59 protein-coding genes (2 of these 59 cut by a window edge) are annotated in these 55,820 nt (G+C 66.1%); 23 read left to right on the top strand and 36 right to left on the bottom strand.

Annotation, left to right across the window (positions count from 1 at the left end):
• Positions 1-794, top strand: partial view of a PAS domain S-box protein gene (locus GGR46_RS06770; RefSeq protein WP_183995757.1) — the end only. Its footprint begins 1,969 nt before the window's first position; 794 of the gene's 2,763 nt are visible here — the last part of the coding sequence; its start codon lies beyond the left edge, outside the window; it ends in the stop codon at positions 792-794.
• 146 nt (positions 795-940) lie between these two features.
• Here the strand turns inward: GGR46_RS06770 and GGR46_RS06765 are convergent, their stop codons facing one another.
• On the bottom strand, positions 941-1,372 hold the full coding sequence (locus GGR46_RS06765; RefSeq protein ID WP_183995755.1) for a DUF488 domain-containing protein: 432 nt from the start codon (positions 1,370-1,372) through the stop codon (positions 941-943).
• Positions 1,369-2,013 (bottom strand): lysoplasmalogenase family protein, encoded by a 645-nt coding sequence (locus GGR46_RS06760; RefSeq protein ID WP_183995753.1) that lies wholly within the window; start codon positions 2,011-2,013, stop codon positions 1,369-1,371. The genes GGR46_RS06765 and GGR46_RS06760 overlap by 4 nt, the downstream gene beginning before the upstream one ends.
• A 56-nt stretch (positions 2,014-2,069) precedes the next feature.
• Here GGR46_RS06760 and trmFO point away from each other — a divergent pair, with 56 nt between their 5' ends.
• Positions 2,070-3,419, top strand: a complete 1,350-nt coding sequence (gene trmFO, locus GGR46_RS06755) for a methylenetetrahydrofolate--tRNA-(uracil(54)-C(5))-methyltransferase (FADH(2)-oxidizing) TrmFO (RefSeq protein WP_183995751.1) — start codon at positions 2,070-2,072, stop codon at positions 3,417-3,419.
• Here the strand turns inward: trmFO and GGR46_RS06750 are convergent.
• Both GGR46_RS06750 and GGR46_RS06745 read right to left on the bottom strand, forming a co-directional pair.
• The gene (locus GGR46_RS06750) at positions 3,386-3,892 is read right to left on the bottom strand and encodes an EF-hand domain-containing protein (RefSeq protein WP_183995749.1); all 507 of its coding nucleotides are present in this window, start codon (positions 3,890-3,892) and stop codon (positions 3,386-3,388) included. The two genes, trmFO and GGR46_RS06750, sit on opposite strands and share 34 nt — an antisense overlap.
• A gap of 43 nt (positions 3,893-3,935) precedes the next feature.
• Positions 3,936-4,595, bottom strand: a complete 660-nt coding sequence (locus tag GGR46_RS06745) for a squalene/phytoene synthase family protein (protein WP_183995747.1) — start codon at positions 4,593-4,595, stop codon at positions 3,936-3,938.
• Positions 4,596-4,703: 108 nt separating this feature from the next.
• Between GGR46_RS06745 and GGR46_RS06740 the strand changes: the two genes are divergently transcribed.
• From GGR46_RS06740 to GGR46_RS06730, 3 genes are read left to right on the top strand one after another with little or no spacing between them, the layout of a single operon-like run.
• Positions 4,704-6,770 (top strand): Tad domain-containing protein, encoded by a 2,067-nt coding sequence (locus GGR46_RS06740; protein WP_183995745.1) that lies wholly within the window; start codon positions 4,704-4,706, stop codon positions 6,768-6,770.
• A complete protein-coding gene (locus GGR46_RS06735; RefSeq protein WP_183995743.1) occupies positions 6,767-7,390 on the top strand; it encodes a TadE/TadG family type IV pilus assembly protein in 624 nt (207 codons plus the stop codon). Before GGR46_RS06740 ends, GGR46_RS06735 begins: the two co-directional genes overlap by 4 nt.
• On the top strand, positions 7,387-8,079 hold the full coding sequence (locus GGR46_RS06730) for a TadE/TadG family type IV pilus assembly protein (protein WP_183995741.1): 693 nt from the start codon (positions 7,387-7,389) through the stop codon (positions 8,077-8,079). The genes GGR46_RS06735 and GGR46_RS06730 overlap by 4 nt, the downstream gene beginning before the upstream one ends.
• 73 nt (positions 8,080-8,152) lie before the next feature.
• On the opposite strand, the gene GGR46_RS06725 is transcribed toward GGR46_RS06730, so the two are convergent.
• The 6 genes from GGR46_RS06725 to eno all read right to left on the bottom strand — a co-directional run bounded on the left by GGR46_RS06725 (position 8,153) and on the right by eno (position 13,850).
• Entirely contained in the window at positions 8,153-9,559 is a 1,407-nt protein-coding gene (locus GGR46_RS06725; protein WP_183995739.1) for a pyruvate dehydrogenase complex E1 component subunit beta, read from the bottom strand.
• A 1-nt stretch (position 9,560) separates the two neighbouring features.
• Positions 9,561-10,607 carry a pyruvate dehydrogenase (acetyl-transferring) E1 component subunit alpha gene (gene pdhA, locus GGR46_RS06720; RefSeq protein ID WP_183995737.1) on the bottom strand — a complete coding sequence of 349 codons (1,047 nt, stop codon included), beginning with the start codon at positions 10,605-10,607 and terminating at the stop codon, positions 9,561-9,563.
• Between the two features lie 165 nt (positions 10,608-10,772).
• Entirely contained in the window at positions 10,773-11,120 is a 348-nt protein-coding gene (locus tag GGR46_RS06715; protein ID WP_183995735.1) for an FtsB family cell division protein, read from the bottom strand.
• A gap of 63 nt (positions 11,121-11,183) precedes the next feature.
• Positions 11,184-11,924, bottom strand: a complete 741-nt coding sequence (locus GGR46_RS06710; protein WP_183995733.1) for a TorF family putative porin — start codon at positions 11,922-11,924, stop codon at positions 11,184-11,186.
• A 10-nt stretch (positions 11,925-11,934) separates the two neighbouring features.
• The gene (locus tag GGR46_RS06705) at positions 11,935-12,363 is read right to left on the bottom strand and encodes a hypothetical protein (protein ID WP_183995731.1); all 429 of its coding nucleotides are present in this window, start codon (positions 12,361-12,363) and stop codon (positions 11,935-11,937) included.
• Between the two features lie 209 nt (positions 12,364-12,572).
• Positions 12,573-13,850 (bottom strand): phosphopyruvate hydratase, encoded by a 1,278-nt coding sequence (gene eno, locus GGR46_RS06700; protein ID WP_183995729.1) that lies wholly within the window; start codon positions 13,848-13,850, stop codon positions 12,573-12,575.
• Positions 13,851-13,965: 115 nt separating this feature from the next.
• On the opposite strand from eno, the gene GGR46_RS06695 reads away from it, so the two are divergent.
• The 5 genes from GGR46_RS06695 to GGR46_RS06675 all read left to right on the top strand — a co-directional run bounded on the left by GGR46_RS06695 (position 13,966) and on the right by GGR46_RS06675 (position 15,719).
• Positions 13,966-14,433, top strand: a complete 468-nt coding sequence (locus GGR46_RS06695; protein WP_183995727.1) for a hypothetical protein — start codon at positions 13,966-13,968, stop codon at positions 14,431-14,433.
• Positions 14,434-14,448: 15 nt separating this feature from the next.
• Positions 14,449-14,790, top strand: coding sequence for a phage holin family protein (locus GGR46_RS06690; protein WP_183995725.1), 342 nt, complete (start codon positions 14,449-14,451; stop codon positions 14,788-14,790).
• Entirely contained in the window at positions 14,787-15,119 is a 333-nt protein-coding gene (locus tag GGR46_RS06685) for a DUF3618 domain-containing protein (protein WP_183995723.1), read from the top strand. The genes GGR46_RS06690 and GGR46_RS06685 overlap by 4 nt, the downstream gene beginning before the upstream one ends.
• Positions 15,119-15,442 carry a hypothetical protein gene (locus tag GGR46_RS06680; protein WP_183995721.1) on the top strand — a complete coding sequence of 108 codons (324 nt, stop codon included), beginning with the start codon at positions 15,119-15,121 and terminating at the stop codon, positions 15,440-15,442. Before GGR46_RS06685 ends, GGR46_RS06680 begins: the two co-directional genes overlap by 1 nt.
• A 61-nt stretch (positions 15,443-15,503) precedes the next feature.
• Positions 15,504-15,719, top strand: coding sequence for a DUF4170 domain-containing protein (locus GGR46_RS06675; protein ID WP_183995719.1), 216 nt, complete (start codon positions 15,504-15,506; stop codon positions 15,717-15,719).
• Positions 15,720-15,735: 16 nt separating this feature from the next.
• On the opposite strand, the gene GGR46_RS06670 is transcribed toward GGR46_RS06675, so the two are convergent.
• The 5 genes from GGR46_RS06670 to carA all read right to left on the bottom strand — a co-directional run bounded on the left by GGR46_RS06670 (position 15,736) and on the right by carA (position 22,011).
• Complete coding sequence (locus tag GGR46_RS06670; protein ID WP_183995717.1) at positions 15,736-16,371, bottom strand: rhomboid family intramembrane serine protease; 636 nt, start codon at positions 16,369-16,371, stop codon at positions 15,736-15,738.
• Positions 16,372-16,373: 2 nt separating this feature from the next.
• Positions 16,374-16,850: a transcription elongation factor GreA gene (greA, locus tag GGR46_RS06665; RefSeq protein WP_183995715.1), complete on the bottom strand. Its 477-nt coding sequence runs from the start codon at positions 16,848-16,850 to the stop codon at positions 16,374-16,376.
• A 218-nt stretch (positions 16,851-17,068) separates the two neighbouring features.
• A complete protein-coding gene (gene carB, locus GGR46_RS06660) occupies positions 17,069-20,398 on the bottom strand; it encodes a carbamoyl-phosphate synthase large subunit (RefSeq protein ID WP_183995713.1) in 3,330 nt (1,109 codons plus the stop codon).
• 48 nt (positions 20,399-20,446) lie between these two features.
• A complete protein-coding gene (locus GGR46_RS06655; protein WP_183995710.1) occupies positions 20,447-20,848 on the bottom strand; it encodes a hypothetical protein in 402 nt (133 codons plus the stop codon).
• Positions 20,845-22,011, bottom strand: coding sequence for a glutamine-hydrolyzing carbamoyl-phosphate synthase small subunit (gene carA, locus GGR46_RS06650; RefSeq protein WP_183995708.1), 1,167 nt, complete (start codon positions 22,009-22,011; stop codon positions 20,845-20,847). Before carA ends, GGR46_RS06655 begins: the two co-directional genes overlap by 4 nt.
• A gap of 127 nt (positions 22,012-22,138) precedes the next feature.
• Here carA and GGR46_RS06645 point away from each other — a divergent pair, with 127 nt between their 5' ends.
• The 11 genes from GGR46_RS06645 (at position 22,139) to GGR46_RS06595 (ending at position 33,521) form a co-directional block, all read left to right on the top strand.
• Positions 22,139-22,591 carry a GatB/YqeY domain-containing protein gene (locus tag GGR46_RS06645; protein ID WP_183995706.1) on the top strand — a complete coding sequence of 151 codons (453 nt, stop codon included), beginning with the start codon at positions 22,139-22,141 and terminating at the stop codon, positions 22,589-22,591.
• 42 nt (positions 22,592-22,633) lie between these two features.
• Positions 22,634-23,383: a hypothetical protein gene (locus GGR46_RS06640; RefSeq protein WP_221262572.1), complete on the top strand. Its 750-nt coding sequence runs from the start codon at positions 22,634-22,636 to the stop codon at positions 23,381-23,383.
• Positions 23,384-23,417: 34 nt separating this feature from the next.
• Positions 23,418-25,304, top strand: a complete 1,887-nt coding sequence (gene dnaG, locus GGR46_RS06635; RefSeq protein ID WP_183995703.1) for a DNA primase — start codon at positions 23,418-23,420, stop codon at positions 25,302-25,304.
• A 41-nt stretch (positions 25,305-25,345) separates the two neighbouring features.
• Positions 25,346-27,376: an RNA polymerase sigma factor RpoD gene (rpoD, locus tag GGR46_RS06630; RefSeq protein WP_183995701.1), complete on the top strand. Its 2,031-nt coding sequence runs from the start codon at positions 25,346-25,348 to the stop codon at positions 27,374-27,376.
• 180 nt (positions 27,377-27,556) lie between these two features.
• A complete protein-coding gene (locus tag GGR46_RS06625; RefSeq protein WP_183995699.1) occupies positions 27,557-27,877 on the top strand; it encodes a hypothetical protein in 321 nt (106 codons plus the stop codon).
• 308 nt (positions 27,878-28,185) lie between these two features.
• The gene (locus GGR46_RS06620; RefSeq protein ID WP_246425907.1) at positions 28,186-28,800 is read left to right on the top strand and encodes a DUF6975 family protein; all 615 of its coding nucleotides are present in this window, start codon (positions 28,186-28,188) and stop codon (positions 28,798-28,800) included.
• 76 nt (positions 28,801-28,876) lie between these two features.
• Positions 28,877-29,728: an AAA family ATPase gene (locus GGR46_RS06615; protein ID WP_183995695.1), complete on the top strand. Its 852-nt coding sequence runs from the start codon at positions 28,877-28,879 to the stop codon at positions 29,726-29,728.
• Positions 29,728-30,192 carry a GFA family protein gene (locus tag GGR46_RS06610; RefSeq protein ID WP_183995692.1) on the top strand — a complete coding sequence of 155 codons (465 nt, stop codon included), beginning with the start codon at positions 29,728-29,730 and terminating at the stop codon, positions 30,190-30,192. Before GGR46_RS06615 ends, GGR46_RS06610 begins: the two co-directional genes overlap by 1 nt.
• Positions 30,193-30,318: 126 nt before the next feature.
• On the top strand, positions 30,319-30,897 hold the full coding sequence (locus tag GGR46_RS06605) for a CHAP domain-containing protein (protein WP_183995690.1): 579 nt from the start codon (positions 30,319-30,321) through the stop codon (positions 30,895-30,897).
• 37 nt (positions 30,898-30,934) lie between these two features.
• Positions 30,935-32,332, top strand: coding sequence for a hypothetical protein (locus GGR46_RS06600; protein ID WP_183995687.1), 1,398 nt, complete (start codon positions 30,935-30,937; stop codon positions 32,330-32,332).
• A 10-nt stretch (positions 32,333-32,342) separates the two neighbouring features.
• Positions 32,343-33,521 carry a vWA domain-containing protein gene (locus GGR46_RS06595; protein WP_183995685.1) on the top strand — a complete coding sequence of 393 codons (1,179 nt, stop codon included), beginning with the start codon at positions 32,343-32,345 and terminating at the stop codon, positions 33,519-33,521.
• Between the two features lie 41 nt (positions 33,522-33,562).
• Here the strand turns inward: GGR46_RS06595 and GGR46_RS06590 are convergent, their stop codons facing one another.
• Positions 33,563-34,426, bottom strand: a complete 864-nt coding sequence (locus tag GGR46_RS06590; protein WP_183995683.1) for a hypothetical protein — start codon at positions 34,424-34,426, stop codon at positions 33,563-33,565.
• A gap of 47 nt (positions 34,427-34,473) precedes the next feature.
• The gene (locus GGR46_RS06585) at positions 34,474-34,767 is read right to left on the bottom strand and encodes an Hpt domain-containing protein (RefSeq protein ID WP_183995681.1); all 294 of its coding nucleotides are present in this window, start codon (positions 34,765-34,767) and stop codon (positions 34,474-34,476) included.
• A gap of 85 nt (positions 34,768-34,852) precedes the next feature.
• Here GGR46_RS06585 and GGR46_RS06580 point away from each other — a divergent pair, with 85 nt between their 5' ends.
• Positions 34,853-37,162: a coiled-coil domain-containing protein gene (locus GGR46_RS06580; protein WP_246425906.1), complete on the top strand. Its 2,310-nt coding sequence runs from the start codon at positions 34,853-34,855 to the stop codon at positions 37,160-37,162.
• Positions 37,163-37,174: 12 nt separating this feature from the next.
• Positions 37,175-37,690, top strand: coding sequence for a hypothetical protein (locus GGR46_RS06575; protein WP_183995679.1), 516 nt, complete (start codon positions 37,175-37,177; stop codon positions 37,688-37,690).
• A gap of 330 nt (positions 37,691-38,020) precedes the next feature.
• On the opposite strand, the gene GGR46_RS06570 is transcribed toward GGR46_RS06575, so the two are convergent.
• The 19 genes from GGR46_RS06570 to GGR46_RS06480 form a co-directional block, all read right to left on the bottom strand.
• On the bottom strand, positions 38,021-38,302 hold the full coding sequence (locus GGR46_RS06570; RefSeq protein ID WP_183995677.1) for a DUF1467 family protein: 282 nt from the start codon (positions 38,300-38,302) through the stop codon (positions 38,021-38,023).
• A 61-nt stretch (positions 38,303-38,363) separates the two neighbouring features.
• Positions 38,364-40,001 carry an MBL fold metallo-hydrolase gene (locus GGR46_RS06565; RefSeq protein ID WP_183995675.1) on the bottom strand — a complete coding sequence of 546 codons (1,638 nt, stop codon included), beginning with the start codon at positions 39,999-40,001 and terminating at the stop codon, positions 38,364-38,366.
• Positions 40,002-40,014: 13 nt separating this feature from the next.
• Positions 40,015-40,788, bottom strand: coding sequence for a type III pantothenate kinase (locus tag GGR46_RS06560; protein ID WP_183995673.1), 774 nt, complete (start codon positions 40,786-40,788; stop codon positions 40,015-40,017).
• Positions 40,789-40,799: 11 nt separating this feature from the next.
• The gene (locus GGR46_RS06555; RefSeq protein ID WP_183995671.1) at positions 40,800-41,450 is read right to left on the bottom strand and encodes a biotin--[acetyl-CoA-carboxylase] ligase; all 651 of its coding nucleotides are present in this window, start codon (positions 41,448-41,450) and stop codon (positions 40,800-40,802) included.
• A 47-nt stretch (positions 41,451-41,497) separates the two neighbouring features.
• On the bottom strand, positions 41,498-42,946 hold the full coding sequence (gene nuoN, locus GGR46_RS06550; protein ID WP_183995669.1) for an NADH-quinone oxidoreductase subunit NuoN: 1,449 nt from the start codon (positions 42,944-42,946) through the stop codon (positions 41,498-41,500).
• Positions 42,946-44,517, bottom strand: coding sequence for an NADH-quinone oxidoreductase subunit M (locus GGR46_RS06545; protein ID WP_183995667.1), 1,572 nt, complete (start codon positions 44,515-44,517; stop codon positions 42,946-42,948). Before GGR46_RS06545 ends, nuoN begins: the two co-directional genes overlap by 1 nt.
• Positions 44,514-46,595, bottom strand: coding sequence for an NADH-quinone oxidoreductase subunit L (gene nuoL / locus GGR46_RS06540; RefSeq protein ID WP_183995665.1), 2,082 nt, complete (start codon positions 46,593-46,595; stop codon positions 44,514-44,516). The genes GGR46_RS06545 and nuoL overlap by 4 nt, the downstream gene beginning before the upstream one ends.
• Entirely contained in the window at positions 46,595-46,900 is a 306-nt protein-coding gene (gene nuoK / locus GGR46_RS06535) for an NADH-quinone oxidoreductase subunit NuoK (RefSeq protein ID WP_086129652.1), read from the bottom strand. The genes nuoL and nuoK overlap by 1 nt, the downstream gene beginning before the upstream one ends.
• The gene (locus tag GGR46_RS06530) at positions 46,897-47,508 is read right to left on the bottom strand and encodes an NADH-quinone oxidoreductase subunit J (protein ID WP_183995663.1); all 612 of its coding nucleotides are present in this window, start codon (positions 47,506-47,508) and stop codon (positions 46,897-46,899) included. The genes nuoK and GGR46_RS06530 overlap by 4 nt, the downstream gene beginning before the upstream one ends.
• A 33-nt stretch (positions 47,509-47,541) precedes the next feature.
• Positions 47,542-48,027, bottom strand: a complete 486-nt coding sequence (gene nuoI, locus GGR46_RS06525) for an NADH-quinone oxidoreductase subunit NuoI (protein WP_183995661.1) — start codon at positions 48,025-48,027, stop codon at positions 47,542-47,544.
• Positions 48,024-49,076 carry an NADH-quinone oxidoreductase subunit NuoH gene (nuoH, locus tag GGR46_RS06520; RefSeq protein WP_183995659.1) on the bottom strand — a complete coding sequence of 351 codons (1,053 nt, stop codon included), beginning with the start codon at positions 49,074-49,076 and terminating at the stop codon, positions 48,024-48,026. The genes nuoI and nuoH overlap by 4 nt, the downstream gene beginning before the upstream one ends.
• Positions 49,073-51,091 carry an NADH-quinone oxidoreductase subunit NuoG gene (gene nuoG / locus GGR46_RS06515; RefSeq protein ID WP_183995657.1) on the bottom strand — a complete coding sequence of 673 codons (2,019 nt, stop codon included), beginning with the start codon at positions 51,089-51,091 and terminating at the stop codon, positions 49,073-49,075. The genes nuoH and nuoG overlap by 4 nt, the downstream gene beginning before the upstream one ends.
• Positions 51,092-51,145: 54 nt before the next feature.
• Entirely contained in the window at positions 51,146-51,730 is a 585-nt protein-coding gene (locus GGR46_RS06510; protein WP_183995655.1) for a hypothetical protein, read from the bottom strand.
• Positions 51,727-53,025: an NADH-quinone oxidoreductase subunit NuoF gene (gene nuoF / locus GGR46_RS06505; RefSeq protein ID WP_183995653.1), complete on the bottom strand. Its 1,299-nt coding sequence runs from the start codon at positions 53,023-53,025 to the stop codon at positions 51,727-51,729. Before nuoF ends, GGR46_RS06510 begins: the two co-directional genes overlap by 4 nt.
• Positions 53,025-53,198, bottom strand: coding sequence for a hypothetical protein (locus GGR46_RS06500; protein ID WP_183995651.1), 174 nt, complete (start codon positions 53,196-53,198; stop codon positions 53,025-53,027). Before GGR46_RS06500 ends, nuoF begins: the two co-directional genes overlap by 1 nt.
• On the bottom strand, positions 53,198-53,866 hold the full coding sequence (locus tag GGR46_RS06495; protein ID WP_183995649.1) for a complex I 24 kDa subunit family protein: 669 nt from the start codon (positions 53,864-53,866) through the stop codon (positions 53,198-53,200). The genes GGR46_RS06500 and GGR46_RS06495 overlap by 1 nt, the downstream gene beginning before the upstream one ends.
• Positions 53,866-54,204 carry a nuclear transport factor 2 family protein gene (locus tag GGR46_RS06490; RefSeq protein ID WP_183995647.1) on the bottom strand — a complete coding sequence of 113 codons (339 nt, stop codon included), beginning with the start codon at positions 54,202-54,204 and terminating at the stop codon, positions 53,866-53,868. Before GGR46_RS06490 ends, GGR46_RS06495 begins: the two co-directional genes overlap by 1 nt.
• Positions 54,201-55,436 carry an NADH-quinone oxidoreductase subunit D gene (locus tag GGR46_RS06485; RefSeq protein ID WP_183995645.1) on the bottom strand — a complete coding sequence of 412 codons (1,236 nt, stop codon included), beginning with the start codon at positions 55,434-55,436 and terminating at the stop codon, positions 54,201-54,203. Before GGR46_RS06485 ends, GGR46_RS06490 begins: the two co-directional genes overlap by 4 nt.
• A protein-coding gene (locus GGR46_RS06480; RefSeq protein WP_183996827.1) for an NADH-quinone oxidoreductase subunit C crosses the window boundary here: on the bottom strand, positions 55,436-55,820 show its end. The gene runs 533 nt beyond the window's last position; the window shows 385 of its 918 coding nt (coding positions 534-918); its start codon lies beyond the right edge, outside the window; it ends in the stop codon at positions 55,436-55,438. The genes GGR46_RS06485 and GGR46_RS06480 overlap by 1 nt, the downstream gene beginning before the upstream one ends.

Genomic DNA, 55,820 nt, shown 5'->3' with positions numbered 1-55,820 from the left:
ATGACGGGCGACCGCGCCTGCTCGGGCTGGTGATCGACATCACCCGCGACATGGAAGCGGACACCCAGCTGCGCGAAGTGCACGAGAAGCTGCTCCGCCTCGCAAGGCTGAACGCGATGGGCGCGATGGCTTCCACCCTGGCGCACGAGCTCAACCAGCCGCTCGCCGCGATCACCAACTATCTCGAAGCCTGCCGCTACCTCACCCGTTCGCGGGTCGATCCCGATCACAACATCCTCGACGCGCTCGACCGCGCCCGCGTCCAGGCGCTGCGAGCCGGCGACATCATCCGCAAGATCCGCTCCTTCACCGTCAGCGGCGAGATTACCCAGTCGAGCCTCGATCTCGGGGCGGTGATCCAGTCCGCCTGCGCCGCCGTGCGCCAGCTCAAGGGCGGGCGCGACGCGAAGGTCGAGTGCGACTTTGCCCATGTCCCCGCCAGCGTGATCGGCGATACGCTCCAGATCGAGCAGGTGCTGACCAATCTGATCCGCAACGGCGTGGAGGCGACTGCCGGCCGCGACCGGCGCGATGTGTCGGTGACGACGCGGCTGGAGCCGGGCGAAGTGGTGGTCAGCATCGCCGATAGCGGACCGGGCCTGAGCGAGGACATGCTCGACAACCTCTTCGAGCCGTTCCGCACGACCAAGGAGAGCGGCACCGGTCTCGGCCTGCCGATCTGCCGCACCATCGTCGAGGCGCATGGCGGGCGGCTCTGGGCGGAGAACGGCCCCGATGGCGGCGCGATCTTCAGCTTCGCCCTGCCGACCCAGCAAAGTGGCGAAACCGCCTGATCGAGCGCGCAACAATCTGAAATACCACAGCAAGACCCTGGCCCCAGAGCGATCTGGGCCGGCGCCTTGCCCCTCTGTGACGCCGGCTCCCCAAACCTACGGGGCGGCCGAATTCGTGTATTCCGGCCGCCCCGGCCTTTCTCGTCTCAGGGATAGAGGTCGACCACCTCCGCCCCCTCGCCTTCCGCGGCGAGCAGCAGGGTGCGGTGGCAATGTTCGGGATTGCGCTCGAAACAGAGCAGGGCGCTGGGCTTCTCCTCCGCCAGCGCGCGCATCTGCGCGGCCTCGGCCTGCGCCTCGGGCAGGTGGAGCTGCCCTTCATAGACCGCGCGCAGGGTCTTCACATCGCCCTTCTTGGCGGCATCGCGGCCGAGCTTGGGCGTGCCTAGGTTCTTCAGCAGCACATAATCGATCCCCGCCGCCTTCAGGCTGGCGGCGAGGATGTTCTTGGAAAAGCCCGGGCGCCGCGACAGCGGCACCGCGCGCACGTCGATCACCCGCTCCACCCCGGCCTTGCGCAACGCCGCGATGAACTCGTCCATCGTCGTCGCCTCATAGCCGATGGTGAAGACCTTCATGCCGACGCCTTTTCTCCACGGAACACATGGACCGCGCCCCAGGCGATCAACGCCTGGCCGACGAAATAGGTCGGCCATATCAGCAGGGACGCGATCTGCGGGGCGATCATGCGCCCTTCGCGCAGGAAGATCAGCCAGTCCGAGACGAAGAACAGCAGGGCGCCCGCCGCGACCAGCGTGCCGAGCCGGCTGAGCATCGCCGATGCGGCCATCAGCGAGAGGCCGAACACATAGAAGGCGAGCAGCTCGACCTGATAGCCGCCCCTGAACACCCACCAGGCGAGCAGCGCCACGCCCATCGCGACCGGCGGCGCGATCCACTGCGCGGCGGGAACACGCTTGTTGCGCAGGTAGAGATAGCTCGCCAGGAAATGCCCCGCGAGGAAGGCAAGCCCGCCCGCCGCCATGCCCTGCAATTCGAGCAGCACGTCGCCGAGCGCGCCGAGTGCCAGCACCGCGCCGATCATCCGACCGTCGCCATTCACCGCCTTGTTGCGCGCCCACAAGGCGAGCAGGCCGACGCCCGCGCCCTTCCAGACCACGGCGGCGGTTCCCCCCGCCTCGAGCCAGTAATTGGCGAAATAGCTGGCGCCGGCGATCAGCGCGGCGGTGAAGAGCGGTTCGGTACGGAGACGGTCCATTCGCCCTTGATGCCGTGTGACTGGCGCTCTGCCAAGCATCGCTCTATCGGGGGCGCATGCACGACATTCATATCATCGGCGGCGGCCTGGCCGGCTCGGAAGCCGCGTGGCAGCTCGCGAACAAGGGTTTCAAGGTCCGCCTCTCCGAAATGCGCGGCAGCGGCACCATGACGCCGGCGCACCAGACCGAGGGGCTGGCCGAGCTTGTCTGCTCGAACAGCTTCCGTTCGGACGATGCCCAGAGCAATGCCGTCGGCCTGCTCCACCAGGAGATGCGCGACCTCGGCTCGCTGATCATGGCCCAGGGCGACATCCACAAGGTGCCCGCCGGCTCGGCCTTGGCAGTGGATCGTGACCGCTTCTCCGACGGTGTCACCGCAGCGCTGATGGCGCATCCGAACATCGAGATCGTCCGCGAGCGCGTGGACAGGCTTCCCGAGAGCGGCCCGACGATCGTCGCCACCGGCCCGCTGACCGCACCCGGCCTGGCCGAGAGCATCGGCACCGCCACCGGCAAGGACCAGCTCGCCTTTTTCGACGCGATCGCCCCGATCGTGCATCGCGACTCGATCGACATGGACATCGCCTGGTTCCAGTCGCGCTGGAACAAGGTCGGCCCCGGCGGCACGGGCAAGGACTACATCAACTGCCCGATGACCAAGGAGCAGTATTACGCCTTCCACGCAGCCCTGATGGCCGGCGAGAAGACCGAGTTCCGCGAATGGGAGAATGTCCCCTATTTCGAAGGCTGCATGCCGATCGAGGTGATGGCCGAGCGCGGGCTGGAGACGCTGCGCTTCGGCCCGATGAAGGGCGTCGGCCTCGACGATCCCAAGACCGGTCGCTGGCCCTATGCGGTGGTCCAGCTCCGCCAGGACAATGCCAGCGCCACCTTGTGGAACATGGTCGGCTTCCAGACCAAGCTTAAATATGCCGAGCAAGTCGCTCTTTTCCGGACGATTCCGGGTCTGGAAAATGCCGAGTTCGCCCGGCTGGGCGGCCTGCACCGCAACACCTTCATCAAATCACCCGAGCTGCTCGACCACCAGCTGCGCCTGAAGAACGCGCCGCACATCCGCTTCGCCGGCCAGATCACCGGCTGCGAAGGCTATGTCGAGAGCTCGGCGATCGGGCTGCTCGCCGGACGCTTCGCCGCGGCGGAACTGGCAGGCGAGACGCTCACCTCGCCGCCGCGCGAGATGGCGCTGGGCGCGCTGCTCTCGCACATCACCGGCGAGGCGGAGGCCGAGACCTATCAGCCGATGAACGTCAATTTCGGCCTGTTCCCGCCGATCCCGGGCAAGACCAAGAAGGCCGATCGCAAGCTGATGTACACCGATCGCGCCCGCGAGGCGAAACAGGGCTGGATGGCTCAGTCCTCGCTGTCGTCCGCAGACGCTTCCTGAGCCGCTGCCGGCGCCTTCGCCGCCGTTGCGGCGGGGGCGCAGGCACAGCGCGGCTTGGCCGGCTTGCGCTTCATGGCGGTGGTGGCGAACTCGGTGCGGTTGAGCGTGCCCGACTTGTCCTTGTCGGCGCCGGCAAAGCGCTCGACTGCCTTCACCGACCATTCCTCGAAGCTCAGCTTGCCGTCGCGATCGGTGTCGAGCCGGGCGAACAGCTTGCGCCGCAGGGCGAAGAATTCGTCCTTGCCGATGCTGTCGTTCTTGTCCTTGTCGATCCGGTCGAAGCGCTTCTGCTCGCGGGTCTTCGCGGCGGCGCTGGGAGCCTCGGCGGGAAGATCCTGCTCCGTTTCGGACGCAACTCCCGCGACGGGCGCCGCGGGAAGCCTGGCTTCAGTGCTCGCCGTGCTCCGGAACAGGAACAATCCCGAAACGACCAGCAGCAAAGTCGCTCCCGCACCCACCAGATAGCGCCACATCGCCTCTCTCCCCTTGCACAAGGGAGCTAATCAGAGCGCGGGGTCAGCGTCCAGTGAGGCGATGCCAGAGCAGCCTGCCGACACGGCTCGGCGCACCGGCGGCCTTGGGCGCTTCGGCCAAGTCGAGCCGCGCGCGATGCGCGAGCGCGCCAAGGGCGCGCGCCGAGCGGCTCCAGCGTGTCCGGGCAGCATCTTCGAGCAGGGGACGCGCGAGATCGCGGGCGACCGCCCGCTCCTTTTCGTCTTCCAGATTGCCGGCGAGGTCGGCCAGCGCCCAGCCCTGCCCTGCCTGGGCGAGCGGGTCGCCGGCGGCGCCGAGCAGCGCCCCCGCGGCCACGAACAGCTGCCCCCGCCCCTCGCCGAAACGACGCATGGCATCGGCGGCGAGCTGCTCCTCCTCGATCAGCACTTCCCAGCCATGGACGATCGGCACCAGCGACGCGCCGGTGACGCCGTGCGGCAGCACCTCGGCTTCCAGCGCCTTGAGCACCGGTTCGGCCGGCGCGGGCACATGGTCGAGCTTTTCCAGCGCCTCGCGCCACCAGGCCAACCGCATCTGGCCGAGCGCCGGCTCGCGCGTGGTGCGCAGCAGCTTGGCCAGCGCATCGTCGAGTGCCAGCAGCGCCGCCAATCCGGCGCGGCGGCCCGCGCGAGCGTAAGTGAGGACGAGATCTCGTTCCGGGTCCTCCACGATCCCCGTCATGCCGCGAGTCCCAACGGGCTTAAGGTCGTCATTAACCACCCGGATTTATACGTAATTAGCGACACTGGTTCCATGGAGCCGAGTTGAACGGGGATGAGGGGCTCATCGATGAGCGACGGACGGGGGACTGTAGCGATCACGCGTGCCTTCATGGGCAGGCTGGCGCGCGATACGCGGGCCAACACGCTTGCCCTGATGACCATGGCGCTGATCCCTCTTGCAGGCATGGTTGGCGGCGGCATCGACATCAGTCGCATGTACATCGTCAAGACGCGTCTGCAACATGCATGCGACGCCGGCGCCCTGGCGGGACGCAAGACGATGGGCGGCGGCACCTGGGCGCAGCAGGTCGGAAGCGATCCCAATTTTCCCGAAACCACCGCGAAACGCTATTTCGACGCGAACTACAACAAGGACGCCTATGGCGTAACCAGCGTCAACAAGGCCTTTTCGGAGAGTGCCGGCAAGGTCAGCGGCAGCGCACAGGCAGTCCTGCCGATGACGATCATGCGCATCTTCGGCAAAACCACCGAAACGCTCAGCGTGACCTGTGATGCCGAGATGCGCCTGCCGAACACGGACGTGATGTTCGTGCTCGATACCACCGGCTCGATGAACTACTGTCCGAACGGCAGCAGCAGCTGCAACGGCAACACCAGCTCGCGCATCGGCCAGCTCCGTATCGCGGTGAAGTGCTTCTACCAGATCGTCGCGCGGCTCGACATCGCGGACACCGATTGCGACGGCAATGAGCCCAGCGGCGGCACGGGCGACCAGGTGCAGATCCGCTTCGGCTTCGTCCCCTATTCGACCGATGTGAACGTCGGGAAGCTCCTGCCCAACGACTATATAGCCAACCGATGGACCTACCAGACGCGCACGGCGAACCTCGCGGTGCCGCCCAAGAAGGTGGAGACCCGCTGGGAAAGCTATGGCGGCGGCTCGATCACGAAGGACGAGTGCCTCAAGTTCATGAAGAACGAAGCCTTTGGCTCGTTCGCCGCCACGCCCGTGAATTCCGGTGGACCGGCTCCCACCCCGACGATCGAATCGACCTTCCCGCACGATGGCACCGCCAGCGATGGCGGCTCGAACGGCGAATGGGGCTGGACCTCGGGCTCGAACTCGACGGAAAGCTGGGGCAACGCCCCCGACCGCTCGGCAAGCGGAAGCGACAACAAGAAGAGCTGCCGCCGGGTCAAGACCACGACGACGACCTATTACCAGGAGAAGTTCGCCAGCTGGACCTACAACAGCACCGAAGTCGATGTGAGCGCGCTGAAGGCGGGCGGCAGCAACTGGAACGGTTCGTTCACCGCCATGGTCGGCGACACGGCGGCCGGCAACGACGTGACGCCGGCCACCATCAACTGGTCGGGCTGCATCGAGGAACGGCAAACCGACCCGGCGACCAGCTACAGTCCGATCCCGTCCGCGGCGAAGGACCTTGATATCGATACGGTGCCATATGACGATGATACGCGGTGGGGACCTGCGCTTCCGCAGCTGATCTTCACGCGCTCCTCGACGCGGGGTTCCAACTACAACGCCACGAGCTGGAGCAACGCGAACACCAGCGGCTGGAATACCAATTCCGAGACCACGCCGAACGACTACAACAACAGCGCGACCTTCTTCTGCCCGACCGAGGCGCGGAAGCTGCAGGCATGGACCAGCGCCACGCTGTTCCAGGACTATGTCAACTCGCTCACCCCGTCCGGCAACACCTATCATGACATCGGCATGATCTGGGGTGCGCGCCTGATGTCGCCGACCGGCATCTTCAAGTCGGAGAACGCGTACACTTCGAAGGGCGGCGAGATCGAACGCCACATGATCTTCATGACCGACGGCGACACCAACGCGAACAACTACGACTATGCGGCCTATGGCATCCCGTTCTTCGATCACCGCCAGACCGACGAGAACCCGACCAAGGACCAGCTGGATGAGCAGGTCAACCTGCGCTTCCTGGCGATCTGCGACTGGGTCCAGCGGAAGAACATCACGCTGTGGGTGATCAACTTCGGTGAGGGCCAGAGCCAGGAGACCAAGGATCGCCTCAACAAATGCGCGACCCCGGGCCGCTATTTCGACGCGACCGACGGCCCCGCGCTGCAGCAGACCTTCAAGAAGATCGCCGACCAGATCTCGCAGCTGAGGCTAACCAAATGACCCGCCGCCACTCGCTGCGCCGGCTCGCCAGGGATCGTCGCGGCGCGACCATCATCGAGTTCGCCATTGTCGCGCCGGTGCTCTGCGCCCTGCTGTTCGGTGCCCTCGACATCGCCCATACCCTGTACCTGCGCGCGGCGCTGCAGGGTGTGGTCCAGAAGGTCGGCCGTGATTCGACCCTGGAAACCGGGCTCGCCGAGAACACGCAGGCCAGCCTCGACGCGAAGGTCACGGCGCAGGCCAGGCTGCTGCACAACAACAGCACGGTCACGATCAGCCGGAAATGGTATCGAACCTTCAGCAACGCGGCGAAGGCGCAGTTCGAACCCTTCACCGACACCAACGGCAACGGCCTTTGCGACGGCCCGCAGGGCGCCACGCCGGGCGAACCCTATGAAGACAACAACGGCAACGGAAAATGGGACGCCGATGGGGTCAATGCCGGCCAGGGCGGCGCAAAGGACGCGGTAATCTACACGGTTACGGTCAGCTATCCCCGCATCTTCCCCATCGACAAGATCATCGGCGGCTCGCCGACAACCAGCGTCACCGCCTCGACGGTGCTCCGCAACCAGCCCTATGGCGATCAGGGCTCGCCAACGGTGAGGAATTGCACATGAACCGCCTGCGCTCCCTCTCCCGGCGATTGCGCCGGGAAACCAGCGGCGTTGCCCTGCTGGAGTTTGCGTTCGCACTGCCGATCGTGCTGACGATGAGCCTCGGCGGAGCCGAGCTCACCAACTACATCATCACCAAGATGCGTGTCGGGCAGATCGCCCTGCACCTGGCCGACAATTCGGCGCGTATTGGATCCGGCTCCCAGCTGCAGGCCAAGACGATCGACGAACTCGACATCAACGACCTGCTCACCGGTGCCGACATGCAATCGGGTGAGCTCAAGCTGTTCACCAATGGCCGCGTGATCATTTCGAGCATCGAGCCCGACCCCAGCAATGCGGGAAAATCGATGATCCGGTGGCAACGCTGCAAAGGCAGCAAGACGGGATTCACATCGAGCCTCGGTGCCGCCGGGACGAACAACAAGGACGGCTTCGGGCCTACCAACCGACAGGTCAACGCACTTACCGACGGCGTTACGATGTTCGTCGAGGTTCGCTACCAGTACACGCCGCTGATCCGGACATCGCTGTCCCCAAGCACCGAGATGACCGAGACCGCATCCATGATGGTGCGCGACCGGCGCGACACCAGCAGCGACAAGAAACTGGAGAACGGCAGCAACAATCCGAACCCGACCCATCCGGACGGTGTCTACAACCAGACCAAGGTTGCCGTCGCCAGCTGCTGAATCCGAATTGCCGGAAAAAGAGAAAGGCCGGGGTCTCCCCCGGCCTTTTCGTTGTTCGGCCTGCCGGCGAGGATCAGCCCTTGTAGGTGACCTTCTTCACCGCCGCGACGACCTTGTCCGCAGTGATCAGTGCCAGCTTTTCGAGATTGGCGGCATAAGGCAGCGGAACGTCCTCGTTGGTCACGCGGAGCACCGGCGCGTCGAGATCGTCGAAGCCCTGCTCCATGACGACCGCGGCGATTTCCGACGCGATCGAGCAGGTCGGCCAGCCTTCCTCGACCACGACCATGCGGTTGGTCTTCTTCAGGCTCTCGAGCACGGTATCGGTGTCGAGCGGGCGCAGCGTGCGCAGATCGACGATCTCCGCCTCGATGCCCTCGGCCGCCAGCTTCTCGGCGGCTTCGAGCGCGACGCCAACGCCGATCGAGTAGCTCACGATCGTCACGTCCTTGCCCTCACGGACGATGCGCGCCTTGCCGATCGGCAGCACGTAATCGTCGAGGTTCGGGATCTCGAAGTGACGGCCGTACATCAGCTCGTTCTCGAGGAACACGACCGGATCGTCCGAGCGGATCGCCGCCTTGAGCAGGCCCTTGGCGTCCTGCGCGTCGTAAGGCGCGATCACGATCAGGCCAGGGACCGAGGCGTACCACGGGCCATAGTTCTGCGAGTGCTGTGCACCGACGCGGCTCGCCGCACCGTTCGGACCACGGAACACGATCGGGCAGCGCATCTGGCCGCCGGACATGTAGTTGGTCTTGGCCGCCGAGTTCACGATGTGGTCGATCGCCTGCATCGCGAAGTTGAAGGTCATGAACTCGACGATCGGCTTGAGGCCGCCCATCGCCGCGCCCGAGCCGAGGCCGGCAAAGCCGTACTCGGTGATCGGCGTGTCGATCACGCGCTTCGGACCGAACTCCTCGAGCAGGCCCTGGGTCACCTTGTAGGCACCCTGATACTCGGCGACTTCCTCGCCCATCACGAAGACGCGCGGATCCTTGCGCATCTCCTCGGCCATCGCGTCGCGCAGCGCCTCGCGGACGGTCACCTTGACCATCTCGGTGCCCTCGGGGATCGCGGGATCCTTGACGCTGGCTGCCTTCTCGCTGGCGAGCTGCTTGGTGCCGCTGTCGGCCTTCTTCGGGCCACCATCCTCACCAGCGGCAGGCTCGGCCGGCGCGGGAGCAGGCGTCGGAGCCGGTGCGGCGGCAGGAGCCGGGGCCGCCGAAGCGTCCTCGCCCTCGCCCGCGATCGTCGCGATCACGGTGCCGACCTTCACGTTGTCGGTGCCCTCGGCGACCAGGATCTTGGCGATCGTGCCCTCGTCGACGGCCTCGAACTCCATCGTCGCCTTGTCGGTCTCGATCTCGGCCAGGATGTCACCCGACTTGACCGTGTCGCCTTCCTTGACGAGCCACTTGGCGAGCGTGCCCTCTTCCATGGTGGGCGAGAGCGCCGGCATCTTCAGTTCGATCGCCATCTCAGTAGGACTCCACCAGCACGTCGGTATACAGTTCGGAAGCATCGGGCTCGGGCGTCTGCTCGGCGAAGTCGGCAGACTCGTTCACCACCTTGCGGATCTCGGCCTCGATCGCCTTCAGTTCGGCCTCGGTGACCTTCATGTCCTCGAGCTCGCGCTTGACCTGCTCGATCGGATCCGACTTGTCGCGGACCGACTGAACTTCCTCGCGCGAACGATACTTCGCCGGGTCGGACATCGAGTGACCGCGATAGCGATAGGTCTTCATCTCGAGGATGATCGGGCCCTTGCCCGAACGGACCCAGGCCAGCGCCTCCTCGGCGGCACCGCGACAGGCGAGCACGTCCATGCCGTCCACCTGGATGCCGGGGATGCGGAAGCTCTCGCCTCGCTTGTAGAGCTGGTCTTCGGCCGACGAGCGGTTGACCGAGGTGCCCATGGCGTACTGGTTGTTCTCGATCACGTAGATGATCGGGAGCTTCCACAGCTCGGCCATGTTGAACGACTCGTAGACCTGGCCCTGGTTCGCGGCGCCGTCGCCGAAATAGGCCATGGCGACGCCGCCATCCTCGTTATACTTGTGGGCGAAGGCCAGGCCGGTGCCGAGCGCAACCTGCGCGCCGACGATGCCGTGGCCGCCGTAGAACTTCTTCTCGGTCGAGAACATGTGCATCGAGCCGCCCTTGCCGCGGCTGATGCCAGCGGCGCGACCGGTCAGCTCGGCCATGATGACCTTGGGATCGATGCCGTATGCGAGCATGTGGCCATGGTCGCGATAACCAGTGATCACCGAGTCCTTCTCGCCGTCGAGCGCGGACTGCAGGCCGACCGCAACGGCTTCCTGGCCGATATACAGGTGGCAGAAGCCGCCGATGAAGCCGAGGCCATAGAGCTGGCCGGCCTTCTCCTCGAAGCGGCGGATCAGCAGCATCTGCTTGTAGAATTCGAGCAGCTGCTCCTTCGAAGCCTCATACCGCTTCGGCTCTTCGGGCCGCTCGCGGTTGGTCTTTGCGGGTTCAGTCGTTTTGCGTGCCGGTGCTTTGGCCACAGGAAATCCTCGTCCGGGGAGGGGGAAGGCGGGTGCCTATAAGCGCGTTTTTACCCGCCGCGCAACTAACGCGGGAATGCGCGTGCCGTTCGCGTGCCGCTACGGCAATTGCACTCTATGCAATCAAGGATGCGGCTTGCGAAAGTTGCAATGCAGCAAAAAAGCTCAGCGTCCGGCGGGGGCCGGCGCGTGCTTCTGCAGGGGGATGACGACCTCGTCCGGGCGGACGACATTGAGCTGCTTGCGCGCCAGCTCATCGGCCAGATCCGGATCGACGCCGCGCTTCTGATCGAGCAGGTCGACGCGGTTCTTCAGCGCGGCGCGCTGCTTGTCGAGCGCGGCATAATCGGCCTGCTTCTGCTCATATTCCGCCTTGATCAGCTTGGTCTGCATCACGCCGGTCGGCCCGAGCACCGCGTTGTACGCGAAGAAGCCGATGGCGATCAGCGTGAGCGCGGGCAAACCGGCCCGGCGCAGCAAGGTCTGGAAGGGAGAAGCAGTACGCGATCGCATTTGGTGTTTTTCGCTTAACCACGCTCCGCGCGCAAGGCCCGTATTGGTGCGGAGGGTTCCCTGTCAGAACGCCACGCGGATGCGCCCCAGGATGCGATCGCCGCTATTGCCCAGGTCGGCGAAGGGCGATGCCGTCGAACGGCGCGCGAAGTCCGTGCCGACATAGTCGAGCCCGATCGTGAATGGGAACCGGTTATACTCCACGCCCAGCCGCCAGTCGGTGTAGCTGCCCAACGGCCGCAGCCGCGCGGCCCGCACCGCATCGTCCGCATTTCCCGAACTGCGCCCAAGGGTCGCGGACACCGACAGGGGCGTCGTCGGGATGCCGGCGTTCGCCGATGCGAACACATAGAGATTGTCCCCGCCGATGGCGCTCTGGTCCGGGGCATAGACCGCCCCGGCGCCGAGCTGGAGCGGCCCCAGCGAGTAACTACCGCGGGCACCCAGCTCGACATAGTCCATGCGCTCGCGGGCACCGGTGAAGAGATGCGCGGTCACATGCCCGCGCAGCCGGAACGGCCCCGCGTCGGTCGTCACCCCGAGTTCGAGGTCGGCCACCGCGTCGGCTCCCGCATGCCGGGGCGAATTGCGGGTGCTCGTGATCCGGGCGGATGCATCCACGATCCCGACCGAGACCTGCGCATCGGCAGAGGCCGCCACGCGCCCGCCGCTCCAGCTCAGGCCCCGGCGGCTCTCGTCGGTCGCCAGTTCCACGCCGCCGGAGAGGTCCTGCGCCCGCGCCGCGCCGCCCACGACGCTAGCGATCGCCGCTACCGGCAACAGGATGCTACACGTAACCCTCATATTCCTTCGCTCATCCCTTCGGTTCGATCTCGGCCTTCAATACCGCCCGATCCTCATTCGCCGCGGCCAGCAGGTGGGCGCGGATCTCTTCGGTCCGGCGGGCGACCTCCTCGGTCACGGCATTCTCGTTCGCGCCGCACCAGCCCGGACGGCTTCCTTCCAGGATCGCCTTCCGATCGATGCTGCGGGTCAAACGCTGCTCCCGGCCAAATCGTGCCTCGCGCTCGATGCGCAGATGCGCCCGCCACGTGCAACGCAACGTGGACGGCATGCCCGATTTGGTGGCCGCGCCGAGCTGTCGCCGGGTCAGGACGACGCGGGCGCGGTAGGACGCATCGACCGCCTCGCCCGCGTGATCGAAGCGGGTGCGGTGCTCCAGGGTGGAATGGACCGGTTCCGGGGCAACCAGCGCCAGCCCGAGCGCGAGGAATAGGCTCATGGATCGTCTCCTGCGGCGTACCGGCTCTATCGACCGGTGTCCCCGTCGGATGAACAAGCGCGCACGCCCACGCAACCGCCGGCGCCGAGGAGAAACAATTCCTCACAATGACCAGCGCGGCACGCCCTGACGAGAAAAGGCCGGAGCATCGTGCCCCGGCCTCTTCCAGATCACCCTACCCTCCCGCAAGCGGAAGAGGATGCTTCGGCTTACTTCTTCAGCACCGAACGGCCGGCGTAGATCGCCGCGTCGCCCAGCTCTTCCTCGATGCGGATCAGCTGGTTGTACTTGGCGAGCCGGTCCGAGCGCGCGAGCGAGCCCGTCTTGATCTGGCCGCAGTTGGTGGCGACCGCCAGGTCGGCGATCGTCGCGTCCTCGGTCTCGCCCGAGCGGTGCGACATCACTGCGGTGTAGGAGGAGCGCTGCGCCAGGCTCACTGCCTCGAGCGTCTCGGTCAGCGTGCCGATCTGGTTGACCTTCACCAGCAGCGAGTTGGCATAGCCGCCCTCGATGCCGCGCAGCAGGCGCTTCGGGTTGGTGACGAACAGATCGTCGCCGACCAGCTGGACCTTGTCGCCGAGCAGCTCGGTCAGCGCCTTCCAGCCTTCCCAGTCGTCCTCGGCCATGCCGTCCTCGATCGAGAAGATCGGGTACTTCGCAGCCAGGTCGGCCAGGAACGCCGCGTTCTCGGCCGACGACAGGGTCTTGCCCTCACCCACCATCTTGTAGGCGCCGTCCTTGAAATATTCGGTGGCGGCGCAGTCGAGCGCGAGCATCACGTCGTCGCCCGGCTTGTAGCCGGCGGCTTCGATCGAGCTCATGATGAAGTCCAGCGCCTCGGTGGTGCTGGCGATGTTCGGCGCGAAGCCACCCTCGTCGCCCACGCCGGTGGCCAGGCCCTTCTCGTGCAGCTTCTTCTTCAGCGTGTGGAAGATCTCCGAGCCGCAGCGCACTGCCTCGACGATGTTCTCCGCGCCGACCGGCACGATCATGAATTCCTGGAAGTCGATCGGGTTGTCGGCATGCTCGCCGCCATTGATGATGTTCATCATCGGCACCGGCAGGACGTGCGCGTTGACGCCGCCGACATAGCGATAGAGCGGCAGGCCGCGCGCATCGGCAGCGGCCTTGGCGGCGGCGAGGCTGACGCCCAGGATGGCGTTGGCGCCCAGGCGGCCCTTGTTCTCGGTGCCGTCGAGCTCGATCATCGCGGCGTCGAGATCGGCCTGATCCTCGGCTTCCATGCCGACGACTTCCTCGAAGATCTCGCTGTTGACGGCCTCGACGGCCTTGTCGACACCCTTGCCGAGCCAGCGCGACTTGTCGCCGTCGCGCATTTCGACGGCTTCGTGCGCGCCCGTCGAGGCGCCAGAGGGCACTGCGGCGCGGCCGAAGCTGCCGTCCTCGAGCATCACGTCTACCTCGACGGTGGGGTTGCCCCGGCTGTCGAGAATTTGGCGAGCATGGACGTCGATGATTGCGGTCACGAAACGGTCTCCCTAGGTATGGGTATTGAGGGCGCGACGCGGCCTCTAACGGCAACGGATGGAACTCGCAAACGTAGCCGGGGTTGTTTCGCAAAAGGCATGGAGGGTTTTTGGCATGGCTGACGAAACGACGGGCGAAACGATCGACGGGGCGGCGGAAACCACCGCCGAGACCACGAAGCGTTCCGCGACGGACACGATCCGCGAAAAGGCCGGCGAGATCGGCAACGAAGCGGCCGACCGCGCCCGCGCCTTTGCCAGCGAAGGCAAGGAAAAGGCGACCGGCGCGCTCGATGAGGTCGCCAAGATGATGGAATCGGCGGCGCTCGACGTCGATGCGCGGCTCGGCGAGCAATATGGCAAATATGCCCGTTCGGCGGCGAGCGGCATTGCCAATTTCTCCGAAAGCCTGCGCGGCAAGGAAGTCGACGACCTGCTCGACGACGTGACGGCGTTCGTCCGCAAGAGCCCGGCGATCGCCGTCGGCGTCGCTGCGGGCCTCGGCTTCGTGCTCGCGCGGCTGATCAAGTCGGGCATCGACGCCGCATCGGACGCGGCCGACCCCGGCACCGACAAGTCGTAAGGGGCGAAACGGGGGGTGGACGCGCCGCAGCCTGAGGAGAAGTCCATCGGCGATCTGCTCCAGCAGCTCGTCGAGGACGGCAGGGCCTATGCCGATGCCGAGATCGGCTTCTATCGCACGCTGCTGCGTTCGAAGCTCCGCGACGCCCGGGGGATGCTCTGGACGGGCGCGGTGGCGCTCGTCCTCGCCCAGGCCGCAGCCGTGGCCCTGGTCGTCGGGCTGGTCTTCACCCTTTCCCCGCTGGTCGGCCCCGGCCTCGCCACGCTGATCGTCGTGCTGGTGTTCCTCGCGATCGCCGGGCTGATGGGCTGGCTCGCCTGGACGCACGTGAAGCGTATCTTCAAGGAAAAGCCATGAGCGACAATCCACATGACGTGGATGCCGCCCGGGCAAGGATCGAAGCGGCCAGGGCGCGGCTGTTCGGCACGCTGGGCCAGGTGCAGGAGCGGCTGAGCCCCTCCAACCTGGCGCAGGACGCGGTCGAGACCGCGGCCCACGGCGTCGCCACCGTCGCCCGCAAGGGCGCCGAGGCGGTCCGCAGCCGCCCCCTCGCCGCCGCCGGCATCGCTGCCACCGTGGGCCTGGTCATGGCCCGGGGCTGGATCGGCGACATACTCGGCAAACGGCATGAAACTCGCGACCCGGCCACGGGTTTGAAGCGTAAAGGCAAGAAAGGATCCTCGTGATGAGCACCAATCCCTCGAACGGCCCGGCGACCGCGCAGGGCGAGAGCCTGACCGGGAACCCCTATGTTCTGGTCGGCGGCGGCATCGCACTCGGCGTCCTGATCGGCATGCTGATCCCGCGCAGCCAGAAGGAGCGCGAGCTGCTCGATGCGACCGGGCGCCAGCTCGCCGACAAGGTGACGGGCACCGTCCAGGCGGTGAAGGAGGCCGGCAAGGCGGAGTTCGACGCGCTGCTTCCGAGCCGCGACGACGCCAAGGATCGCGTGGGTGCGCTGTTCGGCAATCTGGTCGACGCGGCGAAGGGTGCGACGCAAAAGGCTTGAGGCCGGCGCGCGCCCTTCCTAGAGGCCTCTATAAAACCAGAAAGTGTTTTTCGGAGGCCCAATGAGCAAACTGCACCTCGTCTTCGGCGGTCGCGTGACCGATCCGCAGACGCTCGACTTTGTTGACCCGTCCAAGCTCGATGTCGTCGGCATCTTCCCGGACTATGCCAGCGCGGAGAATGCGTGGCGCAGCGCTGCCCAGCGCACCGTGGACGATGCCGAGATGCGCTATGTGGTGGTGCACCTGCACCGCCTGCTCGAGCCCGACCTGGCGTAAGCCGGAAGAAGCGGAACTAGGCCTTGCGCCAGTTCCACAGGAATAGCGGTCGGGCCAATGCGAGCCCGGCCGCAAAACCGCCGATGTGTGCGGCTACGGCGATCGCTGCGCCCCCCTGCTGAAATGCGAGCCCCGTCAACAGGTTGATCGCCACCCAGGCGACCGCCAGCCAGGCGACGTGCACCGCGCGCGCCGGGATCGGGCCGATATCCTTGGCCCGCGAACGCCCATAGAGCAGCGCATAGGCGCCAACGATCGCCGAAGTGGCGCCGCTAGCCCCGATCATCGGCTGCAGCGATTGCGGCCCGGCGAGCCACTGCGCGCCCGCGGCTGCATAGGCGCCGACCAGGTAGAGGATGAGCACGCCGAGCGGCCCGAGCGCCTTCTCGGTCTCGCGCCCGGTATAGACCAGCATGATCAGGTTCATGCCGAGATGGAAAAGCCCGGCATGAAGCAAGGCGGCGCTCAGCGGCGTCAGCACCGCGGGCACCGCCAGCACGCCGGCATAGTCGATCGCGCCGCTGATCCGCGCGGGCACGAAGCCCGCGAGGATCGCAGCGTCCATCTCGTGATTCGTCAGAGAGACCAGCAAGCTGACGAGGGTCGTGACCAGCGCGATCCCCGAGGTCGCCGTTATCCGGCGCAAATCCATCGTCAGATGAATTCGATTTTCGACACCAGGTAATAGCGGTCGCCCGCCGGCACCGAGACCTCGACCTCCTCGTCCACCTTGCGACCGATAAGCGCGCGGCCGATCGGCGAGTTGTACGAGATGCGGCCGCGGCTGACGTCCGCCTCGGTCTCGCTGACGATCTGGTACCTGATCGGCTTGTCCTCCTCGTCGAGCAGCGTCACCGTCGCGCCGAACACGATCCGGTCGCCCGAAAGCTCGCGGGGGTCGATGATCTGGGCGCGGCTGAGCTTGCCCTCGATATCGGCGATCGTGGCCTCGTTCTGGCCCTGCTGCTCCTTGGCGGCATGATATTCGGCATTTTCCGAGAGATCGCCATGCGCACGCGCTTCCTCGATCGCATCCACGATCAGCGGGCGCTCGATTTTCAGGCGCTTCAGCTCCGCAACGAGCTTGTCATAGCCTTCCTGAAGCATCGGCATCTTATCGACCGTAGCCATCCACCAAGTCCTTCAAAACGCCCCGTCCCACAAGCGCCCCCGATGGGAACGCCCGCACATGGATACTGATGGGGGAGATCAATTGTGCGAACGCAAATAATAAGCCTGCACGGTGCGGTCCGCAAGGCTAGGAAAGTTATGTTACAGGACAAGCCGTCCTAGCATCACAAGGGACGGCGCTGAGGCACCCTCCCCCAATCCGGTCGCTGGTCGAGGTGTCAGCCCCGGCTCGCGTAGAATTCCTGCAGCGGCCGCACGTCCAGGCTGTGCTTCGACAGTGCCTCGATCGCCCGCGCCGCCGCGACCCCGGCCTGCGCCGTGGTGAAGTTCGGGATCTTGAGGTTGAGCGCCGAACGCCGGATGTCCGACGAGTCCTTGAGCGACTGCCAGCCTTCGGTGGTGTTGAAGATGATCGCGATATCGCCGTCCAGGATGCGATCGACGATGTGAGGACGGCCCTGCGCGACCTTGTTGACGCGCTCCACCTTGATGCCCTCGGCCGCCAGATAATCGGCGGTTCCGCCGGTCGCGACGATGGTGAAGCCCAGCTCTGCGAGCAACTGCACGCCCGGCAGGATCACCGGCTTGTCGGTGTCCTTCACGCTGACGAACAGCGTGCCCTTGCCCGGCAGCACCGTCCCCGCTCCCAGCTGCGCCTTGGCGAAGCTGGTCGCGAAGTCCAGGTCGATGCCCATCACTTCGCCGGTCGACTTCATCTCGGGCGAGAGCACCGGATCGACGCCGGGGAACTTGTTGAACGGGAACACCGCTTCCTTGACCGCGATATAGTCGATGTTGCGGTCGATGGTCGGCAGCGCGGCCAGCTTCTCGCCCGCCATCACGCGGCTGGCGATCTTGGCGACCGGGATGCCGATCGCCTTGGCGACGAACGGCACGGTGCGCGAGGCACGCGGGTTCACCTCGATCAGGTAGACCTCGCCGTCCTTCACCGCGAACTGGATGTTCATCAGGCCCTTGACCATCAGCGCCCGGGCGAGCGCCTCGGTCTGGCGCTCGATCTCTGCGATGATCTCGGCCGGCAGGCTGTAGGGCGGAATCGAGCAGGCGCTGTCGCCCGAATGGACGCCGGCCTCTTCGATGTGCTGGAGCACGCCCGCGACCACCACATCGGTGCCGTCGGCAATCGCGTCCACGTCAACTTCGACCGCGTCGCGCAGATACTGGTCGATCAGCACCGGCGAGTCGCCAGAGACCTGCACCGCGGTCTGGATGTAGTCGTCGAGCTGCTGGGTGGAGTCGACGATCTCCATCGCGCGGCCGCCCAGCACATAGGACGGGCGCATCAGCACCGGATAGCCGATCCGCTCGGCGATCTTCACCGCCTCGTCCCGGGTACGGGCCAGGCCGTTGGCCGGCTGCTTGAGGCCCAGCTTCTCGACCAGGTCGGCGAAGCGCTCGCGGTCCTCGGCCAGGTCGATCGCGTCCGGCGAGGTGCCGAGGATCGGGATGCCCGCTTCTTCCAGCGCCTTGGCGAGGTTGAGCGGGGTCTGGCCGCCGAACTGGACGATCACGCCGACCAGCTCGCCCTTCTGCTGCTCGACGTGCAGGATCTCCAGCACGTCCTCGGCGGTCAGCGGCTCGAAATAGAGGCGGTCCGAGGTGTCATAGTCGGTGCTCACCGTCTCCGGGTTGCAGTTGACCATGATCGTCTCATAGCCCGCGTCCGCCAGCGCGAAGCACGCATGGCAGCAGCAATAGTCGAATTCGATGCCCTGGCCGATGCGGTTCGGACCGCCGCCCAGGATGACAATCTTCTTGCGATCCGATGGCGCCGCCTCGTTCTCGGGCTCGCCGAAGCTCGGTGCCTCATAGGTCGAGTACATGTACGGCGTCTTCGCCTCGAACTCCGCCGCGCAGGTGTCGATCCGCTTGAACACCGGGCGCACGCCCAGCTTGTGGCGGTGCGCGCGCACGTCATTCTCGGTCACGCCGCCGGTCATCGCCTTGACGACTTCGCCGATCAGCCCTGACGACTTTGCCATGGCATCGGTGCCGGCGCGCAGGTTCGCCGACTTGAGCGCGAGGAAGGCCAGGCGCTTGTCGCTGAAGCCCATCGCCTTGAGGCGGCGCATGCCCGCAGCATCTTGGGGAAGCCCCTTGCTGGCGACTTCGTCCTCGGCCGCGATGATCTCGGCCAGGCGCTCCATGAACCACGGATCGTACTGGGCAATGGTGCAGACTTCACGCACGGTGAAGCCTTCACGCAGCGCCTGCGCCGCGATCAGCAGGCGATCGGGCGAGCGGACGGCCAGCGCCGCCTCGATCTCGTCGCGGCGCGCACCGGCGAGCTTGTCGACATTGTTGAAGCCGCTCAGGCCGGTCTCCAGGCCGCGCAGCGCCTTCTGCATCGATTCATGGATGTTGCGGCCGATGGCCATGACTTCGCCGACCGACTTCATCGCGGTGCCGAGCGTGGCTTCGGCGCCCTTGAACTTCTCGAAGGCGAAGCGCGGGATCTTGGTGACGACGTAATCGATCGTCGGCTCGAACGACGCCGGGGTGGCGCCGGTGATGTCGTTGTCGATCTCGTCGAGCGTGTAGCCGACCGCAAGCTTGGCCGCGACCTTGGCGATCGGGAAGCCGGTGGCCTTGGAAGCCAGCGCCGACGAACGCGAGACGCGCGGGTTCATCTCGATGACGATCAGGCGGCCGTCCTTCGGATTCACTGCGAACTGCACGTTCGAACCACCGGTTTCGACGCCGATTTCGCGGAGCACCGCGATCGATGCATTGCGCATGATCTGGTATTCCTTGTCGGTCAGCGTCAGCGCCGGCGCGACGGTGATCGAGTCGCCGGTATGCGTGCCCATCGCATCGACATTCTCGATGCTGCACACGATGATGGCGTTGTCCTTGCGATCGCGGACAACCTCCATCTCATATTCCTTCCAACCGAGGAGAGATTCCTCGATCAGCACCTCGGTCGTCGGCGACAGGTCGAGGCCCGTCCGCACGATCGCGATGAATTCCTCGCGGTTGTACGCGATACCGCCGCCCGAGCCGCCCATGGTGAAGCTGGGGCGGATGATCGCCGGCAGGCCGACATGCTCGAGCCCGGCCAGCGCCTCGGCCTCGGTATGCGCGATATGGCTGCGGGCGCTTTCGAGCCCGATCTTGGTCATCGCGTCCTTGAACTTCAGCCGGTCCTCGGCCTTGTCGATCGCCTCGGCATCGGCACCGATCATGATGCAGCCGAACTTCTCCAGCGTGCCGTCGTTTGCGAGGGCGAGTGCAGTGTTGAGCGCAGTCTGGCCGCCCATCGTCGGCAGCACCGCATCGGGGCGCTCCTTCTCGATGATCTTGGCGACGATCGCCGGGGTGATCGGCTCGACATAGGTCGCGTCGGCCAGCTCGGGATCGGTCATGATCGTCGCCGGGTTCGAATTGACCAGGACGATGCGATAGCCCTCTTCCTTGAGCGCCTTGATCGCCTGCGTGCCCGAATAGTCGAACTCGCAAGCCTGGCCGATCACGATCGGACCGGCGCCAATGACGAGGATCGAGGAGATGTCGGTACGCTTGGGCATCAGTCGTGTTCTGTCCTGGCTCGGCAGCCCCCTAAAGGGGCCGCGGGTTCAATTGCGGGCGGCGAGCCCACTGGTCTCCGCGATAATCGCGCTCAGCGGTGCCACATCGATCTTCGGTGCCTTGGCCTTGCAGCTCCCCATCGAGCTCTTGAGAGAGAGCTGGAGCATGACGGCCATGGTCTTGGCGAATTTCTCCGGCGCCAGCGTGGCCGGCGGCGGATCCATGTTGAGGGTCAGCGGATCGCAGCCCTCGGCGGTCGCACGGAACACCATGCTCGTTGCATCGCGCTCGAACGTGATCGTGACCGGCCCGGCAAGCGTGGCGCGGCACAGCTCATGATCCAAGCCAGCCATATAGCCGTCACGATAGCAGCGCCCCTGCCACGGGCCATGCGTGAACACGCCCGGCTCCGGCGCAGCCTGCGCAAGGAGGAGCGCGAGCGCGATCACTTGGCCATCATCCCCACGAACCGCTCGAACAGATACAGGCTGTCCTGCGGCCCCGGGCTCGCCTCGGGGTGATACTGCACGGAAAACGCCGGCCGATCCGTCAGCTCGATGCCCGCGTTGGAGCCGTCGAACAGCGACACATGCGTCTCGCGGGCATTCTCGGGGAGCGTCTCGCGCTCGACCGCGAAGCCGTGGTTCATGCTGGTGATCTCCACCGCACCGTCTTCCAGCCGCTTGACCGGGTGGTTGGCGCCGCGATGGCCCTGGAACATCTTGGTGGTCTCGGCACCCACGGCCAGACCCAGCAGCTGGTGGCCGAGGCAGATACCGAACAGCGGCTTGCCGGTCTCGAGCAGCTGGCGGATCACCGGCACGGCATATTCGCCGGTCGCAGCGGGGTCGCCCGGGCCGTTCGACAGGAAGAAGCCGTCCGGGTTGAACGCCATGATCTGCTCGAACGTCGCCTGCGCCGGCAGCACGGTCACCTTGGCGCCGGCCTGGACCAGGTTGCGGAAGATGTTGCGCTTCGAACCATAGTCGAGCGCGACGACATGCGGGCGGGTGTCTTCCTGGCCGCCGTCGTCATAGCCGAAGCCAAGGCGCCACACGCCGCCTTCCCAGCCATAATGCGTCTCGGCGGTCACGGTGATCGCCAGGTCCATGCCCTCCAGGCCGGGCCAGGCGCGCGCCATCTCGAGCAGCAGCGGAATGTCGAACTTGCCCTCGGCCGAATGCGCAATCACGCCGTTGGGCGCGCCGGCAAGGCGGATGCGGCGGGTCAGCGCGCGAGTGTCGATGCCGGACAGGCCGATACGGGCATGCTTCTTCATCCAGGCATCGAGATGCTCGGTCGAACGGAAGTTGCTCGGCTCAGTCACGTCCTCACGCACGATCATGCCCAGCGCATGGGGATCGTCGGCTTCGATATCGTCGGGATTGGCGCCGACGTTACCGATGTGCGGGAAGGTGAAATTGATGATCTGACCGGCGAAGCTCGGATCGGTCATGATCTCCTGATAGCCGGTCATCGCGGTGTGGAAGCAGACTTCGCCCACCGCCTGACCTTCGGCACCGAAGCCACGGCCCCAAATCACGTCCCCCGACGCCAAAACCAAAACACCGGTAGCTCCGGCAGGCATAGGCGTAGGCGTGGCGTCGGCCATTGAGGGGTGGCTCTCCATTTGAGGTGCAGCAATGTCGCTAAGTGCCGCCCGCTAGACCCCTACCCCCCTCGCGTCAACCGGTTCGCGGGTCTATTGCGGGTGCAAATTCCGATTCACGAGAGATGAAATGATCCGAGACGATATCAAGGCCGCCCAGATCACCGCCATGAAGGCCGGCGACAAGGAGAGCCGCGCCGCCATCAGCCTGATCCAGAGCGCGATCAAGAACCGCGACATCGAGGAGCGGGTGAAATCGGTCCAGACCGATGACGATGCGCTGGTGATCGAGGTGCTGCAGAAAATGGTCAAGCAGCGCCGCGAATCGATCGAGATGTTCGAGAAGGGCGGCCGCCAGGAGCTCGCCGACGCCGAGAAGGCCGAAGTGGCGGTGATCGAGCGCTTCCTCCCCGCGCAGATGAGCGACGAAGAGACCAGCGCGGCGATCGAGGCGATCAAGGCCGAGCTCGGCGCTTCGGGCATGAAGGACATGGGCCGGGTGATGGCCGAACTGAAGGCCCGCCACGCCACCACGCTCGACATGAGCAAGGCGAGCGGGCTGGTGAAGGCCGCGCTTTCGTGAGATAAAGAGATGGAGCGGGAATCAAGTAATTAGGGGGCTTTCGTGAGAAATCTGCTGATCCTGGCTGCCTTGACGCTGGCAACGGGTTGCGACGGCTCGAGTGGTGGCGTCATGCCGACGCCCACCCCTACTCCCACTCCAACGCCGACTCCCACTCCGACGCCCACGCCGACCCCCACGCCGACCCCCACGACGATAGCGCTCGCCTATCGCGACCTGGACCAGATCACGCTCGGCGGCGTGGCGTCGAAGATCAACAGCGGCTTCGGATTCTATGGGGACCTGGAAGTCACCGCATATTGCCCCGCCGGCATGAACCCCTGTGACCCGAGCACCGCACCGGCGGGAACGGTCTACACCTATGTCATGCAGGTCCGGTTTCAGGACGATCGTCCCGACACTCCAGGCTGGTCCGAGCCCCATGACGGCTTCACCTACCGCTATCCCACGAGGCTGAGACTCGATTTCGTGTCTCGTGGACTTGTCGGAATCGGCTTCAGCTTTTCGGACGCTACTGCGCTACTAGGCGCTTGGGGACCGTCCCTCGCGCCGAAATGCGGCCCGGACAGAAAACTTTATTGGGGTGACGTCGCTACTCCGGCGATGTGGGACAAGCAGACGCCAATGCGGTTCTTCATCCAGACCACGCTGCCTCCGGACGCAGTGCCGGGGAAATATCGGTATTATCTCGATTTCCCGGCGGGCCCGGCCGGAGCCACCGGGATGGCGCCGATGGACAACCCCGCCGCGGGGAAGGATTGCTCGACGCTTCCGCCACTGGCCACGCCGTGATTGTCACGAGGGGAAGGGCGGACCATAGGGGGGCATGAGCCTCACCCCCGCCTTCCTCGACGAACTGCGCGCCCGGACCCTGCTGTCCGGTCTGGTCGCCAAGACGGTGAAGCTCCAGAAAGCCGGCCGCGAGTTCCGCGCCTGCTGCCCGTTCCACAACGAGAAGACACCGAGCTTCTACGTCAACGACGACAAGGGCTTCTACCATTGCTTCGGCTGTGGCGCCCATGGTGACGCGATCCGCTGGATGACCGACCAGCGGGGCCTGCCCTTCATCGATGCGGTGAAGGAGCTGGTCCAGGCCGCCGGCATGGAAATGCCCGAGCAGGACCGCCGCAGCGCCGAGAAGGCCGAGCGCGCCAAGGGCCTGCACGAGGCGATGGAGGACGCCGCAAAGTTCTTCATCGACAAGCTGAACGGCATCGAAGGGGCGGAGGCCCGGGCCGTGCTGAAGAAGCGCGGCATCACCGACGAGACAGCCCGCGCCTTCGGCATGGGCTATTCCCCCGATTCGCGCGGCAAGCTGAAGGAAGCGCTCAAGGGCTACGGCGATCCGATGCTGGTCGAGGCGGGACTGCTGATCTCGGTGGAGAAAAAGGACCCCTACGACCGGTTCCGCGGTCGCCTGATGATTCCGATCCGCGACGTCCGCGGCCGCACGATCGCGTTCGGCGGACGCATCATCGGCGACGGCGAGCCGAAATATCTCAACTCCCCCGAGACCCCGCTCTTCGACAAGGGGCGCACGCTCTACAATCTCGATCGCGCCCAGGCCGCCGCCCGCAAGTCCGGGCGGATCATCGCGGTCGAGGGCTATATGGACGTGATCGCACTCGCCCAGGCAGGGTTCGCCGAAGCGGTGGCCCCGCTCGGCACCGCGATGACCGAGCACCAGCTCGAACGGCTGTGGCGAATCGCGGACGTCCCCCTGCTTTGCTTCGACGGCGACTCGGCCGGACAGAAGGCGGCTCTCCGTGCCGCGCACCGCGCCATGCCGATGCTCGAGCCGGGCCGCAGCCTGGCCTTCGTGACGCTTCCCGATGGCCTGGACCCCGACGATCTGGTCCGCGCCCAGGGTCCGGCCGCCTTCGAGGCGCTGCTCGCCAAGGCCCAGCCGCTGGTCGACCGGCTCTGGGAGAGCGAGATCGCCGCCGAGCCGCTCGACACGCCCGAGCAGCGCGCGGGGCTCAAGCGCCGCCTCGCTGCCCTTGCCGACGGCATCGGCGACTCGAACGTGAAGCACGAATATCTCGCCGAGTTCCGCGAGCGCGCCGACCTGCATTTCGGCCGCGGCCCGCGCAATTTCGAGAGCCGCCCCCAGCGCGGCGGTGGCGGCGCCCCGCCGGCACGCGGCAAACGGGACAAGCGCGGCAACTGGGTCCCGCCAGAGCCGCCGCTCACCCAGCAGACGCGCTCGCTCCAGGCCGGCGGGCTCGATCCGATCCTCGCCAAGGCGGTGCTCGCCGGGCTGATCCGCCACCCGGCAGAAATCGCACGCCACATGGAAGTGCTCGGCAGTCTTCGCGGGGCATCCGGCGCGCTCGGCAAGTTGTTCGAAGCGGTGGTCGACGTCGCACTCGAAGATCGGCAGCTTGATCGAACCAAAGTGCTCACCATATTGGCGAAGTCCGGTTTCGATCAGATGGCGAGCGAGCTGCTCCGGGCCGATACCCTGCCCTTCTCCTTTACCCGGCCCCAGGCCGAGGAAAAGAAGGCGCGCGAAGACCTGAACGAGGCGATCGCAGTGATGGTGGCGCGCCCCGCGGTGGATGCGGCGCTGGCAGAGGCAACGGCTGCGATGCTCGAGCGTTTCGACGATGAGTCGTTCGCCCGGCAAACGGCTCTGCTGAGGCAGCGCCAGGAGCTGGAAACGCGTCTCGCGAATCTGATGCTTGCGGATGACGAGAATTTAGAAGATTAGGGCGGCGTATAATTGCCGCCATCCAAGTTTCGAGGATTTGAATGGCCAAGGCGAACATGGCGGACGTCACCGAGGGCAATGAGGCGGGTGACGCGCCGCTGATCGATCTGAACGAAGGTTCGATCAAGAAGCTCGTCGCGCGGGCGAAGAAGCGCGGCTACATCACTGTCGACCAGCTCAACGAGATGCTTCCGCAGGACCAGATGTCCTCGGAGCAGATCGAGGACGTGATGGCGGCGCTCAACGACATGGGCGTCAACGTCGTCGAGAACGAGGAAGCCGGCGAGGACGCCGAGCCCGAGGACGACAGCCAGGACGAAGCCGAGTCGAATGACGGCGGCGACGATTCGGCCCCGGCCTTCGAGACCAAGAAGAAGGAAACCGTCGATCGTACCGACGATCCGGTGCGCATGTACCTGCGCGAGATGGGCGCCGTCGAGCTCCTGTCGCGCGAAGGCGAAATCGCGATCGCGAAGCGCATCGAGGCCGGCCGCGACACGATGATCCTCGGCCTGTGCGAGTCGCCGATCACCTTCAACGCGATCATCGGCTGGTCGAACGCCCTCAACGAAGGCACGATGCAGCTGCGCGAGATCCTCGATCTCGACGCCATGCTCTCCAAGGGTCCCTCGGCCGAGCAGGTCGAAGGCGCCGAGGACGACGATTCGGGCGAGATCAGCGAGAAGACCGCCGGCGCTTCCTTCAAGGAAGAGGAAGAAGTCGAGGAGGTCCAGGACGACGAGGACGAAGACTCGATGACCGAGCGCCGCACCCCGCGGCCGTCGGACGACGAGGAAGAGGACAACACCCTCAGCCTCGCCCAGATGGAGGAGACGCTCAAGCCGCAGGCGCTCGAGAAGTTCGCCAACATCACTTCGATCTACAAGAAATTCTCGAAGATGCAGCTCCAGCGCCTCGATGCGATGGCTGCCGGCGGCGAACTCGTCGCCGCGGACGAGAAGAAGTACCAGAAGCTGCGCGAGGAGCTGACGGCCGAGGTCGAATCGGTCCAGTTCCACCAGCAGAAGATCGAATATCTCGTCGACCAGCTCTACAGCTTCAACCGGCGCCTCACCGCGCTGGGCGGCCAGATGCTGCGCCTTGCCGAGCGTCACAAGGTCAGCCGCAAGGACTTCCTCGATCGCTATGTCGATCATGAGCTCGACGAGCAGTGGCTGCAGTCGGTCCAGGGCCTCGACAAGAAGTGGGCGGCATTCGCGGCCAATGAGGCTCCGGCGGTCGATCGCATCCGCATCGAGATTTCCGAAATCTCGCAGTCGACGGGCATGGCGCTCGCCGAGTTCCGCCGCATCGTGAACATGGTGCAGAAGGGCGAGCGCGAGGCGCGTATCGCGAAGAAGGAGATGGTCGAGGCCAATCTCCGCCTCGTGATCTCGATCGCCAAGAAGTACACCAATCGCGGCCTGCAGTTCCTGGATCTCATCCAGGAGGGCAATATCGGCCTGATGAAGGCGGTCGATAAGTTCGAATATCGCCGCGGCTACAAGTTCTCGACCTATGCCACCTGGTGGATCCGCCAGGCGATCACCCGCTCGATCGCCGATCAGGCGCGCACGATCCGTATCCCGGTCCACATGATCGAGACGATCAACAAGCTGGTCCGCACCAGCCGCCAGTTCCTCCACGAGCAGGGCCGCGAGCCCACGCCCGAGGAAATGGCCGAGCGCCTGAGCATGCCGCTCGAGAAGGTGCGCAAGGTGATGAAGATCGCCAAGGAGCCGATCTCGCTCGAAACGCCGATCGGCGACGAGGAGGATTCGCATCTGGGTGATTTCATCGAGGACAAGAACGCCGTCATCCCGGTGGACGCCGCGATCCAGGCGAACCTCAAGGAAACGGTCACCCGCGTCCTTGCCTCGCTCACCCCGCGTGAGGAGCGCGTGCTGCGCATGCGCTTCGGCATCGGCATGAACACCGATCACACGCTTGAGGAAGTCGGCCAGCAGTTCTCGGTTACCCGCGAACGCATCCGTCAGATCGAGGCGAAGGCGCTGCGCAAGCTCAAGCACCCGAGCCGCAGCCGCAAGATGCGGTCGTTCCTCGACCAGTGATCTACCGCTGAGCGCAGCAGCAAAGGTGAAGTTCGAAACGGGGAAGGCATCGCCTTCCCCGTTTTCGTTTCTGGCACGCAACAGATGTCACCGATCCGGATGCACCGTTCGTCCTGATCTCGACCTGCCCGCACTGGACCTATAGCCTCGCCTCGACTTCCATCAACGCGAGGTATCAGCATGTCCACTCTGTCCGTGCAGGTTGCGCCCTTCAATCCCGGCGAAGTTCAGGTGCGCGTCTGGACCTATACCACGCCGGGGCCCAGCTTCGAATGGAACGGCACCGCCACGTCGGAGAGCCCGATCAACGAGAATTGGACCGATCTCGAACCCGGCCATTATGCGGTGACGATCACCTGGCATGAAGGCTATCAGAACATCGCCTCGGGCGGCGGTGTCGGCAACCAGATCATCTACAACGGCAACTACCTCTATTATCAGGTTCTTGGCACGCCGGCGGACGGCAATGGCGTGTCCGCCGTGTTCGGGATGGTGATCTGATCGGTCGCCCCTGAGCGTAGCGCGCCGACGGACGCATCGGGCGGCGCACGCACAACTGTCGGAATATTTGCCAATACTATCGATGCGCTCCGGAACTTGTTTCCGGGGCGTTTCGATCTTCTGCCCGGAACGCCGCGGGAACATGTGGTTTATCCACAGTAAATTCCACGTTCACCGCGTCTTTACGTGCTTCGGTATATCCCCGGATTGCAAGACCTGCCCACCGGCATGGGGCCGGTAGGAGGATGTGGGGGCTTATGCCGTTTGATTCCGTACAAGTTGCGCGATTGGGCGGTGCCTGGGGCTCCATGGGGGCGCTCATCGCGTCCGATGGCAGCGCCAATCATCCTTATCTCCAGCGCCTCGCCCGCAACGAGGAGCCGCTGCGCGACCTGTCGGACGCGGTGCACCACATCTGCCTGCTGCACGGCCGCCATCCCGGCGTGATCGATCATGCGCTGGGCCATGCCCGGCTCGGCATCGAGCGCGACTGGCTGGAGGCCGCGGCCGACGCCTTCGTGATCGAGCGCGCCTATCTCGTCCGTATCGTCGCGGCCGCCGGCCCGCTGCCCAGCACGCCGGGCCATGCCGAGAGCGAAGCCGCCACCGCCGCGCAGCGCCATGCCATCGACATGCTCGCCCAGTCGGACCGTGCCGGCTGCGCCACCGGCGCGGCGATCGCGCTGGCGATGGACTGGGCGGTGATCCGCGAGTCGCTGGACGCCGCTGCCGAGCGACTCGGCCTCGCGTCCCCGTCCTCGCAGCTGCCGCTCGCCGAGGAAACGGTGACGGTGGTCGACACGCTGGTCCGCGAAAGCACGCTGGAGCGTGCCATGCTGTTCGGCGCGCAGCAGCTCTTCGCCCAGCATCGTGGCCTGTGGGACCTGCTCGAGGCCCGCGCCTCGGCCCGCGACAAGCAGTAACAAGCCGTCATCCCGGCGAAGGCCGGAATGACGAGAAGGCTTGCCTCCCCGCCCCGCCGCCCTTTACGAATACGTCATGCGTTTCGAAGGCACCCAAAGCTATGTCGCGACCGAGGACCTGAAGGTCGCGGTCAATGCCGCCGTCACCCTGCGGCGCCCCCTGCTCGTCAAGGGCGAACCCGGCACCGGCAAGACCGTGCTCGCGTACGAGATCGCCAAGGCCGTCGGCGCGCCGCTGATCGAGTGGAACGTCAAGTCGACCACCAAGGCGCAGCAGGGCCTGTACGAATATGACGCGGTGGCGCGTCTCCGCGACGGCCAGCTCGGCGATCCGCGGGTGCACGAGATCTCCAACTATATCCGCAAGGGCAAGCTGTGGGAGGCGTTCACCGCGCCCAAGCTTCCCGTGCTGCTGATCGACGAGATCGACAAGGCCGACATCGAATTCCCCAACGACCTCCTCCAGGAGCTCGATCGGATGGAATTCCATGTCTACGAAACGCACGAGACCGTCCGCGCCGCCGAGCGCCCGATCGTGGTGATCACCTCGAACAACGAGAAGGAGCTGCCCGACGCGTTCCTGCGCCGCTGCTTCTTCCACTATATCAAGTTCCCGGACCGCGAGACGATGCAGGCGATCGTCGACGTCCATTTTCCCGGCATCCAGAAGATCCTGGTCAGCAAGGCGATGGACATCTTCTACGAGATCCGCGAGGTCCCCGGCCTCAAGAAGAAGCCCAGCACCTCCGAGCTGCTCGACTGGCTCAAGCTGCTCCTCCACGAGGAGATGCCGCTCGACGTGCTGCAGAACAAGGATCCGACCAAGGCCATCCCGCCGCTCCACGGCGCGCTGCTCAAGAACGAGCAGGACGTGATGCTGTTCGAGCGCCTCGCCTTCATGGCCCGGCGCCAGCAGGGCAAGTCCTGATGCCCTACAGCGGAAGCTGCGCCTGCGGGGCGGTCACCGCGACGATCGCAGGCGAGCCCGTCGCGGTGCGCCAGTGCTGGTGCCGCCAGTGCCAGCGCATGGCCGCCGGCTCCCCCACCACCAACGCGATGTTCGCGACCGACGATCTCGAGCTGAGCGGCACGCTGACCACCGCCAGCTATGTCGCCGCCAGCGGCAACACGCTCACCCAGAGCTTCTGCGGCGCCTGCGGCACCCCGGTTATGGGCCAGTCCTCGGCCCGCCCGCAATTCCGCACGCTGCGCCTGGGCTTCCTCGACGACGCGAAGGACCTCACCCCCACCGTCGCGATCTGGACCGACGACGCTCCCAGCTGGGCGTATATCGATCCCGCGCTCGAGACCTTCCCCCGGCAGCCGCCGGCACCCACTAATCCCTCTCCCATTGGGAGAGGGAGCGAGCCGGCGAAGTCGGCGGAAGGGTGAGGGTCGAGAGGGAATACCACCCTCACCCTTCCCACTCCCAGGGAGAGCGGGAGATTCGCGGTTAACTCCTTCTAAACCAGCTCTGGATACGCAGTGCTTGGGGGGGACCTTGTATGGGTCCCGAGTATGCGTAAGCGTGTTGCGTTCTCCGTGCTGCTTGCCGCCGCGTTGTCCGCCGCGGCGCCTGCCGGCGCACAATCCCTTCTCGAATATGTCGGCGAGTGCGTGCCCTTCGCCCGCGCGGCCTCGGGCATCCAGATCTATGGCGATGCCTGGACCTGGTGGGGCCAGGCCGATGGCCGCTACCAGCGCGGCAACGTGCCCCGTATCGGCGCCGTCCTCGCCTTCTCCAAGAGCGCACGCCTGCCGCTCGGCCATGTCGCGGTGGTCAGCCGCATCGTCGAGAAGCGCGTGCTGATGATCACCCACGCCAACTGGTCGCGCCTCAACGGCGAGCGCGGCCATGCCGAGCAGGACGTCACCCTGTTCGACGTCTCCGAGCGCGGCGACTGGAGCCTGGTCAAGGTCTGGTACCGCGACCGGAACGGCCTGGGCAGCTCGATCTACCCCGCGCACGGCTTCATCTACGGCACGCCGGATCGCAACGCCCCCGCCACCCTGCGCAAGGCACGCCCTTCGGCCGAGCTGACCGCCCGCCAGCCCGACTATGTTGGCTCGCTGATCGACGCCTACGCCGCCCGCTAAGCTTGCCGCCGATCCTGCGCTGCCGCATGAAGGGCACATGGGGGCAGATACTGCGCGGCGGCGCGGCCAATGGCTATTCGCTGCAATCATCCTGTTCGGGCTGGCACTGCGCATCGCCGCTGCCCATGGCGCGCTGTGGCTCGACGAGGCCTGGTCCGCGGTGCTCGCGCACGAGGCCGGCACGCCGATCGGCGTGTTCGTCCAGATCAATCACGACAACAACCACCATCTCAACTCGCTATGGCTCCAGCTGGTGGGGCCGGGTGCCGACCCGCTGCTTGCCCGCGCGCCGGCGATCCTCGCCGGTACGGCCTGCATCCTCGTTGCCGGGCTGATCGGCTGGAGGCGCGGCGCCCTGGTCGGGCTGGTGACCGCGGCGCTGTTCGCCGTCTCGCCGATGCTGGTGACGCTGGGATCGGAGGCCCGCGGCTATGCGCCGATGGCCCTGGCCTTCCTGATCGCCATCCTGCTCACCGATCGCTGGCTCGCCGGCGAAGCCGAGCGCAGCCCGGCGACCGCACTGGCGCTCTGCTTCTTCCTGGGCGCGCTGTCGCAGCTCACCATCCTGTTCGGCTTCTGCGCGCTGGCCGGCTGGATCGGCCTCGCGCTCTGGCAGCGGGAGGGCTTCGCCACGGCGCTGAAGCAGAGCCTCGCCCTGCTCTGGCCCTCGATCCTGGCACTCGCGCTGGTCTTCGCGATCGTCCTCGGCGCCGCGGCCGCGAGCCTCACCGGCTTCCAGTTCGGCCGCTACGACCCCTTTGCCTGGTCGCCCTTCCTCCACGCCCTTGCGCTCGGTTTCGGCAGCGCGGTCGGCTGGCCGGTGACCTCCCCCTGGTGGCTCGCCCTGGTGCTGGCGCTGGTGTTGCTCGCCCCGGCCCTGGGCGTAGGGCGCCCCTGGTTCAACGGGCTCGCGATCCTCGCCTTCCCGCTGGCACTGGCCTTGATCCATGCAGGCAACACCGGATTTCCGCGCTACTATCTCATCGCCTGCATCCCGCTGCTGTTGATGCTGGGCGAGATGATCGCGGTCGCCCTGCCCGTCCGGGGCTGGCGGCGCTGGCTGGCCGGTGCTGCGCTGGCGGCGATCCTGGTCGGCGGCCTAGTCGAGGATGCTCGCATCATCCATGCGCGGCGCGGCGATCCCGGCGGCGCAATCCGGGCGATGGCGGCGCGGGCACCCGGTGGCACCCGGGTGATCCTCGACCGCCCCACCGGCAAGGCGATCCTGCAGGTCGCCGCCGCCGAGCAGGGCTATCCCCTCGTCATCGTCGAGAAACCCTGCGGCCCCGCGCCCTTCCTGTTCCTCGACCGGAACGACGGCGAGGCCTTCCCCGCCGCCTCGCGCCGCTGCGGCCGCCTCTATCGCCCGGTCGCCGCCGCCCGGTCCCATGGCCTCTCCGGCAGCCACTGGACGCTGTACGCGCTCCAGCCCTAAAAGGGGTGCCATGTTCCTCTCCTTCCTCGACGAGCTGCGCGCCGCCGGCATCCCCGCCAGCCTGAAGGAGCATCTGATCCTGCTCGAGGCGCTCGACCGCGACGTGATCGAGCACACGCCCGAAGCCTTCTACTATCTTGCCCGCGCCACCTTCGTGAAGGACGAGGGGCTGCTCGACCGGTTCGACCAGGTCTTCGCCAAGGTCTTCAAGGGCATCGCCACCAGCTACGGCGTCGCCCCCGCCGAACTCCCCGAGGAGTGGCTACGCGCGATCGCCGAGAAATATCTCAGCCCCGAGGAGATGGCCAAGATCCAGTCGCTCGGCTCCTGGGAAGAGATCATGGAGACGCTCAAGAAGCGGCTCGAGGAGCAGCATGCGCGCCATGAGGGCGGCAGCAAGTGGATCGGCACCGGCGGCACCTCGCCTTATGGTAACGGCGGCTACAATCCCGAGGGCGTTCGCATCGGCGGCGAGGGCAAGCACAAGCGCGCGATCAAGGTCTGGGACCAGCGCGAGTTCCGCAACCTGGACAGCACCCGCGAGCTCGGCACCCGCAACATCAAGGTCGCGCTCCGCCGCCTGCGCCGCTTCGCCCGCGAAGGCGCCGCCGACGAGCTCGACATCGACGCGACGATCGAGGGCACCGCGAAGCAGGGCTGGCTCGACGTCCATATGCGCCCCGAACGGCACAATGCCGTGAAATTGCTGCTCTTCCTCGATGTCGGCGGCTCGATGGATCCGTTCATCAAGCTCTGCGAGGAGCTGTTCTCGGCGGCGACCAGCGAGTTCAAGAACCTGGAATTCTTCTATTTCCACAACTGCCTGTACGAAGGCGTATGGAAGGACAATCGCCGCCGCTTCCAGGAGCGCACCCCCACCTGGGACATCCTCCACAAATACGGCCACGACTATAAGCTGGTCTTCGTCGGCGACGCCTCGATGAGCGCCTATGAGATCACCCATCCGGGCGGCTCGGTCGAGCATTTCAACGAGGAGGCGGGCGTCGCGTGGATGCAGCGCGCCCTCAATACCTATCCCGCCGCGGTGTGGCTCAATCCGATCCCGCGCGAGCAATGGGGCTATACCCAGTCGGTGAAGATCCTGCGCGAGCTGATGGGCGACCGCATGTACCCGCTAACCCTGGCCGGCCTCGACGAAGCGATGCGCGAGCTCAGCCGCAAGCGGTGAATAAGTCCTCCCCCGGAGGGAGAGGATTATTCAAATCGCACTTACCGCTGCTTCCCCGAAGCCATGCCCCGCGAGATCCGCCAGGCTTGGTCCCCGCCCTGTTCGTACGGATTGCGCAGCTTGTAGAGGCCGGCGAGCAGCCCGATGTCCATGTCGGTGATCTCGCCCGGCACCGGCGTCACCGCGGGATCGAACAGGGAGAGGATCGAAGGGGCCGCGATCGATCCCTTCGCCGGCGGCCGCGCGCCCACCAGCGTCCGCATCACCACATAATCGGCGAGCTGGCGCACCGACTTGCCCAATGCGACCTTGCGATCCATCACCACTACGGCGTTGATCGTGATCGCCTGGGTATCGCCTTCCATCACCGGCGGATTGTCGGGGTCCGTGTCGGTGCCCGAATTGGTCATGTTGCCCGCCTCGTCGCGCGTCACGACCAGGCGCCAGGCATGGATCGGCCCCGCCTTGAACGCGTCCTGCAACGCGCCTTCGTCCAGATTGGCGAACACCGGATTGCGCCGCGTGCGCATCGTCTCGATCAGCGCATCGGCGTTATCGGCGAACACGATCATCAGGTTGGACTTGCACGTCTCCGGCGCCAGGCGGACCGATGCGGCCCCGGCGACGATGCGGAAACGGTTCTCGATCGGCGCCTTGAAGCGATCGGGCAGGCCGATCACCTCGGGGCAGACCGGCTCGATGAAGCGGGAGAGCTGGCCATCGTCCACATCCAGCACCTGGCGGATATAGCGCTGGGCGCGCTTGATCGGCTTGAGCCCCTGGCCGGTGACGACGATGCTGCCGTCCTGCGCCGGCGCGGGTTTGGCTGCCTCCTGGGCGTGCGCCAACGACACCCCAAAGGCGGAGAACAGAATAAGCGAAGTCAGGCGAAGGCGCGTGCGCATGCAGTTCGATCCCTTGTTGGATCGGGACTCCGCATGCGCCGGTTTCTTTAGAGCCGGTCGACTGCCCGATGGAGACGACGGAGTATCGCACCGTCATGCGCCTGTCCATTGGCGGCCTCGTTGGCCAGCGCCATCAGCCGGATCGCACCGAAGCTGGCGGAAAGGCCCTTGAGGCGTAGCGCCGCGGCGGCCCAGCCATCCGGATTGTCGGCGGATTTCATCGCCTCGATGCAACGTTGCACGCTTTCGAGAAACGCCTCGCGCAGCTCGGCGATCAGCGCGGGTTCGTCACCCACCGCCGCCGCCAGCGTCGCATCGATTGCACCGGGATCGTACGCCATTCGAAGACCCTAACCCGCGCACCGTTAACGCCGCGTTTCCAACTCCAGGTCGCGCAAATGTTGGTGCGACGGCAAAATGTGGTAAATGCACGGCATGATTGGGGGAAAACCTGCCGAGCCGCTGCCCGCGAACGAAGACGCGGAGCCGCTGTTCCTGTCCGAAACCACCGCGCCCGTCGCGGTGGAACCGGTGACCTATGCCTATGACGAGGACGCCGAAGAGGAAGCCCCGCGCCGCGGCGCCGGCTGGATCCTCCCTGCCCTCGCCATCCTCGCCGTGCTGGGCTGGTTCGGCACGATGGGCTGGCTGCTGCGCGGCAGCTTCGCCGGATCGATGGAGCCGGTCCTGCTGGTCGAGCTGATCGCCGCGCTCTGCGTTCCCCCTGCCCTGATCGGCATCCTCTACATCCTCGCGCTCCGCACGAGCCGCGCCGAGGCGCAGCGTTTCGGCGCCACCGCCCGGGCGATGCGCGCCGAGGCCGCGAGCCTGGAGCGCGTCGTCGCCACGCTCTCGCGCAAGATCGAGGAGAATCGCGCCTCGCTCGCCGAGCAGACCAATATCCTGATCGCGATGGGCGAGCGCGCCTCGGAGCGGCTCGAAAGCGCCTCGAACAGCGCCGCCCAGCATGCCCGCTCGATCGACGCCAGCACCCGCCATTTCAGCGAAGCGACTGCCGATGCCGAGCACCGTGTCTCGGTCGTGCTCTCCTCGCTGCCCAAGGCGCACGAAGAGATGCGCGGGCTCTCCGATCGCGTGGATGCCGCCGGCCTGCTCGCCAGCGAGCGCGCTGCCGCGCTCGACACCCAGCTGTCCGCCCTGTCCGAACGCGGTCGCGAAGCCGATCAGATCGCCGGCGGCGCCGCCGACCGGCTCGCCGCGCACATCGCCCGGATGGAGGCGACCAGCGAGACCGCCAGCGCCCGGCTCGAACAAGTCACCGGCGAGATGTCGACCGAGGTCGATGCCGTGCTCGATCGTGCCGCCCATGCCGTGGACGAGGCACGCAAGGGCATCACCACCCAGGGCGAGGCGATCCTCGCCATGCTCTCCGCCAACCAGGCCGCGCTCGACCGCGCCGGGCGGGACAGCATCGAGGCGATGGGCACCCGCATGGCCGCGATCGAGGAAGCGATCGGCCGCATCGGCACCCGCCTCGCCCAGGAACAGGGCCGTGGTGACACGCTGTTCGAAGGCCTGGCCACCGGCGTCGACCGGCTCGACCGCGCGATGGACGACCTCCATGTCGCGGGCACCGAGCGTACCCGCAACCTCGCTGCCTCGATGAGCGCGCTGCACGGCTCGGTCGAGGCGATGACGATCGCGCTCACCGTCGGTGACGAGACCGCCCGCAAGGTGATCGGCACCTCCGAGGAGCTGCTGACCGCGCTCGATGCCTCGGCGCGCGAGATCGACGAGACCCTGCCCGAGGCGCTGGCCCGGCTCGATTCGCGTATCACCGCGAGCCGCCAGGTCGTCGCCGCGTCCAAGCCCGAGCTGCTCGCCCTGGTCACCGCTGCCGAGAGCACGCACGACGCGATCGAAGCCATTGCGGACGTCGTCGGCCAGCAGCGCGATACGCTCGCCAAGACCCAGGCCTCGCTGCTCGAGACGCTGGCGACCGGCGGCGAGCAGGCCGAGCAGCTGGGCGCGATCGTCGACGAGACCATCGCCACCACCCGCCGCTTCGCCGAGAGCGCCGCGCCGCAGCTGGTCGAGGCGCTGCTCAGCGTCCGCGAGACCTCCAGCGCCGCCGCCAACCATGCCCGTGAGACGCTGGCCGCGATCGTGCCGCATGCCGAGCGTGCGATCGAAGAGGCCGCCGGCGACGCGCTGCGCCGCGCGGTCGATGCCTCGATCCGCCGCCAGCTCACCGACCTGGCCGAGACGACCGAGGCCGCCGTGGTCGCCGCGACCCGCGCCTCCGAACGGCTCACCCAGCAGATGGTCAGCCTCGCCGACACCACGTCCCAGGTCGAGGCGCGGATCGCCGAGGGCCGCAAGGAGCGCGAGGAGTCGGACAGCGACAATTTCGCGCGCAAGGTCTCGCTGCTGATCGAAGCGCTCAACTCGGCCTCGATCGACATCACCAAGGCCTTTTCGACGGATGTCACCGACAGCGCCTGGGCGGCCTATCTCAAGGGCGATCGCGGCGTCTTCACCCGCCGTGCGGTACGCCTGCTGGATCCGTCGGATACGCGCGAAATCCACCGTCTCTACGAAAATAACGACGATTTCCGCGACAATGTGAACCGCTACATCCACGATTTCGAATCCATGCTCCGCCAAATCCTGGCCCTGCGGGACGGCTCGCCGATGGGCGTGACCCTGCTCTCCTCGGACATGGGCAAGCTCTACGTCGCGCTCGCCCAGGCGATCGAGCGCCTGCGGACCTAGGGCGCAACCGGCATGCTGGCGCTCGACGATCCCCTCTGGGGAAGCCTGCAGCACGCCTATGGTGATGCGCGTGACGTCCCCGTGCTGCTACGGGCGCTGGCGGCATCGCCGGAGCCGCAGGAGGATCCGGAAGCGGAGCCGTGGTTCAGCCTGTGGTCGAGCCTCTGCCATCAGGGTGACGCCCATACCGCCTCCTATGCAGCGGTGCCGCATCTGGTGGAAATCGGCGGGCAGTTCGCGGGGCAGCTCGACTTCAACTTCCTTCTGCTGCCCACGGCGATCGAAGTGGCCCGAAGGACGGGGCGCGGCCCGGCGCTCCCGGCAGTGCTCGGCGATGCCTATCTGGGGGCCATCGCCCGGCTGCCGGACCTGGTGAGTATCCACCGCCACGAGCCCTGGGACCAGGCCATGCTGTTGTCGGCCGCGGCGGCGCAGGCGGTCGCCAAGGGGCATATCGATGTGGCGGAGGCGCTGATGAACCTGGACGACGACTGGATCGGACGGATCAACCGCGGCGAGGTTGAGTAGCCCCCGGCTGCCCACATCCGTCATCCCGGCGAAAGCCGGGATCTCAGGCGAAGGCGCGGAACAGCCCCACAAGATCCCAGCTTTCGCCGGGATGAGGGCAGGCTTGCAAAATAGGATTTCGCCTGTTTCCCTCGCGCGGCCCGGCGCCTGCCCGGCCGCTCTTTGACCCGTAGGAAAAATAGGATCCCGTCCACGCAATCATATTGCGCGGCATCGCTCGACGCGACCCACTCTGTGCACGACCTTTGCAATCTTTCCGCGGCAGGAACCGGTCCCGGGCATGCACTTCATCTACGCTGCCGAGTCGCCCAGAACGGGCCGTAGGAGACGCTACGAAGCCTTCGACTGCACCTGCGACCACCAGTCGAGCATGTCGGTGGTCACCCAGCCATTGACGTAGTTGAGATAGAAGATCGCGAACAGCACGGTCGCGACGATCGTGGTCCGCTTGGCGATGCGCCCGGCGTTGAACTCGTGCGGTGCGCTCGGCGCCTGGCCGGGGACCAGCGCGACACCCGCCTCCTCGCTCGTCTTCACCCCGAAGGGCAGGACGAGGAACACCGAGAAGGCCCAGAACAGGAAATAGATGGCGAGCGCGGACTTCCAGGGCATGGCCCGGTGATAGCAGATCGTCATCCCGGCGAAAGCCGGGATGACGATATTGGCTCGATGGCTATTGCTCGATGATCAGCACGTCCACCACGGGCTTCTTGCCCGTGTAACGCACCGCGGCGCGACGCACTGCCAGGCGGATCGACTCGCGCAGCCGCTCGACATCGCCCTTGCCGTCCTTCTTCACCGCTTCGCGCGCGGCGTCGGACGCCTCGGCGATGAAGTCCTCGCGGTCCTCCTCGACGGGAATGCCCTGCAGGCGGATCTGCGGCTCGCCAGCGAGCTTGCCGTTGCGGATCACCACCGCCGCGCTGATCTGGCCATAGAGCGCCACACGGCGCCGCTCGGTGATCGTCGCGCCGTCGGCCGGCAGGATGATGTCGCCGTCGAGCACGAGCCGGCCCACCGGGGCCTCGCCGATCTTGGACGGACCGTTCGGTGCCAGGCGGATGATGTCGCCATTCACCTGGCGGATCGACTTGGGCACGCCCTGCTCGAGCGCGAAGCGGGCCTGCTCGTACATGTGGCGCACCTCGCCGTGCACCGGCACGACGATCTCGGGCCGGATCCACTTGTACATCTCGGCCAGCTCGGGGCGGCCCGGATGGCCGGAGACGTGGATGAAGGCCTGCCGATCGGTGATCAGCTCGACGCCCTTGCCCGCCAGCGTGTTCATGATCCGCCCGATCGCGATCTCGTTGCCCGGAATCTGGCGCGAGGAGAACACGACGGTATCGCCCTCGTGCACCTTGAGGACATGGCTGCCCTCGGCGATGCGGTTGAGCGCGGCGCGCGGCTCGCCCTGGCCGCCGGTGGCGACGATCAGCACCTTGTTCGCCGGCAGGTCCATCGCCGCTTCGAAATCGACCGTCTCGGGGAAGTCGCGCAGATAGCCAGTCTGCTTGGCGACGCGCAGGATGCGGTCGAGCGAGCGCCCTGCGACGCAGAGCTCGCGCCCGGTGTCGCGGGCGACTTCGCCCAGCGTCTGCAACCGCGCGGCGTTGGAGGCGAAGGTGGTGACCAGCACCCGGCCCTTGGCGGCGCCGATGACCTGGTCGAGCCCCTCACGGACCGCCGCTTCCGATCCCGAGGCCTCGGGATTGAAGACATTGGTCGAATCGCAGACCAGGGCGAGCACGCCCTTGTCGCCGATCGCGGTCAGTTCCTCGGCGGTGGAGGCACCACCAAGCGCAGGTGCGTCGTCCAGCTTCCAGTCGCCGGTGTGGAACACGCTTCCGTACGGCGTCTCGATCAGCACGGCGTTGCCCTCGGGGATCGAGTGGGCGAGCGGCGTATAGGTGATGCGGAACGGGCCGATGTTGAACGGCCCTTCCTCGTCGACGACGTTGAGCTCGACCTTCTCCTCGATGCCCTCCTCTTCCAGCTTGCCGCGGATCAGGCCCGCGGTGAACGGGGTGGCGTAGAGCGGCACGTCCAGCTCGCCCGCCAGATAGGGTAGCGCGCCGATATGGTCTTCATGGCCATGCGTCAGGACGATGCCGAGCAGGTCGTCGATCCGCTCCTCGATGAACTGCAGGTCGGGCAGGATCACGTCGATGCCCGGATATTCGGGAGTGCCGAAGGTGATGCCGCAATCCACCATCAGCCATTTGCCCTGGCAGCCATAGAGATTGACGTTCATGCCGATCTCGCCGGAGCCGCCCAGCGCGAGGAACAGGAGTTCTTTTTCAGGGGTCACTTGGTTTCCTCGGTCAACGGCTGCGTTCCCACAGCATCGCCAACCCTTGAATGGTCAGATCGGGTTCAATCACGTCGAAAACGTCGGTTTGCTTCTCGAACAGCACGGCCAAGCCGCCGGTGGCGACGACTTTGACCGGTCGCCCGATCTCCGCCTTCATCCGCGCGACCAGCCCTTCGATCATCGCGATATAGCCCCAATAGATGCCGATGTGCATCTGATCGACGGTATTGCGACCAACGACGCTGGTGGTAGCCGGCGCGGTGATCGCGATGCGCGGCAGCTTGGCCGCCGCGGTGACGAGTGCATCCAAAGAGAGGTTGATGCCCGGGGCGATGATCCCACCCTTGTAGGCACCGCGATAATCGACCACCTCGAAGGTGGTGGCGGTGCCGAAGTCGATGATGATCAGGTCGCCCGGATGGCGGGCATGGCCGGCGATCATGTTGAGCGCACGGTCGGCACCCAGCCCCTGCGGCTCCTCGACATCGAGCGGGAAGCCCCATTCGGCCTTGCCCTGCCCGGCGATCACCGCCTCGGTCTTGAAGTATTTGCTGGCGAGCACCTGGAGGTTGTGCAGCGCGCGCGGCACCACCGTGCCGACGATCACCCCGGTCACATCGGCGCGGTCATAGCCTTCCAGGTTGAGCAGCTGGCTCAACCACACCGCATATTCATCGGCGGTGCGGCGCGGGTCGGTGGCGATCCGCCAGCGGGCGCGGACTTCGCCGCCCTCCAGCAGGGCGAAGACGACATTGGTGTTGCCGGCATCGATGGCGAGCAGCATTTCCGGGCCTCTCAGAGCAGGAACACGTCTGCGGCGTGAATGACATGGCTGGTGCCATCGGCCAAGCGCAGGATGAGTGCGCCCTCGCTGTCGAGGCCGCCGAACAGGCCGTCGATGCTCGATCCGTCGGCCAGGCGTGCGGTAAGCGCGGTGTCGATCGGGTGCGCTCGAGCCAGCCAGCGCTCGCGCACCGGCGCGATGCCATCCCGCCAGCGCGAGACCCAGCGACCGAAGCTTTCGGCCAATGTCTCGGCGAAGATCTGGGGATCGGGCGCCGGACCATGGGCGGCGAAGCTGGTGGCGAGGCGGTCAAGGCCCTCGGGGTGATGCGCGAGGTTCACCCCGAAGCCGAGGATCACCGCGTCTCCCACCCGCTCGAGCAGGATGCCGGAGAGCTTGGCCCCGCCCACCAGCAGGTCGTTGGGCCATTTGAGCATCGGCTCGATGCCGAACACCCGCGCGGTCTCGTCGAGCGCCACCGCGGCGACCAGCGCCAGCGTGGCGGGGCTCGGCTCCCCTGCCCGCGTCCGCACCAGGGTCGAGGCGTAGAGATTGCCGAGCGGCGACTGCCAGGCACGGCCCTGTCGGCCCTTGCCCGCGGTCTGCCGCTCGGCTCTCAGCCACAGGCCTTCGCTCGCCCCGCTTCGGGCGAGCTCGGCCATGTCGGCATTGGTCGATCCCGTCTCGGCGACGGTCCGAACGGTCGCGGTCAGAACAGCGCCTTCGCAGCTGCGCCGGTCCAGACTTCGAGGAAGCCCAGCAGCGGCCAGCCCAGCGGCGAGATCACCACCGCGGCGATCACCAGCAGCACGCCCTCGACCGGGTCGGTACGCCCGCCAAAGGCCGGCGCCGGCTCGTCGAAGTACATCACCTTGACGATCTTGAGGTAGTAGTAGGCGCCGATCGTTGAGGCAGCGGCAGCCACCGCGGCAAAGACGTACAGGCCGGCATGCACCGCCGCCAGGAACACCTGCAGCTTCGAGAAGAAGCCGAGCAGCGGCGGGATGCCGGCGAGGCTGAACATGAAGATGGCCATCGCCACCGCGAGACCCGGGCGGGTGTGCGACATGCCGGCCAGGCTTGAGATCGTCTCGACCGGACGGCCCTCCGCATCGCGCATCTGCAGCACGACGAGGAAGCTGCCCAGCGTCATCACCACGTAGATCGCGACATAGTACATCACGCTCGACACACCCGCCTCGCCGCCGGCGGCCAGGCCGACCAGCGCGAAGCCGACATTGGCGATCGAGGAGTAGGCGAGCAGTCGCTTGATGTTGTCCTGACGGATCGCAGCGACCGAGCCGAAGATGATCGATGCGAGCGAGGCGAAGATCACGATCTGGCGCCAGTCGGCGATCGCCGGGCCCATCGCATCGATCGCAACGCGGGTGGCGAGCGCGATCGCGGCAACCTTGGGTGCCGAGGCGAAGAAGGCGGTCACCGGGGTCGGCGCGCCTTCGTACACGTCCGGCGTCCACATGTGAAACGGCACGGCCGACATCTTGAAGGCGAGGCCGGAGAAGACGAACACTAGGCCGAACAGCAGCCCGGTCTTCTGCTCGCCCGAGGCATAGGCGTCGGCGATGCCCGAGAAGAGCGTCGTGCCCGAGAAGCCGTACACAAGGCTGATGCCGTAGAGCAGGATGCCCGAGGCCAGCGCACCGAGGACGAAATACTTCAGGCCCGCTTCCGCCGAACGCGCATCGCGGCGCATGAAGCTGGCGAGGATGTACGAAGCAAGGCTCATCAGCTCGAGGCCGACATAAAGCGACATCAGGTCGCCCGCCGAAACCATCATGCCCATGCCGGCAGCGGAAAGCAGGATCAGCACCGGATATTCCGGACGCAGATCGTCACCCGAGGTCTGCTGGAAGAAGCGCGGCGCGATCAGGATCGAAACGCCGGCGGCCAGGAAGATCAGCGCCTTGGCGAAGGCGGCGAACATGTCCGGACGGTAGAGGCCACCAAAGGCCTCGCCACCCGCCGAAGCCGGACCGGCCAGCGAGATGCCCGCGCCGATCAGCACGGCGATGGCGGTCCAGCTCACCAGCTTGGTCGACTGGCTACCACCCCAGGCGGCGACGAGCATGAGGAGGATGGCGCCCACGGCGAGCACCAGCTCGGGCAGCGCCATCATCAATTGGAGCGAATAGTTCATCAGTGCGCCTCCCCGTGCGCAACAGGGGCAGCGGCGTGTTCGCCATGTTCAACGGCAGGCGCGGGCTTGCCGACGGTCGGCAGCGAGTCCCCGGCAGGCGCGGCGCGCTCGAGGCGGGCAACCAGTTTCTCCACGTCGCCGCGCATCGGCTTCATGAAGCTCTCCGGATAGACACCCATCCAGAGGGTGACCGCGGCCAGCGCGCCGAGCATGACGAACTCGCGCAGGTCGAGGTCCGGCATCGCCTTCACATCGTCCTTGGTCAGGTCGCCAAAGGCCACCCGGCGATACAGGTACAGCATGTACGCCGCGCCCAGGATGATGCCGGTGGTGCCGAGCAGCGCATAGAGCGTCGAGACCTGGTAGATGCCGGCAAGGCTCAGGAACTCGCCGATGAAGTTGCTGGTGCCCGGCAGGCCGACAGAGGCCATGGTGAACAGCAGGAACAGCACGGCATAGCGCGGCATGTTGATCGCGAGGCCGCCGTAACGGTCGATCTCGCGAGTGTGCAGGCGGTCATAGATGACGCCAACGCACAGGAAGAGCGCGCCCGAGACCACGCCGTGGCCGAGCATCACCATCATCGCGCCCTCGATGCCCTGCGAATTGAGTGCGAACAGGCCGAAGGTCACGATCGCCATATGGGCGACCGACGAATAGGCGATCAGCTTCTTCATGTCGCTCTGCACCAGGGCGACGAGCGAGGTGTAGACCACCGCGACGGCCGAGAGCAGGAACACCAGCCAGATGAACTGGGCGGACGCTTCCGGGAACATCGGCAGCGAGAAGCGCAGGAAGCCATAGCCGCCGAGCTTCAGCAGCACGCCCGCCAGGATGACCGAACCGGCGGTCGGCGCCTGGACGTGCGCGTCGGGAAGCCAGGTGTGGACCGGCCACATCGGCATCTTCACCGCAAACGAGGCGAAGAAGGCCAGCCATAGCCATGTCTGCACATGCGCCGGGAAGTCGTGCTGCATCAGCGCCGGGATCGAGGTCGTGCCGGTGGTCAGGATCATGTAGATGATCGCGATCAGCATCAGCAGCGAGCCGAGCAGCGTGTACAGGAAGAACTTGTACGACGCGTAGATGCGGTTGGCGCCGCCCCAGATGCCGATGATCAGGAACATCGGGATCAGGCCGCCTTCGAAGAAGACGTAGAACAGCATCAGGTCCTGCGCCGCGAAGGTGCCGATCATCAGCACTTCGGTGGCGAGGAACGCAGCCATGTACTCCGGCACGCGCTTGGTGACCGAGAGCCAGCTCGCCCCGATGCAGATCGGCATCAGGAAGACCGACAGCACGATCAGCAGCAGCGCGAAGCCGTCGATGCCGAGTGCCCAGGCGAACTCGGCGCCGCCGATGCCGAACAGGCGGACATGCTCGACGAACTGCCACTGGGCAGCGCCATCGCCGGTCTGGAAACCGGACCAGAGCAGGATGCCGAGCGCCAGGTCCACGAAGGTGGCGGCAAGCGCCAGCCAGCGTGCGCCCTGCGCGTTGAGGAACAGGCAGGCGACCGCGGCAATCGCGGGCACCGCCAGCATGACGGTGAGGATCGGGAAGCCGCTCATCGCGCGATCACCCAGGTCAGCGCGGCAGTGAGGCCGATCAGCATGATGAAGGCATAGGCGTAGACATATCCGGATTGCAGCTTGGCAGTGACACCACCGCCGAGCTGGACGACCTTCGCGACACCATTGGGGCCGAACCGGTCGATCGTGGCTTCGTCACCCTTCTTCCAGAACAGGCGACCGATCGCGAAGGCGGGGCGCACGAACAGGAAGTTGTAGAGCTCGTCGAAATACCACTTGTTGAGCGAGAAGAGGTACAGCGGGCGGAACGCCTCGGCGAACTTCGCGGGGAAGCTCGGCGACACGATGTACGCGCCATACGCAATGGCCAGGCCGCTCAGCATCGCGATCGTCGCGCTGAGCTTCACCCACACCGGCACCTCGTGCATCGCATGCATCAGATGCTCGTTGAAGGCGACGGCGCCGTGCCAGTAGCTCTCGCCCGCGCTCGGCTCGATGAAGAAGCCGTGGAAGACGAAGCCTGCAAGGACCGCACCGACCGACAGGATCAGCAGCGGGATCAGCATGACGATCGGGCTCTCGTGCGGGTGATAGCCCGCCGTGCCGTCGCCCTCATGGGCGTGATCGTGGTGATGATCGTCATGACCATGCGCCGCGTGCGCGTGACCGTCATCAGCATGATCGTCATGACCATGGCCGTGCGCATCGTGCACCGCGTGCTGGATATGCTCGGAAGCAGCCCAGCGCGGCTTGCCGTGGAAGGTCAGGAACACCACGCGCCAGCTGTAGAAGCTGGTGAGCAGCGCAACGAACACGCCGACCCAGAACGCGCTGGTCTGGCCCGCGGCGTAGCTCGCCTCGATGATCGCGTCCTTCGAGTGGAAGCCGGCGAAACCGAAGGCGGTGTTGCCGAAGATGCCGGGGATGCCGACGCCGGTGATCGCGAGCGTGCCCGCCATCATCGTCCAGTAGGTCACCGGGATCTTCTTCCACAGGCCGCCATAGTAGCGCATGTCCTGCTCGTGGTGCATCGCATGGATCACCGAGCCGGCACCTAGGAACAGCAGCGCCTTGAAGAAGGCGTGCGTGAACAGGTGGAACATCGCCGCGCCATAGGCGCCGACGCCGGCGGCGAAGAACATGTAGCCGAGCTGCGAACAGGTCGAATAGGCGATCACGCGCTTGATGTCGGTCTGCGTCGTGCCGACCGTGGCGGCGAAGAAGCAGGTCGCGGCGCCGACAAAGGTCACCACGCCAAGCGCCACCTGGCTCTGCTCGAACATCGGCGACATGCGGCAGACCATGAACACGCCGGCGGTCACCATGGTCGCGGCGTGGATCAGCGCCGACACCGGGGTCGGGCCTTCCATCGCGTCCGGAAGCCAGGTGTGCAGGCCGAGCTGCGCCGACTTGCCCATCGCGCCGACGAACAGCAGCAGGCAGAGCACCGTCATCGTGTCGAAGCGGGCGCCCAGGAAGCCGATCGTCGAGCCGTGCATGTTCGGCGCTGCGGCGAGGATCGTCGGGATGTCGATCGTGCCGAACACCAGGAAAGTGCCGAAGATGCCGAGCATGAAGCCAAGGTCACCCACGCGGTTGACCACGAAGGCCTTGATCGCGGCAGCGTTGGCCGAGGGCTTGCGGAACCAGAAGCCGATAAGGAGGTAGGACGCGAGGCCCACGCCTTCCCAGCCGAAGAACATCTGGACTAGGTTGTTGGCCGTCACGAGCATCAGCATCGCAAAGGTGAAGAGCGACAGGTACGCGAAGAAGCGCGGCTGATCCGGCTCCTCCGACATATAGCCCCAGCTATAGAGGTGGACGAGCGCCGAGACGCTGGTCACCACCACGAGCATCACCGCGGTCAGGCTGTCGACGCGCAGCGCCCAGTCGACCTGCATCGATCCGCTGAGCATCCAGGTGAAGATCGGCGAGACCGTCGGCTCGGCATGGCCGCCGAGATAGCTGATGAAGATCGGCCAACTCAGCGCACAGGCGATGAACAGCGATCCCGTGGTGATCACCTTGGGGAAGGTCTTGCCGAACGCCTTGTTGGAGAGCCCGGCTACCGCTGCCGCGAGCAGCGGCAGGAATACGATGAAATAGATCGCCGACATCAGCCCTTCATCCGATTGACGTCTTCGACCGAGATCGTGCCGCGGCCGCGGAAGTAGATAACGAGAATGGCGAGGCCGATCGCGGCCTCACCGGCAGCGACGGTCAGCACGAACATCGCGAAGACCTGGCCGACCAGGTCACCCAGCGCGTTCGAGAACGCCACCAGGTTCAGGTTCACGGACAGCAGGATCAGCTCGATCGCCATCAGGATGACGATGAGGTTCTTGCGGTTCATGAAGATGCCGAGCACGCCGAGCGTGAACAGGATCGCCGAAACGACGAGATAGTGCGTAAGGGTGATCACAGCTCGACCCCCTGCCCCACGGGATGGTTCACGTTGCGGGTGGCGTCCTTGGCGCGGCGTTGGACCTGACGGCTGATGTTCTGCGGCTTGACGTCGGAGCGCGGACGCAGCGTCAGCACGATCGCGCCGATCATCGCGACGAGCAGCACCAGGCCGGCGCCTTCGAACACGAACAGGTAGCGGGAATAGAGAAGCTGGCCGATCGCCTCGATGTTGTTCACCTTGGCGTCGATCGGCGCGATACGGCGGCCGAGCTGCAGCGCGCCGGCGCTATAGGCGCCCACCGCGATCAGGATCTCGGCGACCAGCGCGACGGCGAGCGCAAAGCCCACCGCGGCGTACTTCATGACGCCCGAGCGCAGCTCCGCGAAGTCGATGTTGAGCATCATGACCACGAAGAGGAACAGCACGGCAACGGCGCCGACATAGACGATGACGAGCAGCATCGCGATGAACTCGGCATGGGCGAGCACCATCAGACCCGCGGCGTTGAAGAACGCCAGGATGAGCCACAGGACGGAATGGACCGGGTTGCGAGACAGGATGGTGAGTGCGCCGGAGACGCACACCACTGCCGCAAACAGGTAAAAGGCGAGAAGCTGGATCACGGAATCGGATGGCCCCTGTAGATTGGCGTGCGCTTAACGGTACGGTGCATCGGCGGCAAGGTTCGCGGCGATCGCGCGCTCCCAGCGGTCACCGTTCGCGAGCAGCTTCTCCTTCTGGTAGATCAGCTCCTCACGGGTCTCGGTGGCGAACTCGAAGTTCGGCCCTTCCACGATCGCATCGACCGGGCAGGCTTCCTGGCAAAGACCGCAATAGATGCACTTGGTCATGTCGATGTCGTAGCGCGTGGTGCGGCGGCTGCCATCCTCACGCGGTTCGGCCTCGATCGTGATCGCCAGCGCGGGGCACACGGCCTCGCACAGCTTGCACGCGATGCAGCGCTCTTCGCCGTTGGGATAACGGCGCAGCGCGTGCTCGCCGCGGAAGCGGGGCGAGATCGGGTTCTTCTCGTACGGATAGTTGATCGTCGCCTTCGGCTTGAAGAAATACTTCAAGGTCAGGGCGTGCGCCTTCACGAACTCCCAGAGAGTCCAGGTGCGGATGAAATGGGCGACGTTCATACGATACCTTCCACGCGGTGGAGCATCAGCCAGCCCGACACCAGGAACACGAAGAGAAGCGACAGCGGCAGGAAGATCTTCCAGCCCAGGCGCATCAGCTGGTCGTAGCGGTACCTGGGCACCGTGGCCTTCACCCAGCTGAAGCAGAAGAAGAAGAAGCACATCTTGGCGAGCAGCCAGATGATGCCCGGCACGTAATAGAGCGGCGCCCAGTCGATCGGCGGCAGGTAACCGCCCCAGAACAGGGTGGCGTTCAGCGCACACATCAGGATGACGTTGGCATACTCGCCGAGCCAGTAGAGCGCGAAGGCCATCGACGAATATTCGGTCTGATAGCCCGCAACGAGCTCGCTCTCGGCCTCGGTGAGGTCGAAGGGCGCGCGCTGCGTCTCGGCCAGCGAGGAGATGAAGAACACGATCGCCATCGGGAACAGCAGCGGATTGGCGAAGAAGCCGTTGATGATGCCGAAGACATGCCCCTTCTGCGCCTCGACGATGCCGCCGAGGTTGAAGGTGCCCGCCCACAGCACGACCGAGATCAGCACGAAGCCGATCGAGACTTCATAGCTCACCATCTGCGCGGCAGCGCGGATCGCCGAGTAGAACGGGTATTTCGAGTTGGAAGCCCAGCCCGCCAGGATGATGCCGTAAACGCCGAGCGACGAGGCCGCGAGTACGTAGAGCAGGCCGACATTGATGTGCGACAGCGCCACATCCGCCTGGAACGGCACCACCGCCCACACGATCAGCGCCACCGTGAAGGTGATGATCGGCGCGAGCAGGAAGAGCGTCTTGTTGGCGCCCGACGGGATGATGGTTTCCTGCAGGAAGACCTTCAGGCCGTCCGCGAACGACTGGAGCAGGCCGAGCGGGCCGACCACGTTCGGGCCGCGGCGGAGCGCCATGGCCGCCCAGATCTTGCGATCGACATAGATGATCATCGCCACCGCCAGCATCAGCGGCAGGGAGATCAGCAGGATGCCGGCGATCGTGGCGACGAACCACGCCCATTCGAAGGGCAGGCCGAGCCATTGGAAAAACGGGGTCATTCTGCGGCCTCTGCGAAGTCTTCGCCGTGGATCAGTTCGGCCGAGCAGCGCTGCATCGTCGGCGACGCACGGCAGATGGCGTTGGTGAGATAGAAATCGGCGACGGCATAGCCGACCGGGCCCGACGCGGTCGCGGCAAGCTTCGGCGGCGAGAAGTCGTAGCCGGCCAGGCCTTCACGGCCCAGCGCCGGCACTTCGTTCGCCATCTCGGCGCGCAGCTGCTCGAAACTGTCGAACGGCAGCGTGTGGCCGAGCCGGTCCGAAAGCGCGCGCAAGATCGTCCAGTCCTCACGGGCGTCGCCGGGAGCGAACACCGCGCGGTCGGCACGCTGCACGCGGCCTTCCAGGTTCACATAGGTGCCCGGCTTCTCGGCATAGGTCGCACCCGGCAGGATCACGTCCGCATGGTGCGCGCCCTGGTCGCCATGGTGGCCGACATAGACCTTGAAGCTGTCCTTGAAGCCCTCGAAGTTCACTTCGTCGGCGCCGAGGAAGAAGGTGAGCTTCGGCGCCGCGGCGACGATGTCCGCGATGCCGCCCTTCTGGGCATAGCCGAGCATCAGCCCGCCCATGCGCGCAGCGGCGGTGTGGACGACGTTGAAGCCGTTCCAGGCGCCTTCGGTCTCCGTCGCAGCACGCTGGAAAGCCGAAGCCATGGCGAGCGTGGCGCCCTGCCCCGCCTTGAGCGCGCCCGGGCCGACGATCAGCACCGGCTTCTTCGCCGCGTCGATCGCCTCCGCCGCGCGATCCGGCAGCTTGCCGAGGATCGACAGGTCGTTGCCCAGCCACTCGACCTTGTAGGTCAGGTCGGTCTCTTCGCCGATCGCGAAGACCTTGGCGCCCTTCTTGATCGCCTTGCGCACGCGCGTGTTGATCAGCGGCGCCTCGAAACGCAGGTTCGAGCCGACCAGCAGGATCGCGTCCGCGTCCTCGATGCCGGCGATGGTGGTGTTGAACGCCACCGAGCCGAGGTTGGACACGTCATAGGCCAGGCCGGTCTGGCGGCCTTCGAGCAGGTCCGAGCCAAGCGCCTTCACCAGCGCCTTGGCGGCATACATCGTCTCGCAATCGAGCAGGTCGCCGGCGATCGCCGCGACGCTCGAGCCGGCCTTCTTGGCGGCCACCGCGATCGCGTCGAACGCCTCGTCCCAGCTCGCTTCGACCAGCTTGCCGTCCTTGCGGACATAGGGCTTGTCGAGACGGCGGCGGACCAGCGCGTCGACATGGTAGCGGGTCTTGTCGTGCGCCCACTCTTCGTTGACGTCTTCGTTGATCCGCGGAAGCACGCGCATCACCTGACGGCCACGGCTGTCGAGGCGGATGTTGGTGCCGACCGCGTCCATCACGTCGATCGACAGGTTCTTCTTCAGCTCCCACGAGCGATACTCGAAGGCGACCGGCTTGTGGGTCAGCGCGCCCACCGGGCAAAGGTCGACGGCGTTGCCCGAAAGCTCGCTCTTGAACGCCTTTTCCAGATAGGTCGTGATCTGCATGTTCTCGCCGCGATAGATCGCGCCGATATCCTCCACGCCCGCGACCTCTTCGCCGAAGCGGACGCAGCGGGTGCACTGGATGCAGCGGGTCATGATCGTCTTGATGATCGGACCCATGTACTTCTCGGTCACCGCGCGCTTGTTCTCGGTGTAGCGCGAGTGGCCGCGACCATAGGCGACCGACTGGTCCTGCAGGTCGCACTCGCCGCCCTGATCGCAGATCGGGCAGTCGAGCGGGTGATTGATCAGCAGGAACTCCATCACGCCTTCGCGTGCGGCCTTCACCATCGGCGAGTCCGTGCGGATCTCCTGGTTGTCGGCGGCGGGCAGCGCGCACGAAGCCTGGGGCTTGGGCGGCCCGGGCTTCACCTCGACGAGGCACATGCGGCAATTGCCGGCGATCGACAGGCGCTCATGATAGCAGAAGCGCGGAATTTCCTTGCCCGCGGCTTCGCAGGCCTGGAGCACGGTGGCGCCCGCGGGCACCTCCACTTCAATTCCGTCGACAGTTAGCTTCGGCATTCTACTTCTTTCCCTGCACGACAGGACCGCGCATCTTGTAAGCCATCGGACGCATCACTGCGCCGCACTGCCCTTGCGATAGAGCCACAGGCCCTCCGCGACACCGGCGCGCAGCTGCACCTTGCTGAAGCCGATCTTGGCGCCGCCCGGCGTGCAGCGGCCGACCGCGGCGACCACGGCGCCGAGCGCAGTGCGCTCCCCGGCCGAGCCGGCGGTCGAACGGAGCAGCGCATCGGCAGCGACCGGATCGCGCGTCACGGCGCAGCGGGCGAGATCGACCTGGACCAGCGACGGGTCGCCGCTGCCCTGGAACGGCGCCGGCTCGCCCGTCACCGCCGCCGGCGGCGTCGCATAGGCTTCAAGATAGAGCTGCTCGGCGATCGCGCCACGCACCACATCGGTGCCGCGATCGCGGCCGAGGACCGCGCCGCAAGCGTTCTTCTTGTCGGCCAGCTTCTTCGCGGCCGCGCTCGATTCCTTGCTGCCCGCGGCAGTGGCGAGCAGCGCCACGGCGCCGGCATGGTCGGCACCGACCGCACACTTGCCGAAGGCCTGCGGGCCCTCCGCATTCTGCGCGTGCGCCGCCGGCACCAGGGCCAGCAGCGACGGAACCGCAAGCATCATCAGAGCCTTGTTCATTCCGCAGCCTCCTGCATGCCGTTGCCGGCCTGGCGCTCGTTGATCCGGCGCTCGAGCTCCGGACGGAAGTGACGGATCAAGCCCTGGATCGGCCACGCCGCGGCATCGCCGAGCGCGCAGATCGTGTGGCCTTCCACCTGCTTGGTGACCTGCTGCAGCGTGTCGATCTCGCTGATGTCGGCGTCGCCGGTGCGCAGACGCTCCATCACGCGCCACATCCAGCCCGTGCCTTCGCGGCACGGCGTGCACTGGCCGCAGCTCTCATGCTTGTAGAAGTAGGAGAGGCGCGAGATCGCGCGGACGACGTCGGTCGACTTGTCCATCACGATCACGGCGGCGGTGCCGAGGCCCGAGCCGAGGGCGCGAAGGCCGTCGAAGTCCATCGGGCAGTCCATGATCTGCGCCGCCGGGACCAGCGGCACCGAGGAGCCGCCCGGGATCACCGCGAGGAGGTTGTCCCAACCACCGCGGATGCCGCCGCAATGCTTCTCGATCAGCTCGCGGAACGGGATCGACATGGCCTCTTCGACCACGCACGGCTTGTTCACGTGACCCGAGATCTGGAAGAGCTTGGTGCCCTTGTTGTTCTCGTTGCCGAAGCTGGAGAACCATTCCGGACCGCGCCGCAGGATCGTCGGGACGACCGCGATCGACTCGACGTTGTTCACCGTGGTGGGGCAACCGTACAGGCCCGCGCCCGCCGGGAACGGCGGCTTCAGGCGAGGCTGGCCCTTCTTGCCCTCGAGGCTCTCGAGCATCGCGGTCTCTTCGCCGCAGATGTACGCGCCCGCGCCGCGGTGCACGAACACGTCGAAGTCATAGCCCGACTTGCACGCGTTCTTGCCGAGCAGGCCGGCGTCATACGCCTCCTTCACGGCCGCGAAGAGCGTCTCGGCCTCGCGGATATATTCGCCGCGGATGTAGATGTACGCCGCGCGGGCACGCATCGCGAAACCGGCGACCAGCGCACCTTCGATCAGCTTGTGCGGATCGTGGCGGATGATCTCGCGGTCCTTGCACGAGCCCGGCTCGGACTCGTCGGCGTTGATCACCAGGAAGTTCGGCCGATCCGGGCGCGGTTCCTTGGGCATGAAGCTCCACTTCATGCCGGTCGGGAAGCCCGCGCCGCCACGGCCGCGCAGGCCCGAAGCCTTGATCTTGTCGATGATGACGTCGTTGCCGAGCGCCAGCAAATCCTTGGTCTTGTCCCAATCGCCGCGCTTCTGGGCAGCCGGCAGGTTCCACGGCTGGAAGCCGTAGACATTGGTGAAGATGCGGTCCTTATCCGCGAGCATTAGCGGCCCTTCCCCACCATGTTCTGAATGAAGATGTACGCGAGCACAGCGAGCCCGAGCACGATTGCGATGCCGACCAGCTTGAAGGCGATCTTGAGCGTCCAGCCGAGCACGACGATGCCGCCGATGATCGCCAGGATGACGAAGATGAGGTTCTTGGTCTCAGGCTTCATCACCATTCACCCCGATAATCGTGGTTGCCGGTTTCCATCGCCGCCAGGTTGGTCGGCTCGCCGAGCGGCTCCACCGTGTGGCGGCCGGGTTCCTGCGTGCCGGTCTTGGGGCTCTCGCCGCGCGCCAGCGCGTCGAGGATCACGAGGGTCCGGTCATAGTCCAGATCCTCGAAATTATCGTCGTTGATCTGCACCATCGGCGCCGAAGAGCAATTGCCCATGCACTCGACCTCGGTAAGCGTGAACAGCCCGTCCTCGGTGGTGTGGCCCTTCTTGAGCCCGCGCGCCTTGCACGCGGCCATCACGTCGTCCGAGCCGCGCAGCATGCACGGCGTCGTGCCGCAGACCTGCACGTGATAGCGGCCGACCGGCACCAGGTTGAACATGGTGTAGAAGGTCGCGACCTCGAAGATGCGGATGTACGGCACGCCGATCTCGCGCGCGACGAACTCGATCACCGGGATCGGCAGCCAGCCTTGCGTGTTGGTCTCCGCACCCACCTGGCGCTGGGCCAGGTCGAGATAGGGGATGCTGCACGAGAGCTGCCGGCCCGCCGGATAGCGGCCCATGATTTCCTGTGCCTTGACGGCGTTTTCCGGCGTCCAGGCAAAATTGCCCCAGCGCGCGCGGGTCTCCGCATCATCAGGGAGTTGGGGTGCGTCAGCCATTAACGAATGAACTCCACGCGATCGACCAGGTCGTCGGCGAAAGAATAGATGGACATAACCTCGAACGGCTCGCTCTCCGGCGAGCGCGCGACCTTCTCGTGGAGCACCACGGTGTCGCCCAGCTTGTAGCTGCTCAGGATGTCGGCGCGGTTCTGCGGGAATTCGGCGAACATCGCCTTCAGGCCCGCGCGCACGCCTTCCCTGCCCTCGCGCAGCACTGCGCCGCGATAGCCTGCCTCGCAGGCACCGTCTGTCATCAGCGCGACATAGGCGTCGGCATCCTGCGCATTGTAGTGCGCGATCATCTCGTGCGCGATGGCGATGCGGTCGGCGCTCACCGGTCGCACTCGCCGAACACGATGTCGAGCGCACCCAGGATGGCGGTGATGTCGGCGAGCATGTGGCCGCGCGACATGAAGTCCATCGCCTGCAGGTGGCTGAACGCCGTCGGGCGGATCTTGCAGCGATACGGCTTGTTGCTGCCGTCCGAGACCAGATACACGCCGAACTCGCCCTTCGGGCTCTCGGTCGCGACGTACACGTCGCCCGCGGGCACGTGATAGCCTTCGCTGAACAGCTTGAAGTGGTGGATCAGCGCTTCCATCGACTGCTTCATCTCGCCGCGACGGGGCGGCGCGACCTTGCGATCGAGGGTGAGCACCGGGCCCTCCGGCATCTGCTGCAGACACTGCTTCATGATGCGCGCGGACTGATAGACTTCCTCGACGCGGACCATGAACCGGTCATAGCAGTCGCCGCGGGTGCCGACCGGGATGTCGAACTCGACCCGGTCGTACACGTCATAGGGCTGCGACTTGCGGATGTCCCAGGGGATGCCCGCGCCGCGGATCATCGGGCCCGAGAAGCCCCAGGCCACGGCGTCCTCGCGGTTGACGATCGCGATGTCGACGTTGCGCTGCTTGAAGATGCGGTTCTCGGCGACCAGGCTGATCGCGTCGCCGAACAGGCGCGGCAGGCGCGTGTCGAGCCACTCGGCGATGTCGGTCAGCAGCTTGAGCGGCACGTCCTGGCGGACGCCGCCGACGCGGAACCAGTTCGAGTGCATGCGCGCACCGGAGGCACGCTCCAGGAAGTTCATGCAGTCTTCGCGGATCTCGAACATCCACAGGTTCGGCGTCATCGCGCCGACGTCCATCACGTGCGAACCGAGGTTCAGCATGTGATTGCAGATGCGGGTCAGCTCGGCGAAGAACACGCGGAGGTACTGGCCGCGCAGCGGAACCTCGAGGTCGAGCAGCTTTTCGACCGCCAGCACATAGCTGTATTCCATGCCCAGCGGCGAGCAATAGTCGAGCCGGTCGAAATACGGCAGCGCCTGGGTGTAGGTCTTGTACTCGATCAGCTTCTCGGTGCCGCGGTGCAGCAGGCCGATGTGCGGATCGATGCGCTCGATGATCTCGCCGTCCAGCTCGGTCACCAGGCGCAACACGCCGTGCGCCGCCGGGTGCTGCGGGCCGAAGTTGATCGTGTAGTTCGCGATCTCGGTGTCACCCTTTTCCGGCTTGCCGCCGTCGATGACGCCTTCGATCTCGTCGAGATATTCAGCCATTACGCTTCACCCTCCGGCGTCTTCTTGACGCGCGGCTTGCGGGGTTTCTTGACCACGTCCGGATCGGCGGCCGCCGGGCCGGCCTCGGGACCGGACTTGCCGGCGCCGGTGTCGGCGGTGCTGTCGCTGGTCTTGGGCGTGGTCGCCTTCGCCTTGGTCGGCTTGGCGGCCGGCGTCGGCTTGCGGATCTCGTCCGCGGTCAGCGGAGTCGGCGCACCCTTGGCCTCGGGTTGCGGCGCGGGGGCCGGAGCCGGTGCGGGCGCAGGGGCCGGTGCAGGCGCGGGAGCCGGCGCCGCCGGAGCAGCCGCCTTCTCGTCGCCCGGCAGCACGTACTTCGCGCCTTCCCACGGGCTCATGAAGTCGAAGTTGCGGAAATCCTGGGCC

Origin of the sequence: Sphingomonas kyeonggiensis (assembly GCF_014196745.1) — a bacterium.
GTDB lineage: Bacteria > Pseudomonadota > Alphaproteobacteria > Sphingomonadales > Sphingomonadaceae > Sphingomonas > Sphingomonas kyeonggiensis.
Note: the sequence above shows the minus strand (reverse complement) of the source record. Positions and strands in the feature narration are given on the sequence as shown.

Coding starts and splice junctions, on each gene's coding strand:
- nuoL (WP_183995665.1), bottom strand. CDS start 46,595: ATGTCGGCGATCTATTTCATCGTATTCCTGCCGCTGCTCGCGGCAGCG.
- GGR46_RS06615 (WP_183995695.1), top strand. CDS start 28,877: ATGCGTTTCGAAGGCACCCAAAGCTATGTCGCGACCGAGGACCTGAAG.
- carB (WP_183995713.1), bottom strand. CDS start 20,398: ATGCCCAAGCGTACCGACATCTCCTCGATCCTCGTCATTGGCGCCGGT.
- GGR46_RS06590 (WP_183995683.1), bottom strand. CDS start 34,426: ATGCGCACGCGCCTTCGCCTGACTTCGCTTATTCTGTTCTCCGCCTTT.
- GGR46_RS06500 (WP_183995651.1), bottom strand. CDS start 53,198: ATGAAGCCTGAGACCAAGAACCTCATCTTCGTCATCCTGGCGATCATC.
- GGR46_RS06575 (WP_183995679.1), top strand. CDS start 37,175: ATGCTGGCGCTCGACGATCCCCTCTGGGGAAGCCTGCAGCACGCCTAT.
- nuoF (WP_183995653.1), bottom strand. CDS start 53,025: ATGCTCGCGGATAAGGACCGCATCTTCACCAATGTCTACGGCTTCCAG.
- GGR46_RS06610 (WP_183995692.1), top strand. CDS start 29,728: ATGCCCTACAGCGGAAGCTGCGCCTGCGGGGCGGTCACCGCGACGATC.
- GGR46_RS06740 (WP_183995745.1), top strand. CDS start 4,704: ATGAGCGACGGACGGGGGACTGTAGCGATCACGCGTGCCTTCATGGGC.
- GGR46_RS06595 (WP_183995685.1), top strand. CDS start 32,343: ATGTTCCTCTCCTTCCTCGACGAGCTGCGCGCCGCCGGCATCCCCGCC.
- dnaG (WP_183995703.1), top strand. CDS start 23,418: ATGAGCCTCACCCCCGCCTTCCTCGACGAACTGCGCGCCCGGACCCTG.
- GGR46_RS06765 (WP_183995755.1), bottom strand. CDS start 1,372: ATGAAGGTCTTCACCATCGGCTATGAGGCGACGACGATGGACGAGTTC.
- nuoG (WP_183995657.1), bottom strand. CDS start 51,091: ATGCCGAAGCTAACTGTCGACGGAATTGAAGTGGAGGTGCCCGCGGGC.
- GGR46_RS06510 (WP_183995655.1), bottom strand. CDS start 51,730: ATGAACAAGGCTCTGATGATGCTTGCGGTTCCGTCGCTGCTGGCCCTG.
- GGR46_RS06695 (WP_183995727.1), top strand. CDS start 13,966: ATGGCTGACGAAACGACGGGCGAAACGATCGACGGGGCGGCGGAAACC.
- rpoD (WP_183995701.1), top strand. CDS start 25,346: ATGGCCAAGGCGAACATGGCGGACGTCACCGAGGGCAATGAGGCGGGT.
- GGR46_RS06560 (WP_183995673.1), bottom strand. CDS start 40,788: ATGCTGCTCGCCATCGATGCCGGCAACACCAATGTCGTCTTCGCCCTG.
- greA (WP_183995715.1), bottom strand. CDS start 16,850: ATGGCTACGGTCGATAAGATGCCGATGCTTCAGGAAGGCTATGACAAG.
- GGR46_RS06645 (WP_183995706.1), top strand. CDS start 22,139: ATGATCCGAGACGATATCAAGGCCGCCCAGATCACCGCCATGAAGGCC.
- GGR46_RS06715 (WP_183995735.1), bottom strand. CDS start 11,120: ATGCGATCGCGTACTGCTTCTCCCTTCCAGACCTTGCTGCGCCGGGCC.
- GGR46_RS06730 (WP_183995741.1), top strand. CDS start 7,387: ATGAACCGCCTGCGCTCCCTCTCCCGGCGATTGCGCCGGGAAACCAGC.
- GGR46_RS06680 (WP_183995721.1), top strand. CDS start 15,119: ATGAGCACCAATCCCTCGAACGGCCCGGCGACCGCGCAGGGCGAGAGC.
- GGR46_RS06555 (WP_183995671.1), bottom strand. CDS start 41,450: ATGGCCGAGCTCGCCCGAAGCGGGGCGAGCGAAGGCCTGTGGCTGAGA.
- carA (WP_183995708.1), bottom strand. CDS start 22,011: ATGGCCGACGCCACGCCTACGCCTATGCCTGCCGGAGCTACCGGTGTT.
- GGR46_RS06670 (WP_183995717.1), bottom strand. CDS start 16,371: ATGGATTTGCGCCGGATAACGGCGACCTCGGGGATCGCGCTGGTCACG.
- GGR46_RS06545 (WP_183995667.1), bottom strand. CDS start 44,517: ATGAGCGGCTTCCCGATCCTCACCGTCATGCTGGCGGTGCCCGCGATT.
- GGR46_RS06745 (WP_183995747.1), bottom strand. CDS start 4,595: ATGACGGGGATCGTGGAGGACCCGGAACGAGATCTCGTCCTCACTTAC.
- GGR46_RS06600 (WP_183995687.1), top strand. CDS start 30,935: ATGGGGGCAGATACTGCGCGGCGGCGCGGCCAATGGCTATTCGCTGCA.
- GGR46_RS06675 (WP_183995719.1), top strand. CDS start 15,504: ATGAGCAAACTGCACCTCGTCTTCGGCGGTCGCGTGACCGATCCGCAG.
- GGR46_RS06760 (WP_183995753.1), bottom strand. CDS start 2,013: ATGGACCGTCTCCGTACCGAACCGCTCTTCACCGCCGCGCTGATCGCC.
- GGR46_RS06625 (WP_183995699.1), top strand. CDS start 27,557: ATGTCCACTCTGTCCGTGCAGGTTGCGCCCTTCAATCCCGGCGAAGTT.
- GGR46_RS06580 (WP_246425906.1), top strand. CDS start 34,853: ATGCACGGCATGATTGGGGGAAAACCTGCCGAGCCGCTGCCCGCGAAC.
- nuoI (WP_183995661.1), bottom strand. CDS start 48,027: ATGAACGTCGCCCATTTCATCCGCACCTGGACTCTCTGGGAGTTCGTG.
- GGR46_RS06585 (WP_183995681.1), bottom strand. CDS start 34,767: ATGGCGTACGATCCCGGTGCAATCGATGCGACGCTGGCGGCGGCGGTG.
- GGR46_RS06495 (WP_183995649.1), bottom strand. CDS start 53,866: ATGGCTGACGCACCCCAACTCCCTGATGATGCGGAGACCCGCGCGCGC.
- GGR46_RS06620 (WP_246425907.1), top strand. CDS start 28,186: ATGGGGGCGCTCATCGCGTCCGATGGCAGCGCCAATCATCCTTATCTC.
- nuoN (WP_183995669.1), bottom strand. CDS start 42,946: ATGAACTATTCGCTCCAATTGATGATGGCGCTGCCCGAGCTGGTGCTC.
- GGR46_RS06485 (WP_183995645.1), bottom strand. CDS start 55,436: ATGGCTGAATATCTCGACGAGATCGAAGGCGTCATCGACGGCGGCAAG.
- GGR46_RS06570 (WP_183995677.1), bottom strand. CDS start 38,302: ATGCCCTGGAAGTCCGCGCTCGCCATCTATTTCCTGTTCTGGGCCTTC.
- GGR46_RS06735 (WP_183995743.1), top strand. CDS start 6,767: ATGACCCGCCGCCACTCGCTGCGCCGGCTCGCCAGGGATCGTCGCGGC.
- GGR46_RS06725 (WP_183995739.1), bottom strand. CDS start 9,559: ATGGCGATCGAACTGAAGATGCCGGCGCTCTCGCCCACCATGGAAGAG.
- nuoH (WP_183995659.1), bottom strand. CDS start 49,076: ATGACCCCGTTTTTCCAATGGCTCGGCCTGCCCTTCGAATGGGCGTGG.
- GGR46_RS06685 (WP_183995723.1), top strand. CDS start 14,787: ATGAGCGACAATCCACATGACGTGGATGCCGCCCGGGCAAGGATCGAA.
- trmFO (WP_183995751.1), top strand. CDS start 2,070: ATGCACGACATTCATATCATCGGCGGCGGCCTGGCCGGCTCGGAAGCC.
- GGR46_RS06605 (WP_183995690.1), top strand. CDS start 30,319: ATGCGTAAGCGTGTTGCGTTCTCCGTGCTGCTTGCCGCCGCGTTGTCC.
- GGR46_RS06750 (WP_183995749.1), bottom strand. CDS start 3,892: ATGTGGCGCTATCTGGTGGGTGCGGGAGCGACTTTGCTGCTGGTCGTT.
- GGR46_RS06710 (WP_183995733.1), bottom strand. CDS start 11,924: ATGAGGGTTACGTGTAGCATCCTGTTGCCGGTAGCGGCGATCGCTAGC.
- GGR46_RS06705 (WP_183995731.1), bottom strand. CDS start 12,363: ATGAGCCTATTCCTCGCGCTCGGGCTGGCGCTGGTTGCCCCGGAACCG.